Here is a 55,349-nt window from a genome sequence, read left to right as displayed (position 1 = left end):
ATCGCCGTCACCCAGCTCGGCAACAGCGAGTTCCTGTCCGAGCAGGGCATCAAGGACCTGCTGCTCAACGCGACGATCCTCGTGCTGGTCGCCACCGGCCAGTCGCTCGTCGTCATCACCCGCAACGTCGACCTGTCGGTCGGCTCGACCCTCGGCATCAGCGCCTTCGCGGCCGGCACCTACCTCCAGGGCGGCGGCGACCCCGTCGTCGCGGTCCTCCTCGCGGTGCTGCTCGGCGTCGGCTGCGGACTGGTCAACGGCGCGCTCGTCAGCCTCGGCCAGGTGCCCGCCCTCGTCGTCACCCTCGGCACCCTCTACATCATCCGCGGGCTCGACTCCATCTGGGTCGGCTCCCGCCAGATCACCGCGGCCGATCTCCCCGGCGGCTTCGTCGACTTCGGCTCCGGCGGCCTCTCGGCGGTCCCGTATCTCGCGCTGATCGCCCTGGCCGTCCTGGTGGTGGCCGCGTACTACCTCAAGCACTTCGGCAGCGGCCGCGAGCTCTACGCGCTCGGCTCCAACCCGGAGGCCGCGCGGCTCGCCGGCATCCCCGTCCGCAAACGCATCCTCACCGCGTACGTCGTCTGCGGCGGCCTCGCCGGACTCGCGGGCGCCCTCTATCTCGCCCGGTTCGGCAACGTCGACTCCGGAACCGGCAACGGCTACGAACTCACCGTCGTCAGCGCCGTCGTGGTCGGCGGCGTCGTCTTCACCGGCGGCTCCGGCAGCGTCTACGGCGCCGCGCTCGGCGCCCTGCTGCTCACCTCGGTCAACAGCGTCCTGCCCGCCCTCGGCGTCAGCTCCGTCTGGGTGCTCGCCATCAACGGTGTCCTGCTCATCCTCGCCATCGCGGTCGACCGGGTCGTCGCGCTGCGCGTGGCCTCCGCACTGAAGAAGAGGAACGCCCGCCATGGCTGACTCCGCTCTCGCGCGCGCCGTCCGCTGGGACACGGTCGTCGGCGCCCTCCTGATCGTCCTGCTGCTCTTCTCCTTCTCCTTCGTGGACGGCTTCGGCAACGCGCTCAACCTGTCGTTCCTGATCGGCAACACCCTGCCGATCGCTCTGATCGCCCTGCCGATGACCCTGCTCGTGGTGGCCGGCGAGATCGACCTGTCCGTCGCCTCCACGGCTGGGCTCTCCGGCTCGGTGATGGGCGCCCTGTGGAACGAGGGCATGGCGATCGAGACGATCATCCCGCTCTGCCTGGTGCTCGGCGTGGTGTGCGGGCTCGTCAACGGCCTGCTGGTGACCCGGCTCGGACTGCCCTCCCTCGCCGTCACCATCGGCACCCTCGCCGCCTACCGCGGCATCGCGCAGATCGTGCTCGGCTCCGACGCCGTCACCGACTTCCCCACCCAGTACCAGGACTTCGCGGCCGGACGCATCGGGGACAGCTTCGTCCCGCAGGCGCTCCCGCTCTTCCTGGTACTGCTCGCCGTCGCCGTCGTCGTGCTGCACGCCACCCCCTTCGGGCGCTCCGCGTTCGCGATCGGCGCCAACGAGGAGGCCGCCCGCTTCGCCGGCATCCGGGTCAGGCGGCAGAAGCTGATCCTGTTCGTCGCGACCGGCTTCATGGCCTCGCTGACCGGGGTGTTCTGGGCCCTGCACTACGCCAGCGCCCGTTACGACAACGCCACCGGGCTCGAACTGTCCGTCGTGGCCGCCGTCCTGCTCGGCGGCATCGACTTCGACGGCGGCAGGGGCACGCTCGGCGGCGCGATCGCGGGCGTCTTCCTGCTCGGCTCGCTCCAGAACGTGATGAGCCTCCTCAACGTCTCCGCGCAGTCGCAGATCGTCGTCACCGGCGTCCTGCTCGTCGTCTCCGTGCTCGGCCCCCGGGTCGGGCGCCAGATCTCCGTGGCGAGGGCGGGCCGCAGAGCCGCCGCCCCGACGCCGGTCCCGTAACCCCGCTCGGCTCAGCCCCGTACGCGTCACCTCGGTCCGCTCACCCTCGTAAAGGAACCCTCAGTCATGCGCACATCATCGATCCGCCGTACCTGCGCGGCGCTCGCCGCCGTCACCTCCCTCGCCTTGGCCGTCTCCGCCTGCGGCGGCACGACCAAGAACGACGTCAAGGACTCGGGCGGCTCCGGCGCCGCCGCCGGCGCCAAGGCCGACCCGAACGCGGCCACCAAGAAGGGGCTCACCGTCGGCTTCCTGCCCAAGGCGGTCAACAACCCGTACTTCACCTCCGCGGACAAGGGCGGCGAGAAGGCGCTGACGGAACTGGGCTCCAAGTACAAGGAGGTCGGCACCAACAGCGCCACCGACACCAGCGGCCAGGTGAGTTACGTCAACACGCTCACCCAGCAGCAGGTCGACGCGATGGCCGTCTCCGCGCAGGACCCCGGGGCCCTGTGCACCGCGCTCAAGCAGGCCATGACGAACAAGATCAAGGTCGTCACGTACGACTCCGACACCAAGGCCGAGTGCCGCAACGCCTTCGTCTCGCAGGCGAGCGCCGAGGACCTCGGCCGCACCGAGGTGCAACTGCTCGCCGAACAGATCGGCTACAAGGGCGAGATCGCGATCCTGTCCGCCGGGCAGACCGCCACGAACCAGAACACCTGGATCGACTACATGAAGCAGGAGCTGAAGGACCCCAAGTACAAGGACGTCAAGCTGGTCAAGATCGCCTACGGCAACGACGAGGCCCAGCAGTCCTTCCAGCAGACGCAGGGCCTGCTCCAGGAGCACCCGAACCTGAAGGGGATCATCTCCCCGACCACGGTGGGCATCAAGGCGGCCGCGCAGTACCTGTCCGGCTCCAAGTACAAGGGCAAGGTCAAGCTGACCGGCCTCGGCACCCCCAACGACATGCGCAAGTACGTCAAGAACGGCACGGTCGAGGGCTTCGAGCTGTGGGACCCGGCCAAGCTCGGCGAGCTGGCCGCGCGCACCGCCGTGGCGCTCGCCTCGGGGCAGATCACCGGCAAGGAGGGCGAGACCTTCAAGGCCGGCGCCATGGGCTCCTTCACCATCGGCAAGGACGGTGTGATCAGCCTCGGCAAGCCGACCGTCTTCGACGCGAAGAACATCGACCAGTTCGACTTCTGACGTCCCGCCGGGCCGGCGCCGCCACGGCGGGCCGGCCCGACTCCCAGGCCCCGGAGGGTCATCGATGCAGCGCGTGTGCTTTCTGCTGAAGGTCCGTGCGGACCGCCTCGACGAGTACCGCGAGCGGCACGCCGCCGTGTGGCCCGAGATGCTCGACGCGCTCTCGGCCACCGGCTGGCACAACTACTCGCTCTTCCTGCGCGAGGACGGTCTGCTGGTCGGCTACCTGGAGACCGAGGACTTCGCGGCCGCGCGGGCCGCCATGGAAGCCACCGACGTCAACGCCCGCTGGCAGAAGGAGATGGCGCCGTTCTTCACCGCGTTGGACGGCGCCCGACCCGACGAGGCCATGACGCCCCTCACCGAGGTGTTCCACCTCGCCTGACGCGCACCGCCCGGCCGGCCCGCGCACCCGTACCGCCCGTTCCGCCGGCCGGCCCGCGCACCCGTACCGCCCGTTCCGCCGGTCGGCCTCGCGCACCCGTACCGCCCGCACGGCCCGAACCCGTCCGCCCGCAGCCCGATCGAGGAGCCCGTACATGAGACGACGCACCGTACTGACGACGGCCCTGCTGGGCACCGTGGCCGGTCCCGCGCTCGCGGCGGGGACGGCCCGTGCGGCCGCCCCCGGCCCCTCCGTGACGCGGACCGGCACCACCCGACTCGACCCGCAGGCCCTCTACTTCGTCTCCTACGACGGGCTGGTCAACAACAACTCGTTCCAGAAGAACGGCCTGTTGACCTACCGCGGCCACCAGTACGCGGCCTGGTACACCGGTGACCGCAGCGCGGTCGTCGCCCGCCGCGTCCTGGGCGCCTCCACCTGGTCCACGATCACGCTCGGCCACAAGCTCAAGAGCGACGACTCCCACGACGTGATCTCCATGGGCGTTTCCAGGACCGACGGCCGGCTGCACCTGAACATGGACTCCCACAGCGACGGCTTCTTCTACGTCAAGTCGGTGGCCGGGCTGCTCGACAACCCCACGTCCACGGCCTGGACCTCCGCCGTCCTCGGGGCCGTCCAGACCTCCCTGGACGGTCTGGCGCTCACCCCGCAGTTCACCTATCCGCAGTTCGTGGCGACGCCGGAGGGCCGCCTCCAGCTCTCGTACCGCGTAGGCGTCTCGGGGAACGGGCGCAACGCGCTGGCGGAGTACGACGGTTCGTCCTGGACCGCGCTCGGCGAGTGGTCCGCCTCCACCGGGACCTACACCGGCGCGCACGGGTCGAGCACCGCCCGCAACATGTACCTGCACGGGATCGACTACGACGTGAACGGGCGGCTGCACTCCTTCTTCACCTGGCGCGAGCAGAACGCCGCCGTGATGTGCAGCCCCGGCGGCATCACCAACCACGACACCGGATACGTCTACTCCACCGACCGGGGCCGGAGCTGGCGCAACGACGCGGGCACCGTCGTCGGCACCACCGGAACCGCGGGCACCGTCGCCGTCAGCGACCCCGGACTCGTCGTCGACCCCCTCGACCCCGACCACTCCCTGATGAACCAGGAGAGCCAGGCCACCGACTCCGCGGGCCTGCCGCACGCGATCATCAGCTATGTGCCCGGACGCTTCGGGCAGTGCACCACCGACTACGTGAAGGACCGTACGGCGAACGGCCGGGCCTTCCACCTGCGCAAGGGCTCCGCGGGCGGCTGGACCAAGACCGAGATCCCCCTCGCCCTGAACTCCAGCCAGCGCACCAGACTGGTCCTCGACCGCTACGACAACGTCTACGCGATCCTGCCGTACGGGCGGATCGCGGGCGCCTCGAAGTCCTCCGGGCACACCGACTGGACCCTCCTGTTCGACGGCGCCGGCCTGAACGCCTTCGGCGAGGTCGTCATCGACGAGACACGCGTCCCACAGGACGGGACCCTGTCCGTCATGTACCAGGAGAAGTCCGCCGGCACCACGCCGTCGGCCCTGCACGTCGCCGATTTCCGCCTGCCCGCCTGACCCCTGGCTCCGGCCCTCTCGCGGATAATGTGAGGGCCCGCCCGCCGCTACTCGCTCTACTCGTGGAGGTTCCCGCCCGATGGTCCAGTCGGTGGGTATCAAGGACGTCGCCCGTGCCGCCGGAGTCTCCGTCGGCACGGTCTCCAACGTGATCAACCGCCCCGACTCGGTGGCATCCGAGACCAGGGCCCGCGTCCTGTCCGCCATCGACCGGCTCGGCTACGTGCGCAGCGAGTCGGCACGCCAGCTCCGGGCCGGACGCAGCCGGATCATGGGGCTCCTCGTCCTCGACATGGGCAACCCGTTCTTCGTGGACGTGGCGCGCGGCGCCGAGCGTGCCGCGCGGGAGGCCGGGCTCGGGGTGATGGTCTGCAACAGCGCCCAGTCCCCGAGCGAGGAGGCCGACTATCTGTCGCTCTTCGCCGAGCAGCGGGTGCGCGGCGTGCTGCTGACGCCGTCGGACGCGAGCGGGCGCAACATCGAGGCGTTCCGCCGCAACGGCATCCCGTTCGTGCTGGTCGACCGGGTGGCCGAGGGCACCACCGAGTGCTCGGTCTCCGTGGACGACGTGGCGGGCGGCGCGCTGGCCGTCCGGCACCTCGTGGACGCCGGGCACCGCTCGATCGCGTACGTCAGCGGACCACCCGGGCTCAGCCAGGTGAGGGACCGCCGTACGGGCGCCCTGAACGCCCTGCGTGAGGCGGGCCTCGGCCCGGAGAACCTGCGCGAGCTGCCCACCGAGCGCCTGGACGTGGCAGCCGGGCGCGACGCGGGCGCCCGGCTCCTCGGCCTCGCCGAGCGGCCCACCGCCGTCTTCTGCGCCAACGACCTGCTCGCCCTCGGCCTCCTCCAGGCGATGTACGCGGCCGGCGTCGGCGTGCCCGACGACCTCGCGATCGTCGGCTACGACGACATCGAGTTCGCGGCCGCCGCGGCCGTCCCGCTCACCTCCGTGCGCCAGCCCGCGGTCACCATGGGAGCCCTCGCGGCCGAGCTGCTCCTGGAGGAGATCGACGCGGAGACCGCGCCCACGCCGCACGAACACCGCCGCGTCGTGCTCCAGCCGGAACTGGTCGTGCGCCGCTCCAGCCTGGCGGCGCGCTGACCAGCGGTTCAGTTCCCCGTCACCGGCCCGCTGAGTCACTGTTCAGTTCGTCTTCCCGGTCCCCGGCCCGCGGAGCCCGGGCGACATGTGCTGAACTGGGACGCAGCCTGGAATCCGTACGACTCGGGAGACCTGTTGACCGTCAGCTACCGCCAGCCCGGTGTCGTCCTCACCGACCACCGTTTCACCGTGCCGCTCGACCACGACCGACCGGCGGGCGAGACCATCGACCTGTTCGCCCGCGAGGTCGTCGCGAGCGACAAGGCGCACCAGAACCTGCCGTGGATGGTCTACCTCCAGGGTGGCCCCGGCTTCGGGGCGAATCGTTTCGTCGGCCGTCAGGCCTGGCTCGACCGGGCCCTGAAGGACTTCCGCGTCCTGCTCCTCGACCAGCGCGGCACCGGACACTCCACGCCCGCCAACCGGCAGACCCTCCCGCTGCGCGGCGGCGCCCGCGAGCAGGCCGACTACCTCGCCCTCTTCCGCGCCGACTCCATCGTCCGCGACTGCGAGGCCATCCGGCCCGCCCTCACCGGCGGCGCCCCCTGGACGGTCCTCGGCCAGAGCTTCGGCGGCTTCTGCACCGTGCACTACCTCTCCAGCGCCCCCGAAGGGCTGAGCGCCGCCGTCGTCACCGGCGGTCTGCCCTCGCTCGACGGGCACGCGGACGACGTGTACCGCGCCGCCTACCCGCGCATCGAACGCAAGGTCGCCGCGCACTACGCCCGCTACCCGCAGGACGTCGAGCGCGCCCGCCGCATCGCCGAGTACCTGCTCCAGCACGAGCCGGTGCTCGGCGGCGGCTACCGCCTGACCGCCGAGGCCTTCCAGTCGCTCGGCATCCTCCTCGGCGGCAGCGACGGCAGCCACCGCCTGCACTACCTGCTGGAGGACGCCTTCGTGCGCACCCCGCAGGGCCACGCGCTCTCCGACGCCTTCCAGGAGGAGGTCCAGTCGCTCCTGTCGTACGCGGGCCACCCCCTGTACGCGCTCGTCCACGAGGCCATCTACGCCCAGGGCGGCCGGCCCACCGCCTGGTCCGCCGAGCGGGTGCGCGCCGAGTTCCCGCAGTTCGACGCGGCCAAGACGCTCGCGGACGACGGGCCGCTGCTGTTCACCGGCGAGTCCGTGCACCCCTGGATGTTCGAGTCCGACCCGGCCCTGCGGCCGCTGCGCGACACCGCCGAGGAGCTGGCCGCCCGCACCGAGTGGGCGCCGCTGTACGACCCGGCCCGGCTCGCGGTGAACGAGGTGCCGGTGGCGGCGGCGGTCTACCACGACGACATGTACGTCGACGCCGGCCACTCCCTGGCCACCGCCCGTGCCGTGCGGGGTCTGCGCACCTGGGTGACCGACGAGTTCGAGCACGACGGGGTGCGGGCCGGCGGTCCGCGCGTCCTGGACCGGCTGCTCGCGCTCACGCGCGACGACGTCTGATCCGGCCGTCCTCCTCTAGGATTCTGACGGACCGTCAGAATCCTGAGGGGGTACGGATGATCGACACCACCCGCACGGACGTCCCGGAGGACGAGCGACGCCTGCGCCTCGACGTCGAGGACGGCATCGGCGTCCTCACCCTGTGCCGGCCCGCGAAGCTCAACGCCTGGAGCTGGGAGGCCACCCGTCAACTCGGCCTGATCGCCGACCGGATCCGCTTCGACCCGTCGGTCCGGGCGGTGCTCCTGCGGGCCGAGGGGCGCGCCTTCTGCGCCGGGATCGACGTGAGCGCCCCGGGCGGCGCGATCACCGGCCGCTCGGGTGCCGAGCGCGCCCGCGCCTACTACGAGGGCATCCGCTGGGCGCACGAGCGCTTCGCGGCCTTCGCGCGGCTGCCGCAGCCCGTCGTCGCGGCCGTCCAGGGCTACTGCCTCGGCTTCGGGTTCGAGCTCGCGCTGATGGCGGACATCAGGATCGCCTCCCGCGACGCCGTGTTCGCCCTGCCCGAGGCCCAGTTGGGGCTCGCCGTCGACGCCGGCGGAGACCTGCGGATCGCCCGCGAGGCGGGCGCGGGATGGGCGAAGTACCTCGCGCTGACCGGAAGACGGCTCGACGCGGCGACGGCAGAGCGCCTGCACCTCGTCCAACTCCTCACGGACGACACCGCGTTGGACGAGACGGCCCGAACCGTCGCCGCCGAGATCGCGGCGAACGCCCCGCTCGCCGTGCAGGGCGTCAAACACGGCATCGACGCCTACGCCGAAGCCCCGCTGACCGCCGCTCTCGACCGGACCGCCCTGTCGGCCGCGCTCACCCTCACCTCGGACGACGCGGCCGAGGGATACACGGCCAAGGGCGCCCGCCGCGCGCCCCGCTTCGAGGGGAAGTGACCCACGTGTTTTGATCGGTCACTGTTGTGTACGACGAGACAGGCAGGGGGGACCGATGCACGACAGTGAACTTCTCGCGGACAGGTTCGAGGAGCACCGGGGCCGGCTGCGGGCGGTGGCCTACCGGATGCTCGGATCGCTGAGCGAGGCGGACGACGCCGTCCAGGAGACATGGCTGAAGCTCGGCCGCACCGACCCGGACGAGATCAGGAACCTGGCCGGCTGGCTGACCACCGTGACCGGCCGGGTGTGTCTGGACATGCTGCGGTCCCGCACCGCGCGCCGCGAGGACCCGCTGGAGCCCTCGGGCACCTTCGTGCCCGACCCCGTCGTCAGCCCCCTGGACCGGATCGACCCCGAACAGGAGGTGCTGCTGGCCGACTCGGTCGGTCTGGCCCTCCTCGTGGTCCTGGAGACGCTGGAGCCCGCCGAACGGCTCGCCTTCGTCCTGCACGACATGTTCGCGGTGCCCTTCGACGACATCGCGCCCATCGTGGGCCGGAACACCGCCGCCACCCGGCAGCTCGCCAGCCGGGCACGCCGGCGCGTCAAGGGAGCCGCCCCCGAGCCCGAGCGGGACGCCGTCCGGCAGCGCGAGGTCCTCGACGCCTTCCTCGCGGCGTCACGCGGAGGCGACTTCGAGGCGCTCGTCGCCGTCCTCGACCCCGATGTCGTGCTGCGCGCCGACGCGGGCGCGCTGGTCGGCGGCGTGACCGTGTCCAAGCTGGTGCGCGGGGCCGAGGCGGTTGCCGGTCAGGCCCTCGCCTTCCGCCGGTTCGCGGCGAGTTCGCGGCTCGTCCGGGTCAATGGGGAGGCGGGTGTCGTCGCGATCGTGGACGGCCGGCCGCAGTCGGTCATGGGCGTCACCGTCGCCGACGGCAGGATCGTCGCGATGTACATCCTGGCCGACCCCGACCGGCTCGCCCGGCTCGACCTCGCGGGGGACAAGCCGGGGGAGTGACCGTCAGCCGGTGAAGGGACCACGCCCCAGTTGGTCCCGCACCGGCGTGACCGGCGAGGCGACCAGGTCCCTTCGCTGCCAGTTCGCGCCGTCGACCACCAGGGTGTGACCGGTGATGAAGCGGGCGTAGGGGGACGCCAGGAAGGTGGCGGCCCAGCCGAGCTCGCGGGGCACGCCGACGCGCAGGGCCGGCTGCCGCCGGCCGAGCGCGTCGGCCGCCCCGTCGCGCGTGCCCGAGCCGTCCGGCGTGACTTCGCCGCCCGGTGCGTTCCCGGGGTGCCGGCCATCACGGCCGGGGTGCCGGTCATCCCGCTCGCCGCTGCCGTCCCGCCCGCCCCTGGCGCGCCGAGCGCCCTGGCCGGGCCCGTGGTCCCCGGGGCTGGAGTCGGCCCCGCCGCCTGTGCCGCGGGCCAGGTTGCCGCGGATGTCCTCCGTCATGTCCTCGTGCGGCATCAGCCCCGGCACCAGACCGTTGACCTGGATGCCGTACGGTCCCCACTCGACCGCCAGGGTCCGCACCAGGCTCTCCACGCCGGCCTTGGCCGCCGCGCTGTGCGCGAAACCGGGACCGCCGGTCCAGGCGTAGGACGCGCCGACGTCGATGACCGAGCCCGGCGTGCCCGCCGCGAGGTGACGTCGGCCGAACTCACGGGTCATCAGAAACGTTCCGGTGAGCGTGATGTCGACCACGGCCTGCCAGGCGTTCGGGGACATGTCCTCGGTGGCGACGGGGAAGTTGGCGGCCGCGTTGTTGACCAGCACGTCGGGCAGCCCGCCCTCGTCGAACACCTCGGAGACACGCTTCGGGTCCCGGATGTCGCAGACCGCGGACCTGACCCGCGTGCCCAGCTTCGCCAACTCGGCCCGGGCGGGCGCCAGATGACGCTCACGGCGGCTGACGATCAGGAGATCGGCGCCCAGCCGGGCGAACTCCGCCGCGATCGCCCTCCCGAGTCCGGTGCCGCCGCCGGTGACCAGCACCAGCGAGCCGTCGAACGTCCCGGCCGGCAAGGCGCTCGCGCCCAGCGGGGGAGGGGCGGGGAGACCGGGGAGCGCGATGTCGTCCATGGCGCACTCGATACCCGGTGCGCCGTCAGACATCAAGAGCGGGAGCGAGCACATCGCGGCGGGGGCGCGGGGCCGCCGAATCGGCCCGGCTCAGGGCGGGTGGAGAGGTCAGTAGGCTGGAGGACATGCCAGAGGAAGTCCGTACATCCCCGGATCCCCGTGACGAACTGCGCGCCGACTGCGGGAGCTGCTTCGGGCTGTGCTGTGTCGCGCTGCCCTTCGCCCGCTCGGCCGACTTCGCGATCGACAAGCGCGCGGGGGAGCCCTGCCCCAATCTGCGCGAGGATTCCCGGTGCGGCATCCACACCCGGCTGCGGCCCGCGGGCTTCACGGGCTGCACGGTCTACGACTGCTTCGGGGCCGGGCAGCACGTCTCCCAGGTGACCTTCGACGGCGAGGACTGGCGCTCGGGGCCGAAGGAGCGCGCCCGGCTGATGTTCGACGTGTTCCCCGTCGTGCGCCACCTGCACGAACTGCTGTGGTACCTGAACGAGGCCCTGACGCTGCCCGCCGCACGTCCGGTGCACGCCGACGTCCGGCGTCTGATCTCCACGACCGAACGCCTCACCCGGCAGGGCCCCGAGGAGCTGGCCGCGCTGGACGTCGGCGCGCACCGGCGGAAGGCCGGCGAACTGCTGCTGCGGGCGAGCGAACTCGTACGGGCCGAGTCCGGCGGGGGCAGGCGGAAGGACCGGCGTGGCGCGGATCTGATGGGGGCCCGGCTCAAGGGCGCCGACCTGCGGGGCGCGAGTCTGCGCGGGGCGCTGCTCGTCGCCGCCGACCTCACGGGGGCCGATCTGCGCGGAGCCGACCTGATCGGCGCCGACCTCCGGGACACCGACCTGACCGACGCCGATCTGACCGGGGCCCTGTTCCTCACCCAGCCGCAGCTCGACGCGGCCCGCGGCAGCGCCGGCACCCGCCTCCCGGACTCGGTCTCCCGCCCCGGCCACTGGACGGCCCGGAGCTGAGAGCCCCACCTCCCGGAGCTGGGAGACCCGCTCGGGCCGACAGCGGCACCCCTCCCGTCGGCAGCCCACGCCGGGAGGGGGGCGGCCTCACTCGCTCGCGCCGGCCAGGGTCTCCGTCCGCCCGGGCGTCACGGGCGCGCGCCGTTCCAGATGCAGGCGCAGCCCCTCGGGCATCAGGGTCAGCCGCTCGGCCACCCGCAGCCGGTAGTCGGGGTCGGGCCGCAGGTCGTAGCGGCGCAGCAGCAGTCCGAGGACCAGCGTCGCCTCGTGCAGCGCGAACTGGCGGCCGATGCAGGCGCGCGCCCCGGTGCCGAAGGGCTTGAAGGTGTGCGCGGGCCGGGCCCGTACCGCCTTCGCGTCGAAGCGGTCCGGGTCGAAGCCCTCCGCGTCGGCGCCCCACACCTGCGGGTCGCGGTGCAGCATCGCGGTCAGGACCAGCGCCCACGCGCCCTGCCGCATCGGATGGACGCCGCCGAGCACGGTGTCGTGGCGGGCCTCGCGGGCGAACGCCGGTGCCGTCGGCCACAGGCGCAGCGACTCGTCGAGGACCCGGCGCACGTAACGGAGTTTGGCGACCTGTTCGTAGCCGGGCCGGTCCGTGCCGCCCCAGACGCGGTCCACCTCGGCCCGGGCGCGGGCGGCCGTCTCCGGGTGCCGGGAGAGGTAGTGCAGGGCGAAGGACAGGGCGCCCGAGGTGGTCTCGTGGCCGGCGATGAGGAAGGTGATGACCTGGCGGCGGATGTTCTCGGGGGTCAGCCGTTCCCCGGTCTCGGGGTGGGCCGTCTCCAGCATGCGGTCGAGCAGGTCGCCGTCGCCACCCGCGCCCCGGCGGGAGGCCACGACGGCGTCGACCGTGCGGTTGAGGTAGGCCATGTCCGCCGCGTTGCGCCGGGTGGCGCCGCGCAGCAGGACGGGCGCCAGCGGGACCGGGACGACGTTGAGGCGCTGTGCGTAGGTCAGCGTGCCCACCATCGCGTTCACGAAGGGGTGCGGCCGGGAGCGCTCGAAGGAGGCGAAGTCATGGCCGAAGCCGGTTCTGGCGATCGTCTCCAGCGTCAGTTTCGTCATGTCGCCGGGCACGTCCACGGCACGGCCCGCGGCCTGTTCCCGGTCCCAGTGGCCGGTCAGCCGCTCGGTCACGGCCAGCATCATGGGGTGGTAGCCCTCCATGGCCTCGCGGCCGAAACCGGGGGCCAGGACGTCGTGCGCGAGCTGCCAGTTGGGCTCGTGGTTGTAGGCGGTGAACAGTCCGTCCCCGGCGACCGGACGGAGGTTGGCGACCCCCAGGCCCACGTGTTTGGCGAACCGCGACTCGTCGGCGAGTTCGGCGGCGAGGTCCGCGCCCCAGACGAAGACGATCTCGTTGCGGAAGGCGCGGCGCCGGAAGATCGGTCCGAGCCGCTTCCCGAACTTCATGGAGTCCTGGAGCGGGGAACGGACGTTCGCGCCCAGCACGTCGCCGACCAGCGGGACGCGGCGCGGCGGGTGCGGGATGCGGTGGAGCTCCGGCCAGCCCAGTTCCGCGCTGCGGAACCCCTTCGGCCGCGCCGCCGCCTTCGTCTCCGCCATGACGCCATCTCCCTTGTGACTCGGGCAGGTTGAGTCTGTTGTACGTGAGTTCAATAGCGGAGTTCAGTCTGATCCCGTTGTTGAACCGGCGTCAAGTAAAGTGCGGGCATGACGGGGAAGCAGGGGGAGCGCGCACGCCGCCGGCTCAGTACCGAGGCGCGCCGGGAGCAGCTCCTGTCGGTGGGCGCCCGCCTGTTCTCGGAGAGTCCGTACGACGACGTCTGGATCGAGCAGGTCGCCGAGATCGCCGGAGTCTCGCGGGGGCTGCTGTACCACTACTTCCCGACGAAGCGGGACTTCTTCGCCGCCGTGGTCGAGCGGGAGAGCGGGCGGATGCTGCGGATGACCGCGGCGGTGCCCGGTGTCCCGGTGCGCGAGCAGCTCGGCGCGGGCCTGGACACCTTCCTCGGGTACGTGCAGGAGCACGCGCACGGGTTCCGTGCCTTCCACCGTGCCGACGCGGCCGGTGACCAGGCCGTGCGCAGGGTCTATCAGCAGGCCCTGGCCGCGCAGGAGCGGCAGATCCTCTCGGCCCTGGCCGCGGATCCCGAGCTCGGCCGGTCCGCCGAGGACCGGCCCGAACTGCGGATCGCCGTCCGCGGATGGCTGGCCTTCACCACGGCCGTGTGCCTGGAGTGGCTGCGGGACGCGGACCTGACCCGTGACCAGGTGCGGGATCTGTGCGCGCGGGCGCTGCTCGGCGCGATCACGCCCTGAGGTCCGCTCTGCGCGGTGGCCGTGACGCCCCTTTCGGGTGGGCCTGGGTCCACGCACACCTCTTCGATCGGCAAGGTGTGGTTGGCGTACGCCCGGATCTTCGATAGGTTAGGCAAGCCTTACCTAAGGAGGAATCTGATGGGTGACCGTCACACCTGGACGGCCGCGCCCGCCGCGGCGGAGCACGCCCGCTCGGTGCTCGCCGCGGCCTGGTCCTGCGCGGTGAGCGCCGAGGGCGGCCGCGAGGAGTTCGTCGGCGCGCACTCCGTCACCGCCGACGGCCGGGTGCTGCTGCGGGTGCCCGAGGACAGCGCGCTGCTCGCCGCGGCCATCTGCTCCCCGCGCGGAGAGCCGTCCGCCGTCCTGGAGTTCGCGGATGTCGCACCGGTCCCCGTACGGAACCGGATCCGGGCCCGCCTCTGGCTCGCCGGCTGGTTCGTCCCCGAGGACGGGGAGCTCTCGTTCCGGCCCACCCGCGCGGTGCTGCGCCGGCCCGGCGGGACCGTGGTCGTCGATCTGGACGAGCTCGCCGAGGCCCGGCCCGACCCGCTCGCCCTCGCCGAGGCGCAGCTCCTGACCCATCTCGCCGACGCCCACCCGGACGCCGTCGAGCGGCGCACCCGTCTCGTCGAACCGGACAGCCTGCACGGCGCCGTGCGCGTCCAGCCCCTCGCCGTCGACCGCCACGGACTCACCCTGCGCATCGAACGGGCGCGCGGCAACGGCGACGTACGCCTGCCGTTCCACGCGCCCGCCGACGACGTCTCCCAGCTCACCGAGCGCATGCACGTCCTGCTCACCCAGGCGAGCCTCGCCTCCTGCCCCCGTCCGCTACAGCGGCAGCGCACAGACCGCGAGGGGTGAGGCGAACGGCGCGCCCACGCGCCGGAGTTCACCGCTCTCCTGGTCGACCCCGAAGACCGTCACCGTGCCCGACCGCTGGTTCGCCGCGAACAGCAGCCGCCCGTCCGGCGAGAGCGCGACGTGCCGCGGGAAGGCGCCGCCCACCGGCACCGTGTCCAGCAGCCGCAGCCGGGCTCCGTCCGCCTCGACGGCGTACCGCGTCAGGCTGTCGTCGCCCCGGTTGGCGAGATACGCGTACGACCCGTTCGGCGTCACGACGAACTGGGCCGGGTAGCTCGTGCCGCCTCCCGTGCCCGTGGACTGTGCCTCGCCCACCGAGAGGCGGCCCGTCGCCGGGTCGTAGCCGCACACCGTCACCGTGTTGTCGGCCTCGTTGGCGAGATACGCGTACCGGCCGCCGGGGTGGAACGTGAGATGGCGCGGACCCGCGCCCGGCCGCGTCCGCGCCCGGGAGACCTCGGTGAGCGTGCCCCGGGTCTCGTCCAGCCGGTAGGTGTACACCGTGTCGGTGCCCAGATCGACGGCGAGCAGATGGCCGCCGTCCGGAGCGGTGACGAACTGGTGCGCGTGCGGGCCCTGTTGGCCGGGACCGGGCGCCGGGGACGTGTGTCGGACCAGATCGGTCCGCTCGCCGAGCGCACCGGAGGCCTCGACGGGATGCACCGCGACGCTCCCCGACGCGTAGTTCGCGCTCAGCAGCCAGCGGCCGCTCGGATGCACGGACAGATGGCAGGGACCCGAGCCGCCCGTGGAGCGGCTGCCCAGCACCTCTCTCCCCGGCAGCCCCACGGCCGTCACCGCGCCCGCGTCCTGCTCGTCGACCGCGTACAGCGCCCGGCCGTCCGGATGCACGGCGAGGAAGGAGGGATTGTCGACGCCCGTCACCACACCGCCGCCGGTGACCGCGCCGGTCGCCGGGTCGTACGTGGCGACACCGATGCCCTTCCCGCCGCCGTCCCCGGAGGTGTACGTGCCCAGGAACAGTCGACGCGGACCGGCGGAGGGAGCCGTCGACGGGGGCGCCGACCCGGACGCCGACGCCGAGGGACCGGCCGGCGGCGCCTTCGGGACCGGGGCCTTCGGACGAGCGGTCGTCCCGGCGGGGTCCGCCTGGGGTGCCGCGCACGACGGGACCGCCGTGACCGCGGCCGCCCCCGCGAGCGCGGCGACGAAACGGCGTCTGGTCCAGCCGCCGCCCGCGTCGCGCGACGGCCCTGCACCACTGCTCATGCCTGCACCTCGGGGTGTCGGTTGCCTCGGCCGGAACGGCCACCTTGGCGTGCGGCACCCCTCACGTGCAACAACGGCCCCCCGCGGTGCGCCCCACGCAACGCGCGAGGCGCACCGGCGGGATCCACCCGTCGCGCGACGCCGGGACCTACCAGTCGCCGTCCCCGACGGGCTTGCCCGGCGCGTCACCGAGCGGCTGCACCTGATGCGGCGAGGGCTGCTGCCAGGGCTCGTGGTCGTCGCCCAGCCAGTCGCCGACCGGCTGCACCGAACCCAGCTCGTCCGTGGGCGCCAGGTCGGCGGCGTCCTGGTCGTAGTAGTCGAACCAGGGGAGCCCCGCGCGGGTGTACGCCGCACGGTCCACCGGGGACGGCGGGGGCGCCTCGCCGGTGATGCGGCGCCACTCCGGAGGCGTCACGAGGTGGACGAACACGCGTCCGGCCGGCTCCTTCGCCCAGGCCTTCAGCGGCCGGTCGTCGCGATAGACCTCCTGGCGCATCGAGCCGCCGACGCCGAGACCCATCGCCGGGGCGCTGCGCGCACGCGGGGCACCCCCGGCGGGCGCGGCGCCGGGAGCGGCCCCGGGTGCGGGTGGCGCGGCCATCATCGGCATGGCCGCGCCGTACCCGCCCGGTGCCTGGGGCATCCGGCTGAGCGCCTCCGTCCGGCGGCGCTCCGCCTCCCGCCACGCCGCCAGCTCTCCGGCCTCGAGCGGGAACGACTGGAGCTGGACACCGCCCCAGACCTCCTCGCCGGTGACCTGGCCCTCGACCGTCGCCCCGAGACCCAGCGGTACGGCCACGAACTGGCGGACCGTCCCCTTGCCGGAGTTGATCCCGTCGAGCCACGGCTGCCGGGGGAGGACGACGTAGTTCTGCGGATCACGGGTGAGCCGGGAGCTCCACGGCTTGCCGGAGACGGCGCAGACCTTGCCCACGCCCACCTGCAACGCGGCCGGCTCCGCCGTCCCGGCGAAACTCAGCCACATGGCCTCGCGCAGATACACCGGCAGCATCACACCGCCGCGCGCCCGCCACTCGGCGGGCACCCGGTCGCCGTAGTCCTCGACGCGCCGGACGGGGAACTCCCCGAGCCCCGGCGGCAACGCGTGCGTGCCCGTCTCGGGCAGCCGCAGTGTCCGTATGAACCGGACCTGCACCCCGCCCGGCAGCCGCAGTGCGTTCCCGTCGATCCGCACGGTGTCCTCGGTCATCCGCCCGCCCCCTCGTTCTCCTGCCACCGGCCACGCCGTGCGGCTCACCGCCACGGCGTCGTGCCGTTTCCGCTCACGGAACTCGTCATCTAGAACGCGCGGAGGCGTCGGAACGGTTCCTCCTCCGGCGCGGCAGGCGCAGCCGGTTCCGCAGCCGGGTCAGGCGCGGCCGGCGCTCGCGCTGCTCACGGGTGCAGCGGTCCAGCTCCTCGAACAGACGCCGGGTGCGGTGCTCGGTGTCCAGCTCGTCGAGGATGCGGGTGACCTCGGTCAGGACGGAACCGTGGAGCTGCCACTGGCTCGGGTCGCGCTGGACCTCCTCCAGGAAGAGCTGGGCCAGCTTGTCGCGGGTGGCGGCGGCGGTGGCGAGTTCCGCGCTGAGCCGCTCCTCGGCGGACACCGCGTTCTGGGTGACATCGGTGGTCACCAGCACCGCGAAGCTGACGATCGCGTCGGCGACCTCCGACAGCAGTTCCTGGAGGACGGCTCCGGCCTGCGGTTCGAACAGGGGCCGCGGCTCCCGCTCCTTGGCCAGGTCGGTGAGACTGCGCGCCAGGACCCGCAGGACCACCGTGCAGATCTCCAGGGTGTCCAGGCCCGTGCGCAGCACGACCCGGTGCATCAGCCCCTCGCGCACCCGCGGGTTGAGCTTCAGGCTGTCCTCGGCCTGCCGCAGGGCCGCGTCCACCCCGGCGATGTCGTTGTCCAGCCGACGGGCCTCGTGCAGCCGCTCGGCCGCCACGTGGAAGGGCGTGTTCGAGGCGGCCCCCTCGCCGACCCGCAGCATCAACTGCCGCATCCGGCGTGCCAGGTCCTCGATCTGCTCCCCGGCCATGTCGACCCACACGGGCGGCGCGAGCACCAGATTGCAGGTGAGGCCCACGACCGCGCCGATCAAGGTCTCCAGCACGCGGGCCCACGCGGTGTCGCCGACCCTGGTGACACCGAGGACCAGCATGGCGCTGATCGCCACCTCGGGCACGAACTCGCTGACCCGGACCAGATGCCCCACCGCCAGCGAGGCGAGGATGATCAGCCCCAGACTCCACCAGGTCAGGCCGACCAGGCTGCTGAAGCCGATGGCGATGACGACGCCCACCACCACGGAGTTCACCCGCCGGATCGCGGTGGTGATCGTCGAGTACAGGGTGACCTGTACGACCAGCAGCGCGGTCAGGGGCGCGGTCAGCGGCGCGGGTTCGGGACTGAGATGGATGGCCACCACGTACGCGATCGTCGCGGCGGCCGTCGAACGAAGTGTCTGGACGACCACCGGCTCCCGGCGACGCTCCACGATCTTCGCGACGGACGCCGTCCACTCACCACGTGCCTCGTGCATCCTTGGGGCCTTCCCGTTTAACACGGGTACCGAACGTGTCGATTGCGGACCGTATCTGTCCGCAAGGGATCCTAGATTGAAGGTATCGACCGGGACGGACCGCATCAGGAGGCACCGGAATGAGCGCGACGAGCAACGTCCAGGGCATCGAACTGCTGACGCTGTCGCACGACCGGCTGCGCGCCGTGGTCGCCGGCGTGCCGGAGAACGCCTGGTCGGCGCCGACGCCGTGCGCCGAGTGGACGGCGGCCCAGGTGCTCAACCACGCCCGGCTGGACCAGCAGGCGTACGGCGCCGCGGTCACCGGCACCGGGTGGCCCGAGTCGGACGCCTTCCACCCGGACGCGGCTCTGGAGGCCGATGTCACGGCCGCGCTCGACAATGTCCTCTCCCAGGTCGCCGGCGTCTACGCGGGACTGCCCGCCGACGCGCGGGAGGTGGCCACCCCGCTAGGGCCGCTGCCGTTCGGCGTGGCGGCCGCCGCGGCCGCGATGGACGCGGGCGTGCACGCCTGGGACATCGCAGTGGCGACCGGCCAGGGATCGCCTCTCGACGACGACCTGGCCGGCGGCATCCGGCTCGCGGCGGACCGGCTGGCCGACCACCTCCGCGACTCCTTCGGTGTGTTCGCCCCCGCGCGTGAGGTCCCGGAGGGCGCAGGGCCGGCCGAGGCGCTGCTCGCCTTCCTCGGCCGCGACCCGCACTGGACGCCGGCCGGGTCCTGAAGAGTCCTGGGCCGGCCGTGGGCCCCACGGCCGGCCCAGCGAAGTCGCGTCGTTCGCCCGGGGTCCGTGCCAGGCGTCGCCGGCCAGGCGAGACCTTGCGGCACGCCCTAGTCGCGCAGCTTCGCCAGGAAGGCGGACAGATGGCCGACCGTCCGGGCGATCTGCTGCTCCGTCGTGAGGGTCTCCTCGAAGCGGCTTCCCGACCGGAGCGCCTTCTTCCCCCTCACGTAGAGGGAACAGGCGAGGTCGGCGCAGACGTAGACGCCGACCGAGTTGCCCTCGCGGCCCGCGGCGCCCGCCTTGCGGGCCGTCATCAGCGCGACCCCGTCTCCCGGGTGCGTGGTCAGACACAGCGAGCACATGCTGCGGTGCGCGAGCCCGCGCCGGGAGGAGGCGAGACGCAGGGTGACGCCCAGGAGGCCGCCGTCCCGTTCGGTGACGAGGAAGCCGCGGTCGGGCGCACCGGGATCTCGCCAGCCCAGGAAGTCGAGATCGCCCCAGGGCCGTTCGTCGAGATCGCGAGGCGTCGCCAGCCGCTTCGCCTCGCCCCTGGTGCAGTTGATGAACGAGGTACGGATGTCCTGCTCGGTGAGCGGTCTCATGGGGTCTCCCGGTATCGACGATAAAACCTAGGTGTCCTAGGTTTTTGTCGAAGGTACCTAGTCCCGGGAGTGGGAGCCAGTGGATTTCGGGGGACCCGCGGAGGCCGTCACACGGGGGCTGCGGACGCGCGGGGTCACCTGGCACAGTGACCGCGTGGACGAGGGGGACGCGGGAACCGGGGCGGACGGGAGGGAGCGGGCCGGATACGAGCGCGGCCTCCGCCACCGACGTCGCCGCATCCCTGGTCAAGACGGCCGGCCGGCAGCGGCCACCGGACTGCAGGACCGTTCCGCCGGGGGAGCCCCCGTCCTGCGACCGCGCAGCCCGGCAGGCTTCCGGCGCCGGGACTGCGATCGGTTCGAGCAGCGCGCCGTGCGGTCAGGTCAGTAGCCGCCCGGCGACGACGACGGGGTCTTGGTGATGGCCTTGCCGTCGGTGCCCAGCACGTACCACTTGGCGCCGAAGGCGTCGAGCCCCTGCCCGTTCGTCTGCCCGGCCTTGGTGTCATCGACGAACGTGTAGAGCGGGTGCCCCTTGTACGTGACCTGCTTCGAGCCGTCGCTGCGCGTGATGGTCGACAGCAGCTTGCTGTTGACGCCGCCTCCCGCCGTCGGCTTCCCGTTCGCCTTCAGCGGTGGCCAGGCCTTGGCGCAGTCTCCGTCGCAGGTGGACTTGTTGGTCTTGTCGGCCTGGAAGAGGTAGAGGGTGTGCCCCTTGCTGTTGACCAGGATCTTGCCGAGCGGGCCGGACTTGGTGGACACGGTCGCGGAGGGCGAGGCGCTCACCCCCGATCCCGCTGCCTGTACGCTGCGTGCCCCGTCGTGGCTGGTGCCACCGGCGTACGCCACGGTGGCCGAGGACAGGAAGAGTGCCGTTCCGGTGGCTGCGATGAATGCTCGGGTGTGGTGCTTCACGAGAAGTCCTCCGGCTGCGATCGCCTCGGAGTGTCTTGCGGCCGCTGTGCCTCAGCGCGCCTCGCGTCTCCCTTCCATTACACGCCAAAGGCGACAGCCCGTCCACGGGGCCAGTGGTGCTGTGGATGATCGGCGTGCCGGCTCATCGCTGAGGTGGGGAAACGCCGTGCCGATCACAAACCAACAGGTCGCGGGACACGCGTTCTTGCCGATGATGTACGACGACCCGTGCTTCCCTGATCACGTAGTCGACGGGGAAGACGATCCGGCTGCGGCTGCGTCGGCCGGTGAAGCTGACCGGTCCACATCTCCTGGCGAAAGGCATGTCATGAAGTTCGCGGTCATCGGCGGTACCGGGCTGATCGGGTCGCAGGTCGTCAAGAATCTGAACGCCGCCGGACACGAGGCGGTACCGCACTCGCAGTCCACCGGCGTCGACATCATCAGTGACCAGGGACTGGACGAGGCGGTGGCGGGAGCCGACGTCGTCGTCAACCTGACGAACTCCCCGACCTTCGACGAAGCCTCCCTGGCCTTCTTCCAGACCTCGATGGACAACCTCCTGGCCGCGGCCCGCAAGGGCGGCGTCGGCCACTTCGTCATTCTCTCGATCGTCGGCACGGACCAGGTGCCGGAGCTGGACTACTACCGGGCCAAGGCGCTCCAGGAGAACATCCTCGCGGCCGGACAGATCCCCTACTCGATCGTCCGCGCGACGCAGTTCATGGAGTTCATCGACGCGGTCCTGTCCTGGACCGCCGACGGCGACACCGTCCGGCTGCCTGCCACGCCGATCCAGCCGATCGCCTCCAAGGACGTGGCCGATGCGGTGGCGGAAGTCGCCGCGGGCGCCCCGCTGGGGGGCATGCGCAACATCGCCGGGCCCGAAGTCTTCTCCCTGGACGAGTTGGGCCGGATCACCCTCACCCACAAGGGCGACGGTCGCACCGTTGTCACCGACCCCACCGCCGGCATGTTCGCCGTCGTCAAGGGCGACGTCCTCACTGACAAGGACGCCCACCTCGCCCCCACCCGCTACGTCGACTGGCTCTCCTGAACCGCCCGACGAGGAGGCCGACGCGGCGCGCTGTTCGGGCCCCACCTGCTCGTCGACCTCGGCAACGGGACAAGCCGATCCAGTCGCACATGGAGATCATGACCCGGCCGGGCGGTTCACCCGGCCGGGACCGCCTCCGGCAGACCGAGCGAGGTGGCGGCGTGACGCCACACGGACGCCAGCGCCCCCTCCAGGGTGACCATGGGATCGCGCAGCATCAGGCGGATGCCGTAACCGTCGCTCAGGGACAGTACGAGCGTGGCGAGTTCGTCCACGTCGGTCGGCGTGAACTCACCCGACTCGATGCCCCGCCGAACCGCGCCGCTCACCCACGCGTGCAGCTCGGCGTACAGGTCCACGGCGAACACCCGGGTCGACTCGTCGCGCAGCGCCCGGACCCACAGCTCCTGCCACAGCCGCCAGTCCTGGTGCAACACGGGGTCGGTCGGCAGCAGGCTGCGCAGGATACGTGCCAGGACGACCGCCGCCGGTGCGGTCTCCGCGTCGCGCTCCAGATCCACGGCCGTGCTGGCGAAGGAGTGGGCCATGGCTTCCGTGAACAGCTTCTCGCGCGTGTCGAAGTGGTAGTGCAGCAGCGCGGTCGACACGCCGGCCTGCTCCGCGACCATGCGCATGCGGATCTTCTCGAAGCCGATCTCGGCGATGGCCTCGCACGCCGCGGTCAGGATGCGCTCGCGCGTGTCCGCCGTGCGGACCTTGCTGGACACTCTGCGACTCCCCTCGTCCGGCGGTCGTACACCGCCGCCATTGTCCCTCACGGCCGCTCGGCCCGCGCCGCCGCCTCGTGCGCGGATCGCGCCTCGTACGTGTGGAAGCCGCGCCCCGACTTGCGGCCCAACAGACCGGCCTCCACCATCCGGGACAGCAGCGGGGGCGGGGAGTACGTGGGGTCCCGGAACTCGGCGTAGAGCGACTCGGCGATGGCCCGGGTGGTGTCCAGACCGATGAGGTCTGTCAGCGCCAGCGGCCCGAGGGGGTGCGCACAGCCGAGGACCATGCCGCGGTCGACGTCCTCGACGCGCGCGACGCCCGACTCGACCATGCGGATCGCGGCCAGCAGGTACGGGACGAGCAGCGCGTTCACCACGAAACCCGCCCGGTCCCGGGTGCGGATGACCTCCTTGCCGAGCGTGCCCGTCACGAAGGCCTCGGCCCGGTCCGCGGTGTCGGCCGAGGTGAGCAGCGACGGGACGAGTTCGACCAGCCGCAGCACCGGCACCGGGTTGAAGAAGTGGACGCCGAGGACCCGCTCGGGCCGGCCCGTCGCCGCCGCGAGCTGCACGACCGGGATCGACGAGGTGTTGGTCGCGAGGACGGCGCGTTCGCCGGTGACGACCGTATCGAGTTGGGTGAACACGTCGAGCTTGAGCCGCTCGTCCTCCGCCACCGCCTCGATCACCAGATCCCGGTCGTGCAGGGCCTCGAACTGGTCGGCCACGGTGATCAGCACGGCGGCGGCCTCGCGCCGTTCGGCCGTGAGCCTGCCGTGCGCGACGGCCTTGTCGAGGGAGTGGCCGATGCGCCGCCGGCCCGCGCGGGCCGCTTCGGCGTCGCGTTCCACGACCGTCACCGGCAGGCCGGCGCGCGCGCAGACCTCGGCGATGCCGGCCCCCATCAGGCCGCAGCCGACGACCCCCACGCGTTCGATGTCGGTCATCCGTTGTCCTCTCTGCGTCGAAGGTCCCCGGCGTCCCCGGCGTCCCCGGCACCGGGGACGCCGGGGACGCACCACGGTCCGCGGGGGCAGGGGCGGGCGCCCGCCCCTGCCGGTGTCATCGGGCGACGGGCAGGTCCAGCACCCCCGGGCCGCGCTTGATGAGCTCGTTGGCGATGATCAGCCGCTGGATCTCGGAGGTGCCCTCCCAGATCCGGTCCACGCGCAGCTCCCGGTAGAGCCGTTCCACGGCGTACGCGCGGTCGTAGCCCCGCCCGCCGTGTATCTGCAGGCACCGGTCGATGACCCGGCCCGAGGCCTCGCTGGCGGCGAGTTTGGCGATGGAGGCCTTGGCGTGCAGGGTCTTGCGGTCCTCCGCACCCGCCTGGTCCACCTCCCAGGCCACCTGGTGGGTGTAGGCACGGTTGACGGCGATGTCCACGGCGCAGTCCGCGAGCATGCCCTGGACCAGCTGGTACGTGGCGATCGGCGCGCCGAACTGCTCGCGCTCCACGGCCCAGTCACGGGACAGTTCCAGGGCCCGCTCGGCCGCGCCGGTGGTACGGGCCGCGATCATCAGGCGCTCCTCGGTGAACCAGGAGCGGGTGATGTCGTATCCCTCGCCGATGCCGCCGAGCACGGCGTCCTCGTCGACCTGGACGTCGGTGAAGGTGAACTCGGGGTGCTCGTAGACGAAGGTGTGCATGAAGCGCGGCACGCGCGTCATCTCGATGCCCGGGGTGTCCTTGTCGACCAGGAACAGCGTCGGTGCGCGCTCCGGACCCGCCGCCGCGAGGACGATCATGAAGTCGGCGTGGTCGCCGACGGTCACGAACCACTTCTCCCCCTTGAGCACCCACCCCCGGTCGTTCTTCGTCGCCGTGGTGGCGATGTTCTGCGGGTCCGACCCGGCGCCGCGTTCGGTGACCGCGTAGCAGTCCCGGCGCTCACCCTTGATGACCGGGACCAGGAAACGCTCGCGCTGCTCGGGCGTGCAGAACCGCAGCGCGTTCGCGGGTCGCCACACCATGTCCCACAGGGCGCCGGTCAGTCGGCCCAACTCCTCCTGGACGGTGACCTGTTCGGCGATGGTGAGGCCCGCGCCGCCCCATTCGGCAGGCATGTTGACGGCCTGGAGGCCCGCGTCCAGGACCGCGTCGCGGATCTGGGTGTGCGCGCTCGCGGGCAGCCCGTTGTCCTCCTCGCACCGGTTCTCGTAGGCGGCGATGAAGTCGGTGAGGGCACGCGCGTCGGCCTTGAGCCGTGCCTGGCGCGGGGTGAGGCGGAAGTCCATGGAAGTCCTCGCTGTGTGGTGGTCTGGCGTGGGCGTGGGCGTGGGCGGGGTCAGTGCGTGGGGAGAGCCAGCGCGCCGGTGCCGCGCTTGATGAGCTCGTTGGCGATGATCAGCCGCTGGATCTCGGAGGTGCCCTCCCAGATCCGGTCGACGCGCAGCTCCCGGTAGATGCGTTCGACGGGGTAGGAGCGGTCGTAGCCGCGGCCGCCGAAGATCTGCAGGCACCGGTCGGCGACCCGGCCGGCCGCCTCGCTGGCGGCGAGCTTGGCGGTGGAGGCCTTGGCGTGCAGGGTCTTGCGGTCGGTGTGCGGCTGGTCGGCCTCCCAGGCGACCTGGTGGGTGTAGGCGCGGTTGACGGCGATGTCCACGGCGCAGTCCGCGAGCATGCCCTGGATCAGCTGGTAGTTGGCGATGGGGGCGCCGAACTGCTCGCGCTCCACGGCCCAGTCACGGGCCAGTTGGAGGGCCCGCTCCGCGGCGCCGACGGTGCGGGCCGCGATCATCAGGCGCTCGTCGGTGAACCACTCCTTGGTCAGTTCGTAGCCGTTGCCGACGCCGCCGAGCACGTCCTCGTCGGCCACGAAGACGTCGGTGAAGGTGAACTCGGGATGCCCATTGACGGCGGAGTGCATGAAACGCGGCACGCGGGTCATCTCGACGCCGGGAGCGGCCTTGTCCACGAAGAACAGCGTGGGCAGCCGCTCGGGGCCCGCATCCGCCTGCACCAGCAGGAAGTCGGCGATGTCGCCGCAGGTGACGAACCACTTCTCGCCGTTCAGCAGCCAGCCGCCCTCGGTGCGCGTGGCCGTGGAGGTGCCGGAAGACGGGTCGGATCCGGCGCCCGGCTCGGTGACGGCGAACGCGTCGAACCTCTCCCCGCGGATCACGGGCAGCAGGTACTTCTCGCGCTGCCGTTCGTCGCCCTGGGCCAGGACGTTCGCGGGCCGCCAGGGAATGTCCCACAGGCAGTTGGTGGCCTTGCCGAACTCCTCCTCGACGATGACCTGGTCGAGCAGGCTGAGCCCGGCGCCGCCCCATGCGGCGGGCATGTTGATGGCGTAGACGCCGGCGTCCATCGCGGCCCGGGTCAGTTCGGTGACCAGCTCCTGCGGCAGGGGACCGCCGGCCTGCTCGGACTGGTCCTCGTAGCGCATCAGCAGCCGGGCGTAGTCGGCCGCGCGCCGCTTCAGGTCGGACTGTTCGGGGGTGTAGCGCATGTCCATGGTGACCACCTCTTGGGTCGGGGGAGGGCGGGGGCGGGCGGGGCGCCCGGGCGGGTACGGGGTGTCGCTCGGGCGGGTACGGGGGTGTCGCTCAGCCGAGGACGGCGCGCGAGTCCAGGGCGAGCGCACCGCGGGGGCCGACGAGGAGCGGGTTCACCTCCAGCTCGGCGATCTCCGGGTGGGCGGCGGCGAACGCGGTGATCGTCTCGATGGCCGCGGCGGCCGCGGCGACGTTGACGGGAGGCCGGCCGCGCACCCCGTCGAGCAGTGCGGCGGTGCGCAGTCCGCGCAGCAGGTCCAGGGCGCGGCCGGCGGTCACCGGCGCCAGGGTGAAGGCGACGTCGCGCAGCGACTCGGCGAGCACCCCGCCCAGGCCGACCATGGCGACAGGGCCGAACCGCGGATCGCGGTTGACGCCGACGATCAGCTCGATGCCGTCGGACAGGTCCGCCATGGCCTCCACGGAGTAGGCGGGCGCGCCGAGCCGGGCGTGCATCTCGCGGAAGGCGGCCAGCACCTCGTCGGTCCCGGTCAGACCGAGGGCCACACCGCCCGCGTCCGACTTGTGCAGCAGGTGCAGGGCCTTGAGCACGTACGGGCCGGGGAACCCGGCGACGGCGGCGAGCAGTTCGGACTCGTCGTGGACCTCCCGGGCGGTGGGGAAGGCGAGGCCGGCCGCTTGGAGGGCCGCGCGGATCCGCGTGTACCCGGTCTCCTCCATCGGCGCGGCGGGCAGGGGGAGGGGGACGATGCCGGGCGCGGTACGGTCGGCCACCGTGGCGGCGAGGGCGCGCGCGGCGTCCTCGGTGGCGTCGAAGACGGGGATGCCGGCGGCCGCGAGGGTGCGGCAGCTGGGGGAGCCGGGATACATCGACTGCACCACCAGCGGTTTGGCGGTGGCGCCGTGCCGGGCGGCGATGAGCCGTGCCGCCTCCCGCTCCCCGTCCGCCAGCGCCCTACCGCCGCCGCCGAGACCGCCCTCGGAGGCCGCGTAGCCGCCGAAGTAGCCGGTCATGAGCACGGCGTCGACCTCCTCGGCCGCGAGCAGCGCCTCGACGGTCGCCGCGTACGAACCGGGGTCCTGCTCGCCCATGCCCGCCAGGTCCACGGGGTTGGCGACGGCCGACTGCTCCCACAGCACCTCGCGCAGCCGCTCCCGGGCCGGCGCGCCGATCTCCGGCACCGAGAGTCCCGCGGCCTCCACGGCGTCGGCGGCGATCACGCCGTGGCCCCCGCCGTCGGTGAGGACGGCGACCCGGCGGCCGGCACCGCGGCGCGGTCCGGCCGCCGCGGCGAGCACGACGGTGAGTTCGCGCGGGGTGGCGACCAGTTCCACCCCGGCGTCCCGGCAGGCCGCCGTCACCACGTCGGCCGAGGTGGTCAGCGCCCCGGTGTGCGACTGCGCGCTGCGCGCCGAGGCGTCGCCGCGCCCGGCGGTGAGCAGCACCACCGGCTTGCCGGCCACGGCTGCGGCCTCGGCGAAGGCACGTCCGTCCGCGAAGTCCTCGGCATAGACCGCGATCGCCCGGGTGTCCTCGTGCCGGGCGCAGTCCGCGAGCAGGTCGACGAGGGTGACGTCGGCCTGGTTGCCCAGCGACACGAACCGGGAGAAGCCGAGGCCGTGCGGGGCGAAGCGCAGCTGGAGTTCGAGGGCGAGGTTGCCGCTCTGGCTCAGGAGCGCCACGCCGCCGGGCGTGAAGGTGTCGGAGGCCAGGAAGAGGTCCGTCGTATTGTCGGCGATTCCCAGGCAGTTGGGGCCGACCATGACGGCTCCCGCGGCCCGCACCCGTTCGGCGACGGCCTGCTGACGTGCGCGGCCGGCGGTGCCGGTCTCCGCGAAGCCGGCGGTGATCGCGACGATCGCGCGTGCCCCGCAGCCCAGTGCCTCGTCGACGGCCGCCTCGAACCCGGCGGCGGGCACGCAGACCACGGCCAGGTCGACCGGTTCGCCGATCGCGCTCAGGCTCGGTGCGGCGGTGCGGCCGAGCACCGTACCGCCCCGCCGGTTGACCAGATGGACGGGACGGCGACCGTTCGCGCGGACGGCCTGGGCGGCTATGGCGTGGCCGTACTTGGCGGGGTCGTCGCTGGCGCCGACCACGGCGACGGAGACCGGGTCGAAGAGGGCCGAGAGGTCACGTCCCATGTCACTTCACCAGCCGCAGCGCGGAGTTGGGGCAGGCGGCGACGGCGGCCACGGCTGCGTCCTCGCCGCCCGGCGGCACGGACGTCTCGATCAGTTGCGCGTAACCGAAGTCGTCGAGGTCGATCAGCTCGGGCGCGGGTTCGCGGCACAGGCCGTAGCCCTGGCAGAGAGTGGCGTCCAGCAGCAGTTTCATGTGCGGCCCTTTCTGGGAGGGGAGCGGAGCGAGGGGGCGGGGGAGGGCGTGTCAGGGCACGGCCACCAGGAATCGGCGTCCGTCCTCGGGGGCCGCCGCGCCGGCGCAGCCGGGACAGTCCCGGTGTTCCTCGAGACGGTCGGGGAAATGGGTGAGGAGGCTGGCGGCGATCCGCGCGGCGGCGTCCAGGAGCCCGCAGGCCCCGCGTCCGGGCAACTGCCCGGACCAGCGCCGCAGCCTGTCCGGAGTGCCCGGGTCGGCCGTGCCGCGGGCGACGGCGGACAGGGCCCCGGCGAGCGCCCCGGTGCCGGAGACGCACACCCCGCACTGCCGGGCGCTCTGGGCGGCGAGATAGGCGGTCGCCTCGCTCGCGACGCCGACCGGACAGTCCCCGGGGTGCAGGAAGTACAGGGCCCCGCAGCCGAGTGCGCCACCGGCGGCGCGCAGCCCCTCCAGGTCGAGCGGCAGGTCCGCCCAGCCCACGCCGTGCAGTCCGCCGAACAGTCCCCCCAGCAGAACGGCCTCGGCCTTGCCGTGCCCCCAGGCGTCGGCGAGGGCGTCCAGGCGGGTACCGGCGGGGACCTCGGCCAGGGCCGATCGGCCGTCGGACCCGGACAGGGTGACCAGATGGGCGCCGGCGACCTCGGCGGCGGCCTCGGGCCGGGAGTGCAGCAGGGCGACGCGGGCCAGTGTCTCCACGTTGGCGACCAGGGTCGGCGCCCCGCCGACGCCGCGTTCGAAGGGGCGCGGGGGTTTGGCCGTCGGCAGCGCCGGACCGCCGTCGATCCGCCGTACGACCGCGCTCTCCTCCCCGGCGACGTAGGAGTGGGGCGTGCGTACGACGTCCACCCGCAGGCCGGCGGGCCGCTCGGCGAGGGCCCGCAGCACGGCCCGCTCGGCCTGGGCGTCGGAGAGGTAGACGCAGCCGCGCCCGGCACCGGTCACGGCGGCCGCCAGGCGCAGGCCGTCCAGCACCAGGTGCGGCCGGTATCGCAGCAGCCAGCGGTCCTTGACGGAGCCCGGTTCGCCCTCCTCGCCGTTGGCCACGACGACGGGCGTGCCGGGAGCGTCGCGGACGGCGCGCAGCTTGACGGCCGCGGGGAATCCGGCGCCGCCCCGGCCGCGCAGCCCCGCCGCGCCGATCCGGTCGAGCAGCGTGCCGGGAGCGGACACCGGCGCGTACCCGCCGGCGGCGAGATAGCGGGAGGAGTCCTCGTACGAGGAAGGGCCCGCGGCGCTGCCGGGCGGCCGGGCGAGCAGCCCGTGCCGCCCTTCGGGGAGTAGGGAGAATACGCCGGTCATACGGTGCTCCAGTGCTCGCCGCAGCGGGATCTCAGGCGGTCCACCGCGTGTTCCAGGGCCTGCCGCTGGGCCGTGGTCCGGTCGTAGCCGGAGCCGGGCAGGCCGATCAGCATCCGGTGGTGGTCGAGGACCACCTCACCGGCCAGCAGAGCCGGTCCGGGGTTGGCCGGCCCCGGCTCCTCGGCGGCGGCCACCACCAGGTCGGTCACCTCGCCCAGGTAGCGCAGCCAGCTTCGCTGCGTGCCGCGGAGCACCAGCCGCTCTACGTGCCGTCTCTCCTCGGCCACGAGGACCGACGGCGGCCGGGCGGCCGCCGGGGCCCGCAGCGCGGCCACGGCCACGGGCAGTTCCTGTTCGGGCTCCGGTGTGAGACCGAGCCATGCCAGATGTCGGCGAGCGCTCATGTGCGTGCCTCCGGGGGCGCTCCCCGCTCCCGGCGGGGGAGCGGGGAGGCGCGGCGACGGCGTGACGGGGGAGATGCTCCGCCGCTCGCTGTGCGTGGCGGGGAGCCGTGCGGAGTACCGGCCGGGGCCGTGTACCGCGTGACGTGCGGCTGTCCTGATCGGGAGGGCCGGGCTGCGCGGATCGGTGGTCCGCGGGCGGCCGGGACGACCCACCGCTGTCCCTGCGGGGTCGGCCCGTCCGCCTGGAGCGAGAGACTAACTAACTAATTAGTCAGCCCACAAGCCTTGACTTGCCACCGCGTCGGTCCCAGTCTGACTAACCAATTAGTCAGCCGGATCCCGCGGGCCCCCATGGGGAACCCGCGGCCCATCCCGGTCACAGCCTCACCGCCCATCGCCGCCCCGCGCGGCGCGGAGGAGGACTTCATGAACCCCTCGACCACCCAGGCGGCCACCGCGCCGCCCGGCCCGCCGAGCGAGACCCCCGATCACCCCGGCGAGGCCCTGTCCGCCCGCTACTACACGGATCCGGCCGTCGCGGCCGCGGAGACCGAACGCGTCTTCGCCAAGTCCTGGCAGCTCGTCTGCCACGAGTCCGACCTCCCCGGCCCGGGCGCCCGGCTGACGGCCACCGCCGCCGGCCGGGAGGTCCTGGTCGTGCGCACCGAGGACGGCGGCCTCGCCGCCCACCTCAACGTCTGCCGCCACCGCGGAACCCGCCTGGTCACCGGCCCGGAGCCGGAGGGCAAGGCGATCCGCTGCCCGTACCACGGCTGGACCTACAAGCTCGACGGACGCCTCGTCGGCGCCCCCGAGGCGCGCCGGATCCCCTGCCTGGACAAGCCCCGGCTCGGACTGCACCCGGTCAACGTCGAGTCCTTCCTCGGCTTCGTCTTCGTCAACCTCGACCTGGAGGCCACCCCGCTCGCCGAGACCTGCGCCGGGCTCGCCGAGGCCGTCGGCCACTACGCGGGACCCGGCCTCACACCGGTCGGCAAGCACCGCATCCACGACGTCACCGCCGGCGAACAGCAGAACGCCAACTGGAAGGTGATCGTCGACAACTACCTGGAGGGCTACCACGTCCCCGTCGCCCACCCCGCGCTGATGCGACTGCTCGACTACCAGGCGTACACGGTGGACGTCCAGGAGCACTACGTCCTGTTCGAGTCACCGCTGCGGGACAAGCCCTCCTCGAACTGGACGGAACGCCTCTACCAGCGGCTCGCCACCCCGATGCCCGGGCTGACCGAGGCCGACCGGCGGGTCTGGCGGTACGCCGTGATCTACCCCAACACGCTCATCGACTTCTACCCTGACCACGTGCTCGCGTGGACCGCCCTGCCCACCGCCCAGGACCGGGCGGCGATCCCGGGCGCCTTCTACACCCGGCACGGGGAGAGCCTGCGCACCAGGATCGCCCGGCGGCTCAACATCCACATCGGCTGGGTCACCAACGACGAGGACGCCGAGCTGGTCGAACGCGTACAGGCCGGCCTGTCCACGCCGGGGTTCGAGCCCGGCCCGCTCTCGCACCGCGAGGCCGCCGTCGGCTGGTTCGCCCGCCGGATCCGCCGCGACCTGGAAGAGGACGGCCGGTGACGCCCCGCCGTCCCGCGGCCGGGCCCCACCGGCGCGTCGCACTCCTCCCGGCCGGCTTACCCCGGCACCACTGACGCACGTCCGTACCCTTCCCAGACCGGTCCTCACCACGGAGTCACAGGGCCTCCGCGAGCCGACCAGCCGGTCCCGCCCTGGACTGTCGTGCCGTTCCTCGACGGAGAGGACGCTCCATGTCCCCCGAGGTACCACCACCGACCCGACGCGCCCTGCTGCGGGCGGGCGCCGGCGGCCTGCTGGGCGCCGCGGTCGGAGGCTGCGGGTTCATGCCCGCCAGAACACCCGACGACAAGGACCTGGCCCCGGTCCGCGCACGCGTCGACGGCGATCTCGTCTACTTCAACTGGGCCGACTACGTCGACCCGTCCGTCTTCAAAGGGTTCGAGAAGGAGTACGGCGTCAGCGTCGTCCAGTCGAACTTCGACTCGATGGAAGGCATGGTCGCCAAGCTCAACGCGGGCAACCGCTACGACATCGTCTTCCCCAGCGCCAAATGGGCCCAGCGCCTGGCTCGCGGCGGCCGGCTGCGCCGGATCGACCACACGCAGCTCAGCCACGCCAAGGACGTGTTCGGCGCCCACTCCTACTTCGCCGACCCCTGGTACGACCCCGGCTCCGCGCACACCGTCCCCTTCACCGCCTACAAGACCGGCATCGGCTGGCGGCGCGACCGGATCGGCGAGCTGACCGGATCCTGGAAGGACCTGTGGAGCGACCGGGCCAGGGGCAAGGTCTTCCTGCTGGACGACCGTGACGAGGTCCTCGGCATGGGAGCCCTGGAACTCGGCCTCGACGTCAGCACCGGCGACCCGGGCGACCTCGACCGCATCACCGACCTGCTGGGCACCCTGCGCCCACGGCTGCGCGGCTTCTCCAGCGACAGCTACAACAACCTGCTCAACGGCAACGCCGTCATGACCCAGGCCTGGAGCGGCGACATGGCCGCCATGCTCAACCAGGCCAAGGACCCCTCCGTGTTCGGCTTCCAGGCGCCCAAGGAGGGGACACCGATCAACTCCGACTGCTACGCCATCCCCTGGAACGCCCCGCACCCCGGCACCGCGATGCTGTTCATCGACTTCATGCTCCGGCCGGAGAACGTGAAGAAGAACATCGAGTACATCGGCTACCCCATGCCGGTGGCCGGCTCCGAGAAGGTCTACGCCGAACTCGTCAAACCCTTCCCCGAGTGCCTCGTCACCGAGGCCGACCTCAAGGCCGACCTGTTCTTCCGCAACGGGAGCCACGCGGCCGAGGACGCGCGCGACACCGCCTGGACCCATGTGAAGGCGGGCTGAGACATGACACCGACGCCTCCCCCCTCGCGCCCCCGCCGCGGCCCGGACGCCACCGGCACCCGCATGTGGACCTGGTTCATGCTCCCCGGCACCCTGTGGATGACCGGGTTCCTGATCGCCTCCCTGGTGCTGGTCGCCGTCCTCACCGTCGGCACCACCGACGAACTCGGCAACCCCCGCTTCGGGTTCGACCTCTCCAGCATCCGAGCCCTGGCCGACCCCGCCTACACCGAGGTACTGGCACGCTCCCTCGGCTACGCCCTGCTGACCTGCGTGATCTGCCTGCTGATCGCCTACCCGGTGGCGTACACCATCGCCCTGCACGGCGGCCGCTGGAAACACGCGCTCATCGCCGCGATCGTCGTGCCGTTCTTCGCCAACTATCTCGTGCGCATGTACGGCTGGTCGGTGGTCCTGTCCGACGACGGACCGCTGCTGCGGGCCCTGCGCGCCGCGGGACTGGCCGACGGCGACACGAAGATCCTCAACACCGGCGTCGGCGTGATCGCGGGACTCGTCTACGGATTCGTCGTCTTCATGATCATCCCGCTGTACGCGGCCCTGGAGCGGCTCGACGTCTCCCTCATCGAGGCCGGCCGCGACCTCTACGGCGGCCCCGTGCGGACCTTCCTCCACGTCACCCTGCCCGCCACCCGGCAGGGCGCGGCGGCCGGACTGGTCCTCGTCTTCCTGCCCGCCATGGGCGACTTCGTCAGCGCGCAACTGATGGGCGGACCGGACCAGATCATGATCGGCAACCTCATCCAGGACAAGTTCTTCCAGGGCCAGAACTGGCCGCTCGGATCCGCGCTCACCCTGCTGCTCATGCTCGTCCTGCTGGTCGGGATGCTCGGCTACCTCAGGCGCACCCGCAAGGACGAGGCGGAGGCCCGCCGATGACCCAGCTCAGCCCGCCCACCACCACCGCGGCCCCCGCCACCGACCGGCCCGCCGCACGCACCCGCACCCGGCGCGGCCGCGCCGACCGCAAGCCCCGCGTCCTCGTCGCCGTCACCGCCCTCTTCTTCGCGCTGCTCTACCTGCCCATCGCCGTGGTGACGCTGTTCTCCTTCAACTCCCAGAAGTCCCTCACCGTCTTCAGCGGGTTCAGCCTGCGCTGGTACCGCGCCTTCGTCCACGACGACGTCCTGATCTCCTCGCTGGGCACGAGCCTGCGCATCTCCCTGGTGGCGACGGCCGGCTCGATCGTCCTCGGCGTCGCCCTGGCCCTCGGACTGGTCCGGTGCCGCACCCGGCTCGGCTCCCTGGCCGGCCTGATCATGCTCGTACCGCTGATCACCCCCGAGATCGTCACCGGCGTCGCGTCGATGCTCCTGTTCAAGGGCCTGGGCGTGACCCTGTCCACCGGCACGGTGATGGTCTCGGAGATCACCTTCTCCATCTCCTACGTCACCGTGATCCTCCGCTCCCGGGTCGCGGCCCTGAACCCCGAGGTGGAGGAGGCCGCGATGGACCTCGGGGCCACCCGCTGGCAGGCGGTCCGCCTGGTCACCCTGCCCGCCCTGCTGCCCGCGGTGCTCGCCGCCGCCGTACTGATCTTCGCGCTCGTCTTCGACGACTTCGTCCTCGCCTACTTCACCACCGGCGTCGACCCCCAGCCGCTGTCGGTGCGGATCTACTCGGCGATCCGCTTCGGGGTGCAGCCCACCATCAACGCCGTCGGCACGCTGATGCTCGCCGGATCCATCGGCCTGATCGCCCTGGCCCTCTTCATTCCGCGCCTGTTCGGCCGCCGCGGCGGCCTCGACATCCTCTCCGGGAGCTGACCCATGGACGAGACCCACGCCGTCCGCCTCGCCGGCGTCTCCAAGCGGTTCGCGGACACCTACGCCGTCCGCGACCTGAACCTCGACATCGAGGCCGGCCTCTTCTTCTCCCTGCTCGGCCCCTCCGGCTGCGGCAAGACCACCTCACTGCGCATGATCGGCGGCTTCACCGATCCCACGGAGGGATCGGTGCTGCTCGCGGGCGAAGACGTGACCGCGCTGCCCCCGAACAAGCGCAACGTCAACACCGTCTTCCAGAGCTACGCCCTGTTCGACCACCTCAGCATCGCCGACAACGTCGCCTTCGGCCTCAAGCGCAAGGGCGTCGAGAAGGCGGAGATCCGGCGCCGCGTCGGCGAGATGCTGGAACTGGTCCAGCTCGACGGCTTCGCCGGGCGCAAGCCCCGCACCCTCTCCGGCGGCCAGCGCCAGCGCGTCGCCCTCGCCCGCGCCCTGGTCAACCGGCCGGCCGTCCTCCTGCTCGACGAACCGCTCGCGGCCCTCGACCTGAAGCTGCGCCGCCAGATGCAGGTGGAGCTCAAGCAGATCCAGCGCGAGGTCGGCATCACCTTCGTCTTCGTCACCCACGACCAGGACGAGGCACTGACCATGTCGGACCGGATCTGTGTCATGAACGAGGGCCGCGTCGAGCAGTGCGGCACCCCCGAGGACGTGTACGAGCACCCCGCCGGCCGCTTCGTCGCCTCCTTCATGGGCACCTCCAACCTGATGACCGGCACCTACCGCGGCGGCGAGGTCACCCTCGACCAGGGACCCGCCCTGCCCGTCGGCCCCCGAGCCGCCATCGCCGACGGCACCTCGGTCAGTGTCTCCGTACGCCCCGAGAAGGTCTGGCTGTCCGACTTCGAACCGGGCATGCCGGTGCTGCGCGGAGTCATCCGCGAGACCGTCTACTGCGGCCCCACCACCACCTATCTGATCGAACTCGCGCCCGGCGTCACCCTGTCCGTGCTGGAGCAGAACACGGCGCGCGCCCGCATGGAGGACCGCTGGAGCGGCGGCGAGACGGTCGAGTTCGGCTGGCGGCCCGAGCACTGCCTCGTCCTCGCCTGACCGCCCCCACCCGATCTGAAAGCGAAACCGATGCATCACGACGTGATCGTTCTCGGTGCCGGGCTGGCCGGGCTTGCCGCCGCCCGGGACCTGGCCGCCGCCGGCACCGACGTACTCGTCCTGGAGGCCAGGGACCGGGTCGGCGGCCGGGTCGAACAGGCTCGCCTCCCCGACGGCCGTACCGTCCAGCTCGGCGGGGAGGTCGTCGGCCGCGCCCACACCGCCTACCTCGACCTCGCAGCGGAACTGGGACTGAAGCTGGTGCCCAGTTACGTGGCCGAGCCGGGACGGATGGTCCGCGCCACGCCGGAGGGCAGCTCCGCCGGTGAGCCGCCGCACTGGTTCGGCGACGGCGACGCGGCCCTCCACGCCCGGCTCGGCGCCGAGTTCGCCGCCCTGGCCGCCACCGTCGACCCCGGCGACCCCTGGTCCCACCCGGACGCGGCCGCCCTGGACCGGCTGTCCGTGGGCGCCTGGCTGCGCTCCCGGCACGCCACCCCCGCCGTCGTCCGCCTGTGGGAGATCGGCCAGCTGGCCCTCGCCGGAGGCTCCTACGAGCGGATCTCCCTGCTGGCCGCACTGCGCAAGAGCGCCGTCGTCCCCGCGTCCGGCCCGGGCGACTACGACTACGACGACTGGGAAGGGCTGCGGCTCGCCGAGGGCTCGGCGTCCCTGGCCGAGGTGATGGGCCGCGAACTCGGCCCGCGCGTTCGCCTCGGCTCACCCGTCGCCGCCCTCGACGTACACCCCGGGCGCTGCACCGTCCGCCTCGTCACCGGCGAGGTCCTCACCGCCGGGGCCGTGGTGAGCGCCCTGCCCGTGGGACCGCTGCGGTCCGTCGCCGTCAGCGGCGTGAGCGAGGCACGCCTCGCATCCCTGCACCGGCAACGGCAGGCGACGGCGGCCAAGTTCGCCGCCGTCTACGACCGTCCCTTCTGGCGCGCGGACGATCTGAACGGCCTCTCCGAGTCCGAGGGCGTCCTCGGCAGCACCTGGCCCCAGAACGAGGGCGTCCTGTCCGCACTGGTCCCGCCGGAGCGCTACGGCGTCCTGCTGGGCACCCCGCCCCACTTGCGCACCCCCGAACTGCTCGCCGAGATCGCCGGCCTGTACGGCGACGAGGCCTGCCGACCGCTCGCCTGCTACCTGCGGCTGTGGGGCAGCGACCCCTGGACACAGGGCTACGTCACCCAGTGGCCGCCGGGCGAGGTGATGGCCGTGGGGCCGTCGCACGGCACCCACGAACCCCCGTTCTACGTCTGCGGATCCGACCAGTGGGTCGCCGGATACATGGAAGGCGCCGTCCGCACCGGCCGCGCCGCAGCGAAGGAGGCACTGCTCCGTGGCTGACAACGCCCGCCCGGGAACCGTCCTCAACCACATCGGCGGCAAGGAGACACCCGCCGCGTCGGGCGCCACCCTGCGCCTGATCGACCCGGCCACCGGACGCCTCCACGGCACCGCTCCGCTCTCCGGCACCGACGACGTCGACGACGCCTGCCGCGCGGCCGAGAACGCCCAGCACGTGTGGTCGGCCACCACCCCGCAGCAGCGCCAGGGCGCGCTGCTGCGCATCGCCGACGCGCTGGAGCGGCACGCCGACGCCGTGGCGAGCGCCGAGGTCGCCGACACCGGCAAACCCCGTGCCCTCTTCCTCGCCGACGAACTGCCCGCGATCGCCGACGTGCTGCGCTACTTCGCCGGCGCCGCGCGCAACCTGCCCGGCGCCGCGGCCGCCGAGTACACCCCCGGCCGCACCTCCGTGCTGCGCCGGGAACCCATCGGCGTCTGCGCGCAGATCACCCCGTGGAACTACCCGCTGATGATGGCCGTGTGGAAGATCGCCCCAGCGCTCGCCGCCGGCAACACCGTCGTCCTCAAACCGTCCGACAGCACGCCCTCCTCCGCCACGCTCCTGGCCCGGCTGGCCGCCGAGCACCTGCCGCCCGGTGTACTCAACGTCGTCTGCGGCGACCGTGACACCGGGCGCCTGCTGGTCGCCCATCCCGCCGTGCGGCTCGTCGCCCTCACCGGGAGCGTCCGCGCCGGACAGCAGATCGCCGCGGCCGCGGCCGCCGACCTCAAACGGCTCCACCTGGAGCTCGGCGGCAACGCACCCGTGCTGATCCACGAGGACGCCGACCTGGACGACGCCGTAGGGCAGCTCTCGTCGCTGGCCTTCTACAACGCGGGCCAGGACTGCACCGCCGCCACCAGGGTCCTGGTCCACCACCGGATCCACGACGCCTTCCTCGACGCCTTCGCCGAACGGGCCGCCCAGCAGGTCCCCGGCGGCCCCGACGACCCGGACGCCGACTTCGGCCCGCTCAACAACGCGGCCCAGCTCGCCTCCGTACGCCGTCTGCTGGAGACCCTGCCCGACCATGCCGAGGTCGTCACGGGAGGCGTGCAGCTGGACCGGCCCGGGTACTTCCACCAGGCCACGGTGGTCGCGGGGGTGCGCCAGGACGACGAGATCGTGCAGAGCGAGGTGTTCGGTCCGGTCGTGACGGTCCAGCCGTTCACCGACGAGTCCGAGGCCTTCGAACTGGCCAACGCCGTACCGCAGGGACTCGCCGCCAGCGTCTGGACACGCGATCACGACCGGGTCATGCGCGCGAGCCGCGCCCTGCGCACCGGGATCGTCTGGGTCAACACCCACGGCACCACGGTGTCGGAGATGCCGCACGGAGGCGTACGGCACTCCGGTCACGGCAGCGATCTGTCGCTCACCGGGCTGCTCGACTACACGCAGGTCAAGCACGTCATGATGTGACGGGCCGCCTGGGTGCGCCAGGTGGTGGCCCCCGAGCTGACGGCCGCCCTGGACGAGATCGGCCGGGGTGCGAACACCCCGGCCGACAAGGATTCCCGGGACACGCCCTGGGGTTTCGTGCCCTCCGGGAGACTAGGCCGCCTTGCTGGCGCCCCCGCGGTGTCCCCGGACGATCTCCGCGTAGCGGTGACCGCTGCCCTTGATCGTGCGCACCTGCGTCTTGTAGTCGACGTGCACGAGCCCGAACCGCTTGTCGTAGCCGTACGCCCACTCGAAGTTGTCGAGCAGCGACCAGGCGAAGTAGCCGGCCAGCGGAGCACCCTTGCGGACCGCCGAGGCGCAGGCCGCCAGATGCTGTTCGAGGTAGGCGACGCGCTCCGGGTCGTCCACGGTGCCGTCGGGACGTACGACGTCCGGATAGGCGGAGCCGTTCTCCGTGACGTACAGCTTGCGGGCGCCGTACTCGTTCGTCAGGCGCAGCAGCAGACGTTCGATCCCCGCGGCCTCGACCTCCCAGTCCATGGCCGTGACGGGCACGCCGGGCCGGCTGATCTGCCGCGCGTACGGGGCCGGACCGGTCGGGTCGTCGACCACGTGGGACGGGAAGTAGTAGTTCAGCCCCAGCCAGTCCAGCGGCGCCGCCATCGTCTCCAGGTCCCCCGCGACCTCCGGGAGTTCGACCCCGTAGACCTCGACCATGTCGGCGGGGAAGCCGCGGCCGTGCACCGGGTCGAGCCACCAGCGGTTGGTGTGCCCGTCCTGCCGCTTCGCCGCCGCGACGTCCTCCGGACGGTCGGTGGCGGCCACGATGCTGCCCAGGTTGTTGACGATGCCGATCTGCGCTCCCGGCACGGCCGCGCGGATCGCCTGCGTGGCGAGACCGTGCCCGAGCAGGAGGTGGTACGAGGCGCGGACGGCGGCCGTGAGATCGGTCAGGCCGGGGGCCATCCGCCCCTCCAGGTGGCCGATCCAGGCCGAGCACAGCGGCTCGTTGAGGGTGGTCCAGTGCTGGACGCGGTCGCCGAGCCGCTCCGCCACCGCCGAGGCGTAGGCGGCGAGGTGGTGCGCGGTGTCACGGGCGGGCCAGCCGCCCCGGTCCTGGAGCACCTGCGGCAGGTCCCAGTGGTAGAGGGTGACCGAGGGCGTGATGCCCGCCTCCAGCAGACCGTCGATCAACGCGTCGTAGTAGTCGAGGCCCTTGGCGTTGACCGGGCCGTCGCCGCCCGGCATCACCCGGGGCCAGGCGACGGACAGCCGGTAGGCGTTGGTGCCGAGCCGGCGCATGAGATCGATGTCCTCGCGCCACCGGTGGTAGTGATCGCAGGCGACGTCCCCGTCGTCGCCGTTGTCGATCTTGCCGGGCGTGTGCGAGAACGTGTCCCAGATGGAGGCGGAGCGGCCGTCCTCGGCCACGGCACCCTCGATCTGATAGGCCGACGTGGCCGTGCCCCAAAGGAAGTCCTCCGGGAGGGCGGCAAGGTCGATGGTCACTGAAGTCCCTTCGTCGTCAATGGTGTCGATGTCCTCGGCGGGGCCGGTCACTTGACGGCTCCCGCCGTGAGCCCGGCGACGAGATAGCGCTGGAGCAGCAGGAAGCCGGCCACCACGGGGACGCTGACGACCAGCGAGGCGGCCATGATCTGGTTCCAGTACACGTCGTTGAGCGTGGAGTAGCCCTGGAGGCCGACGGCGAGGGTCCGCGTGGCGTCGTTGGTCATCACCGACGCGAACAGCACCTCGCCCCAGGCGGTCATGAAGGCGTAGACGGCGACCGCGACGATGCCGGGGATGGCCGCCGGGACGACGACACGGAAGAGCGCCCCGAGCGGCCCGCAGCCGTCCACCAGCGCCGCCTCGTCGAGATCGCGGGGCACCGAGTCGAAGTACCCGATCAGCATCCAGATCGAGAACGGCAGCGAGAAGGTCAGATACGTGAGGATCAGACCGCCGCGCGAGCCGAACAGGGCGATCCCGGTGGCGTTGCCGATGTTCACGTAGAGCAGGAACAGCGGGAGCAGGAACAGGATGCCGGGGAACATCTGGGTGGACAGCACGGTGACCGTGAACACGCGCTTGCCGCGGAAGCTGTAACGGCTCACGGCGTAGGCGGAGAACACGGCGATCACGACCGAGCAGCCCGTGGCCGCCCCCGCCACGATCAGCGAGTTCACGAAGTACTTCGCCAGCGGCACCGTCGACCAGATGTCGATGTACGGCCGGATCGTCAGTCCGCTCGGCAGCCAGCGGAACTTCCCCGAGACGTCCGCGAGCGGCTTGAGCGAGCTGGAGACCATGACGTACACGGGCACCAGGACGAAACCGCTGAGCAGGGTGAGGAAGATCCGCCGGGACCACAGGAAGGACCGCGGCGGGGCCATCGGGGAGCGGGGCGTGGTGGAGGTGCTAGACATCGGCCGTCTTCCTTCCCCGGGAGGTCAGCAGCAGGTAGGCGCCGGTCACCACGAGCAGGAAGAGCAGCAGCAGCACGGACATCGCCGAGCCGGTGCCGAAGTTCCAGGTGACGAAGGAGGCCTGGTAGATGTGGACCGAGATGAGGTCCGCCGCGTCCGGGGCGGTCTTGCCGAACAGGACGAACGGCGTGTTGAAGTCGTTGAACGTCCACAGGAACAGCACCAGCACCAGCACCTGGTTGACCGGACGCAGCGACGGCAGGGTGATGCGGCGCAGTTGCTGCCACAGACCGGCGCCGTCCAGGGCGGCGGCCTCGTACAGCTCGCCCGGGATGTTCTGCAGCCCCGCCATGACGATCAGGAAGGCGAACGGCCAGCCCTTCCAGACGGACACGGTGAGCAGCGCGTAGAAACTGTTGTCGCCGATCAGCCAGAAGGACGGCTTGTCGGTGAGGTGGAGCTGGTCGTGCAGGACGTGGTTCACCAGGCCGTTGTCGTGCTGGAACATGAACACCCAGGTGATCACGGCCGCGTAGACGGGCAGCGCGTACGGCACGAGGAACAGGGCCCGCAGCACACCCCGCCCCACGAAGTTGTCCTGCATGTAGATCGCGGCGGCCGTGCCGATGAGCCAGCACAGACCGACCGAGAGCAGCGTGAAGGCGATGGTGACGAAGAAGGAGTGCAGCAGCGCCTTGCCGACCGGCTCGTCGAAGTGCACCGACACCGAGTAGTTGTCGAAGCCGGCCCAGGGCGCCGTGCCCCAGTCGCGGATGTAGAACTGCGTGAGCTCCTTGAAGCTCATCACGATGCCGATCACCATCGGCACCAGGTGCACCAGGAGTTCGAGGACCAGCGCGGGCAGAAGCAGCAGGTAGGGGAGTCCGATGCGCTTGATCCGCCCGGTGCGGCGCGGGCCGCGCGCCGCACCGGGGGAGCTCTTGCGCACCGTCCGCTCGCCGGGTTCGGCGGAAGCGGCGGTCGTGGTGGTCATGACGGTGTCCGCACTCACTTCTTCGGCATCTGCTGCTGGGCCTTCTCGAGCGCCGCCTTCACCGACGCGGTGGTCACCGCGCGACCGGCGGCGGCGTCCGCGAACAGGCTCTTGACGGCGGTGCCGACCGCGGTCTCGAACTGGGACTCGTCGGCGACCTGCGGGAGGGCGGCGGCGCTCTTGGCCAGGGTGTCCTTCAGAACCGCGTTCGAGGGGGAGTTGAACGCGGTGTCCGTCTGGGCGGTCTTGACCGGCGGGATGGAGCTGTAGGCGCCGTTGAGGATCTTCTGCTCGGCGTCGCTGGTCAGGAACTTCACGAACTTCGTGGCGCCGTCGAGGTTCTTGGTGTTCTTGAACACGGCGAGGTTGATGCCCGCGACCATCGAGTTGACGTTGGTGCCCGTGCCCGGGGTGCCGGACTGCACGGGGACCGGGGCGATGCCGTACGAGTCCTCGGCCATGCCCTGCGACTTGAGGTTGGCGGCCGCGGACTGCCACAGCAGCATGGCGTTCTTGCCCTTGGCGAAGTCGCTCACCGACTGGTTCTGCGCGTACTCCGCGTTGCCCGGGGCGATGATCTTGTCCTTCGCCATCAGGTCCACGTACTGCTTGACCGCGGCGACGGCACCGTCGTTGGTGAAGTCCGCCTTGCCGTCGGCGGTGAAGAAGTCGGCGCCGTGCTGCTTGGCGAAGACGAAGGCGTGGTGGATGTTCTCCGAGGCGTTGGAGCCCTCGGCGCCGAGGCCCCACTTGCCGTTCTTCGAGAGCTTCTTGCCGTCCGCGACCAGCTCGTCCCAGGTGGCCGGCGGGTTGGCGATCCCGGCGTCGGCGAACATCTTCTTGTTGTAGTAGAGCGCGTACGCCATCGAGTACAGCGGCACCGCGGCGGGGTCCTTGCCCTCGGCGCCCGTCGAGCCGAGCGCGGAGTCGACGAAGCGGTCCTTGCCGCCGATCTTGTCGAAGTTCTTCGCGTCCCAGGGCAGCAGCGCGCCGGTGGCCTGGAGCGAGGCGCTCCAGGTGTTGCCTATGTTGAGCACGTCCGGGCCCTGGCCCGAGGTGGTGGCGGTGAGGATCCGGTTCAGCAGGTCGGACCAGGGCACGACCTCCAGCTTCACCTTGATGCCGGTCTGCTTCTCGAACTTCGCCAGCTCGGGGGCGAGCGTCTTCTTGTCGATCTCGATGCTGGCGCCCTGGTTGGACGCCCAGTACGTGAGTGTCTTCGGCGAGGCGTTGGACCCGCCGCTCGACGAGCCGCCGCCACAGGCGGTCGCGGCGGTCAGCAGAGAGATGGTGACCGCACCTGCGGCCGCGGCTCGGATTCTGCGCATGGCTGCTTATGTCCCTTTCCCGGAGGGAGTCATGACGGCGTCCGCGTTCACTTCCCGAACGACCCTCATGGCTTAATTTAGGACGTGAGTTAAGACCCGGAAGAAAGTCGCGTCAAGGGATCGCGCAGGGGTATCTTGCAGGTCGGGCATGCCGGAAGGGACTTCACATGGCGGGGCGGAACGGTCGGACAGTGCGTGACCTGCGGCGGGGCAACCGGACCGCCGTACTACAACGGTTGTATTTCGACGGCCCGATGAGCCGCTACGAACTCGGTCCCGCGACCGGGCTGAGTTCCGGATCCATCAGCAACGTGGTCGCCGAACTCGTCGCCGACGGCCTCGTCGAGGAGGCCGGAAGCGTCGACTCCGACGGCGGACGCCCCCGCACCCTGCTGCGTGTCGTGCCCGGCAGCGGCCACATGATCGGCGTCGACGTCGGCGAGACCCGGGTCCGGGTCGAGCTGTTCGATCTGACCCTCACCGAACTCGCCCGCACCGAGCGGCCGTTGGAACACCCGGGATACGAGACCGACCGGCCGCTGCGGCGTCAGGAGTACGACGTCGACGTCATCGTGGGCCACATCCGCGACGGCATCGCCGAGGTCCTCGCCGAGGCGGACATCGCCCCCGAACAGCTCCTGGGCGTCGGCATAGGAGTGCCCGGCATCGTCGCCCGCACGCCCGAGCAGGGCGCGGTCGTGCACGGCCAGACCATCGGCTGGGACGCCGTCCCGCTGGAGTCCCTGCTCCGCTCCGCCTGCGAACTCCCCGACACCGTCCCGTACTTCGCGGACAACGGCGCCCGCACCCTCGGCCAGGCCGAGATGTGGTTCGGCGCCGGCCGCGGCGCCCGCAACGCGGTGGTCGTGCTCTTCGGCTCCGGTGTCGGCGCCTGCCTCGTCACCGAGGACGTCGAGAACGGCCGGTCCGTCGAATGGGGGCACCTGACCGTCCGCGTCAGGGGCCGCCGCTGCCGCTGCGGCGCCCTCGGCTGCCTGGAGGCGTACGCGGGAGCCGAGGCGCTGCTCGACCGCTGGCGCGAGGAGGGCGGGCGGCCCCCGGAGGGCACGGACGAGGAGACCGCGCTCACCGCGATGCTCGCCGCCGCCTACCCGCCCGAGGGCGCCGAGCCCGACCGCGTCGCGCTCGCCGTCCTGGAGGAGACCGCGGAGTACCTGGGCGCGGGCCTCTCCGACCTGATCAACCTCTTCCAGCCCGAACGCATCCTCATCGGCGGCTGGGCCGGCCTCCAGCTCGGCTCCCGCTTCCTGCCCGCCGTCCGCCGGTACGCCTCCTCGTACGCCCTGCGCTACCCCGCCCAGCACGTCACCGTGGACCTCGGCCGGCTCGGCCCCGACGCCGTCACGGTCGGCGCCGCGATCCTCCCGCTGGCCGACTTCTTCGCCCGCGGCGGCCGGCGCGCGGAACCCGCGCCGACGGGGCCGTCACCCGCCTGGCGCACGGCCCTGGAGGAACGCGCGCCGCACTGAGCCCGGCACCCGGTACCCCGCGTCCGCATGACCCCCGGGGTAATCGACCCCTTGGCCGCCTCCCGGAACGATGAAGGGCACAGCGACCCGAACGCGCACCACCGGATCCCGGGAGGACCCATGCCGTACTTCGCGAGCCCCGTCGACGGCGCCCGGCTGCACTTCGTCGACTACGGCCCCGCCGACGGCCGGGTGGCCGTCTTCGTCAACAGCGCCTACTTCGGCACGGAGATGTGGGAGCACCAGATGCTGCCGCTCGCCGAAGCCGGTCACCGCTGTGTCGGGTTCGACCGGCGCGGGCACGGCCGGTCCGACGACGTCTGGGGAGGATTCGACCTCGACAGCCTCGCCGACGACGTTGACGGGCTGCTCCGGCACCTCGATCTGCGGGAGGTCACCCTGATCGGACACTCCGTGGGGACCGCCGAGGTGGTCCGCTGCCTGACCCGGCACGGGGCCGGGCGGGTGGCGAGGATCGCGCTCGTCGCCGGTCTGGCACCGGGCCCCGCGCGGACCGTGAACCATCCGGGCGGCGTCGACCCGGCGCTCGTCGAGGCGGGCAACCGGGAGTTCCGCCAGGACCGGGCCGCGTTCTTCGCGGACGGCGCCGACGCGTTCTTCGCCCGCGGCCTGCCCGGCAACGACCTCTCCGGGGCGTACGTACGCTCCATGGTCGACCGCTGCCACGGCGCGACCGCGCGGGCCGGAGCCGCCCTCGGCGACCTCGTCGTCACCCTGGACGTCGCCCCCGAACTGGCCGCGATCGACCTGCCCGCCCTGGTCGTCCACGGCACCCATGACGCCTCGGCGCCCCTGGACCTGACCGGCCGCCGGGCCGCGGACCTGCTGCCCGACGGCACGCTCAAGGTCTACGAGAACGCCGGCCACGGCCTGTTCGCCACCCACCGCGAACAACTCACCGCGGATCTGAGGGAGTTCATGGCGGACGACGGCCGCGTGTGACGCTCGGGCGCCGGCGCGGCTCAGCCGAAGGCGTTCACGCCGGTCAGCTCGGCCGACAACTCCCACAGCCGGGCGGCCGGTTCGGGATCGATGGCGTAGGCGCTCACGCCGGTCCGGGTGCCGTCCGCCGGAGCCGGTTCGGCGATGTCGCAGTCCTCGCAGTACACCCCGCCCATGCCGGCGAGCTGGGGCGAGGTCGCGGCCCACACCTGGGTGGCCGCACCCTGCTCGGGCGACTTGAAGCCCTCCGGGTTCAGCGGGGTGCCGTTCTCGTCGATCCAGCCGCGCTCGACCATCTCCGCCCTGGGCAGATGCCGCTGGAGCGGGGTGAGGATGCCGCCGGGGTGCAGCGAGAAGGCCCGTACACCGAAGTCCCGTCCGCGCCGGTCGAGTTCCACGGCGAAGAGCACGTTCGCCGTCTTCGCCTGCCCGTAGGCCTCCCACTTGTCGTAACCGGTCCGCCAGTGCACGTCGTCCCAGCGGATGCCGGAGTTGTGGTGGCCGGCGGAGGACACGGACACGACCCGGGCGCCGCCCGGGGCGATCGCCGGCCAGAGCCGGTTGACCAGCGCGAAGTGGCCGAGGTGGTTGGTCGCGAACTGCGCCTCCCAGCCCGGTCCGACCCGCGTCTCCGGACAGGCCATGACGCCGGCGCTGTCGATGACGATGTCGACGACACGGCCCGAGGCGAGGAACCGCTCGGCGAAGGCGCGCACGCTGTCCAGGTCGGCGAGATCGAGTTCGTCGGTCTCGGTGCCGTCGATGCCGGCCAGCGCCTCGCGCGCGGTCGCCGGGCGCCGCGCGGGGACCACGACCCGGGCGCCCGCCTTGGCCAGGGCCCGGGTCGTCTCCAGGCCGAGCCCCGAGTAGCCGCCCGTGACGATCGCGAGCTTCCCGGAGAGGTCGATGCCCTCCAGGACGTCGTCCGCGGTGCTTCGGGCGCCGAATCCCGAACCGATCTTGTGCTGTGCAGTGCTCATGCCCGCACGCTACGAATTGGAGCGGACTCGAAGTCAAGCGGACACGGCCGGGGTGGCGCACGGCCGGCCCCGGGACGAGAAAGACCCCGACCGGATGGGGGAATCACGGTCGGGGTCGTCTGTGTGGGCGCCGATGGCGGTCGCCTCGCGGCGAAACGCTCCACAGGGCTTCAGCCGGACGATCGTCCCTGCGGGCTTGGGTGAGGCCCGGGGACACTGTCCCATCCACACCCACGGTTTGTTCAACGGGTAACTACCTGTGGGTGTTCCCCGGATCGGCGCCCTCGACGGTGACGTGCGTCACGGGATCTGCCTGGTCCGGGCCCAGGTGAGCACGTCCTCCAGGGTCCATGTGGTGACCACACGCTCCGGCGGCACCCCGCACTCCTCGGCCCGTGCGCACCCGTAGATCTGCCAGTCCAGTTGTCCGGGGGCGTGCGCGTCGGTGTCCAGGGAGAACAGGACACCCGCGTCGACCGCCCGGCGCAGCAGCCGACGCGGCGGGTCGAGGCGCTCCGGGCGGCTGTTGATCTCGACGGCCGTGCCGGTCTCCGCGCAGGCCGCGAAGACCGCATCGGCGTCGAACGCGGACTCGGGGCGACCGCGGCCCGTGATCAGCCGGCCCGTGCAGTGGCCGAGGATGTCCGCGTGCGGATTGCGCACGGCGGCGACCATGCGGCGGGTCATCGGCCCCGCGTCCATCCGCAGCTTGGAGTGCACGGACACGACCACCACGTCCAGTTGCTCCAGCAGCTCCGGCTCCTGGTCGAGCGATCCGTCGTCCAGGATGTCGCACTCGATGCCGGTGAGCAGCCGGAACGGCGCCCAGCGCTCGTTGAGGGCGGCGACGAGCGCCAGTTGCTCGCGCAGCCGCTCCGGCGACAGGCCGTTCGCCACGGTCAGCCGGGGCGAGTGGTCGGTGAGGACCGCCCATGCGTGACCGAGCCGTGCCGCCGTGCGCCCCATCTCCTCGATCGGGCTGCCGCCGTCCGACCAGTCGGAGTGCAGATGGCAGTCGCCGCGCAGCAGCTCCCGCAGGCCCGCACCGCCCTCGACGAGGGGTCCCGAGGCCTCCCGTTCCACCTTCTCCAGGTAGCCGGGCACCTCGCCGGCCAGCGCCTCCCGCACCACCTGCGCGGTCTTCGGGCCGATGCCCTTGAGCGACTCCAGCGTCCCGTTCGCGGCGCGCTCGCGGACCTCGTCGGCGGGCAGCCCGGCGAGCAGGGTCTGCGCGGTGCGAAAGGCCCGTACGCGATACGTGGGTGCCAGGCTCCGCTCCAGCAGGAACGCGATCCGGTCCAGGGCCTCGACGGGGTCCATCGGCACTCCTCCCTGCGGTCGCGTCGGCCGCCGCACGCTTCCCCCAGCGTTGCCCAGCCGTCGCCGGACCGCACGGCGGACGCCCGGGAGCGGGGAGCGCCGGGCTCGCTGGCGCGGTCTCACCCGACCGGGTGAACGCCAGGACGCCCCCTGTTTCGCCGGTGCCCGGCCGCACGGGTGCCGGGCCCTCGGCGCTCCGCCGCTGACCAGCGGGAAGAGCCGAAATCCCCTTACGCTCTAGTCATGACCGAAAGCGCGAGCCCTCACATCTCCCACCCACGGATCATGGTGCTCGGGGTGCAGCCGGGCACGCCGCCGTTCCGGATCATGGAGATCGACGGCGAGATGGTGGGCGAGGCGAAGGCGATCACGGACGTCCTGGAGTACGCGGCCGCGTACGGCATCACGGTCGACGATCTGGACGACCCCGACGTGGTCCGCTGGGTGGGCGGCGACAAGCTCACCTGGCATCCACGCTGACGCGCGCGACGGGGCGAACGGCCCCGGGCGAAGGTGCTCGGGCGGCTCGGGCGGACGGGCCCGGCTCGGATGGCTTTCACCGGGCCCCGGCCGTGCGAGAGGACCGGCACGCGGTGCCCCGCCGGACCCCCGGCCAAGCGAAAGGGCCCGGCGGGAGTGCCCCGCCGGACCCTTGGCCGCTCGCCCGAGCCGCCCGTCAGCCCACCGTCCACTTCTGGTTGGCGCCACCGGTGCACGTCCAGATCTGCAGCCGGGTGCCGTTGGCCGAGTTGTTGCCCGTGACGTCCAGGCATTTGTTCGCCTGCGGATTCACGATGTCGTGAGCCGCGGTGACCGTCCATTTCTGGTTCGCGCCGCCGGTGCAGTCCCAGAGCTGGACCGTCGAGCCGTCCGCCGTGCCGTTGCCCGTGACATCCAGGCACTTGCCGAGCGCGCGGATCGTGCCGTCGGCGGACACCGTCCACTGCTGGGCGCCGGTTCCGTTGCAGTCGTAGAGCTGTACGGGTGTTCCGTTGGCGGAGTTGGCGGCGGCCACGTCCACGCACTTGCCCGCGAGGCCCTTGATCGCGCCGCCGGTGCCGCCCGAACCGTCGCTCGTGGTCACCTTCACCTCGTCGACGACGAGTTGCTGCGGGAAGGAGGTGGAACCGTCGGGGTCGCCCGGCCAGTATCCGCCGACCGCGAGGTTCAGGATCAGGAAGAACGGCTTGTTGAACACCCAGGTGTTGCCGCCCAGATCGGCGGGCGTGCGGCGCTGGTAGACCGTGCCGTCCACCGACCAGGTGATCGAGTTGGGCGCCCAGTCGACCGCGAAGGTGTGGAAGGCGTCCGCGAAGGCCTGGCCGTTCGGGAGGGTGTAGCCCGCGCCGATGCCGGCGGAGCCCGAGTAACCGGGACCGTGGATCGTGCCGTGCACGGTGGAGGGTTCGAAGCCGACGTTCTCCATGACGTCGATCTCGCCGGAGTTCGGCCAGCCGACCTGCCCGATGTCGCTGCCGAGCATCCAGAACGCCGGCCACATGCCCTGCCCGCGCGGGATCTTCATCCGGGCCTCGACATGACCGTACGTCGACGTGAACTTCCCCGAGGTGTTCATCCGGGCCGACGTGTACTGGCATGTGCCGTACCAGCACTGGTAGTTGGCGGGGTTCTCCTTGCGGGCCGTGATCACCAGATGGCCCTGGCCGTCGAGCGCGGCGTTCTTGTTGCCCGACGTGTAGTACTGCCGCTCATGGTTGTTGACGTTGTCGCCGGTCTCGAGCTGCCACTTGGAGGAGTCGACGGCCGAACCGGCGGGACCGTCGAAGGTGTCCTGGAACGTCACGGCCGCCGCGGCCGCCGCCGGAGCCGCGTGGGCCGGAGCGGCGGCCACGGAGGCGGAGGCGACGAGCGCGGCGGACAACGCGGCCAGGAGACATCGGCGGAGCAGGCGTGGGGAGTCCATGACTCTCATTTCCGTACGGCCGCCCATGACGGGAGCGCCGACTGAGGTGGGGGGTCGATGGTGGGGGGTCCATGCTTCGCCTCTTGATTTAAGGAGTGAGGAAACGACGTGTCAATACTCTGGTACGGACCAGCAGTTGAGGTCGGGGTCAGGCGCGCGAGCGCTTGCGGGGGTGGACGGCCCGGCCGAGACGGCGGCCCAGGAGGAGGTAACCCACCAGCGCGCCGGTCGTGTTGAGGATGACGTCGTCGATGTCGAAGGAACGGCCGGTGATGAGGGCTCCCTGGACGAGCTCGACCAGGAGCATGACCACCGCCGTGAGCACGACGACGCGCAGGAGGCCGCGGGTCTTCGGGAACACCACCGGCATCAGCACGCCGAACGGCACCCCGAGCAGGAGGTTCCCGCCGATCTGCTTGACGGCGTCGCGCAGTTCGGGCTGGTCGAGATAGGCCCGCAGCGAGGCCCCGGGGTGAAGGTTGTTGTGGATCAGTGCCGTGGACGCCGGTGAGGGCTCCAGGGTCAGCCGGGCCAGCGCGACGGCGAACGCCACCATGGCCGCGAACGCGATCAGCATGGCCAGCAGCCGGAAGGGCAGGGCCAGGGCGCCGGTCTCCCGCGCCGGCTCCGGAGGCGGGGTCCGCTCCGCCGACCGGCGGCCGAGGAGCGACCACCCCCGCTTCTCCGGCCCGCTCCGGTCCGCCTTCGAGGACCCCTTGCCCCGGTCGGTCTTCGGCGCCGACTTGCCTCGCCCGGCCTTCGGCGCGGGCTTCGCCCGGTCCGATCCCGATTTCGGTGCCGGCTTACGCCGGCCTGCCACGGCCTTGGCGGCACGAGCACGCAACGCGGTGCGGACCATGAGACCCTCCCCTTTTCAGCTGTCCTCTGGTGCAGCCCGCTTACCCCGGGCGGCGCCGAGAATGCCCGCCGTTCCGGACCGGTGCGGACTTTGCGACAAGGGGAGGTGTCTCGGGCTCTCAGGCGTCCTTCGCCTTCGCGTAGTCGGTGGCCATGCCCCCGGCGAAGTCGTACACGATGACCTGTTCGTCGCCCACGACCCAGGCGTCGTGTCCGGGCGGGCAGACGAAGACGTCTCCGGGACCCACCTCGCCCTCTCCGCCGTCGTCCATGACCAGGTGCATGCGTCCCTGGACCACATAACCGTTGTGGTGGATCTGGCACGTCTTCGTTCCGGCGATGGGGCCGACCGACTCGGACCAGCGCCAGCCCGGCTCGAAGGTTCCCACGGCGAAGTCGAGCCCGCTCATGTGCACCGCCTCGAGGTGACCCCGCGGGAAGTCGCGTCGCTCGTCGGGCTTGTCCACCGTCTTGATCTCCAGCATGACGGCTTCCTTCCGTTGCCTTCCTCCATCGTCCGCCCGCCGCGAGGGCACTGTCATCCGGAGGAACGCCGCCGTGACGCGCGTCGGCGCCGGGTGCGGTGGTGTGCCCGCCTCCGGCGCCGACGGCTCCGCCCGCTTCCGGGCCCCTCCTGGACTCAGGTCCCGTAGACGACCGTCACGTCCGTGAAGCCCAGCGAGCGCAGCAGGCCCTCGAGCATGCTGGTCGTGTTCTCCTCGGCCCGTGCGGTGAGGCGGCTGTCCTTCGCCGCCTTGCCGATGTGCTGGGCGGCGAGGCGCTGGACGGCCCGCTCGTCGTTCGGGTTGTCCGAGAAGACGTCGCCGAGCCGGTCGAGCAGACCGCGCTGTTTCGAGACGGCGTAGGAGTGGTCGGGGTCGAGGGCGGGTTTCCCCAGTGCCGCGTGCGGCAGCCGGAGCGTGGCCGACGTACGGTCGCCGTTGACCGTCACGTCCTTCTGGCCGATGCGTCCGAGATCGACATAGGCGTCGACGGTGCCGGCTCCCACGTACAGCGTGCGGGTGCCGCGGATCGCGTCGGGCAGGTACTTCGCGTCCTTCTCCAGGTCCACGACCACCTGGAAGTTGCCCGACGCGGCGTCGTAACGGCTCATGTCCTGGATGGACTTGAGCAGCGCCGGGCCCGAGTTGTCGTGGGTCTCCGTGCCGAACACATCGCGCAGCCCCGGCAGAACGGCCAGCCGCAGCCCGGCGAACAGCACCACGAGCACCAGCACGAAGGCGGAGACCACCTTCGCCCAGCCGGGCATGCGTTTGATGGACGTCGTCATGTCGACGGTCCTCCTTTCGCCTGTCCGTGTACCCCCCAAGCCCCCTGACAGGCCGCCGGGTTGGCCCCCGGATCGCGTGACGGACGCGCGCGGCGCGGTCGCCCCCGGGGGCGAACGGGCGGATCGTGCGCCAGGTGCCCGGGGGCGAAGGAGTGGACCGTGCGCCAGGCGTCCGGGGCCGGGTGAGTGGATCGTGGGCCAGGCGTCCGGGGCCCGGGGAGCGGACCGTGCGTCGGGTGCCCGGGGCGGCGTGGCCCGTGCCCCGCGCACGGGGTGCCCCGGGGTGCCGTCGCCGCCGGGCGGGGTCGTTGCCGGTACGGCATCCCGCGAGCCGATCCGCAACCGGAAAACCCCCGGTCGAAGGCCCGAAAGCGGCCCAGTAGCATGAGGTGCGAGCTCCGGGCCGATCTTGTGCCCGGCGACGCGATCCGGTTCGACCATTGCGAGGAGCGGACGTGCGTGACATCGCCGTGTTCAGCGGTAGTGCCCATCCAGAGCTCGCGGCCGAGCTCTGCGCCCACCTCGGTGTGCCCCTCAGCCCGACCCGCGTCAGCCGGTTCGCCAACGACTGCCTCGAGGTGCAGCTCCAGGCGAACTGCCGGGAACGTGACGTCTTCCTGGTGCAGCCCCTCGTCACTCCGGTGCAGGAGCACCTGGTCGAACTGCTGATGATGTGCGACGCGGCGCGCGGTGCCTCCGCCGGGCGGATCACCGTGGTCATGCCGCATTATTCGTACGCGCGTTCGGACAAGAAGGACATGCCGCGGATCTCCCTCGGGGGCCGGCTCGTGGCGGACCTGCTGGTGGCGGCCGGAGCGAGCCGGGTCCTCGCGATGACACTGCACTCCCCGCAGGTGCACGGCTTCTTCTCGGTGCCCGTCGACCATCTGCACGCCCTGCGGGAGCTCGCCGCGCACTTCCGTGCCAACGACCTGTCGCGCACGACGGTGGTCTCGCCCGATCTCGGCAACGCCAAGGAGGCCGCGGCGTTCGCGCGGCTGATCGGCGCCCAGGTGGCGGCCGGCGCCAAGCAGCGGTTCGCCGACGACCGGGTGAGCATCTCCTCGGTCATCGGCGAGATCGCCGGGCGCGATGTCATCGTGCTGGACGACGAGATAGCCAAGGGCAGCACTGTTCTCGAACTCCTGGACCGGCTCCGCGAGTTGGGGCCGAACTCGATCCGGGTCGCCTGCACCCACGGACTGTTCGCGGCGGGAGCGCTCAAGCGGCTCAGCGAACAGCCCGACGTCCTGGAGATCGTCTGCACGAACACCGTGCCGGTCCCGGACGAGGAGTACACGGAAAAGCTGAGCGTCCTGTCCATCGCCCCGGCCCTCGCCGAGGCGGTCCGGCGCATCCACAACGGCGAGTCCGTCAGCGCCCTGTTCGACGCGCCCCGGAACCAGTAGACCGGCTTCACGCCGAGTGGGGCCGCCCGGAGCCCTTCACCCGCGGCGGTCCGTGGGTCACGTCCGCTCTTCGTCGCCGCGGCGGGGCACGTTGAAGGCGAGGACGGCGGTGTCGTCGTCCACGCCGGTGCCGAGGGTGTCGAGGAGATCCCGGATCGCGGCCACGGCGTCACGGGCGGTGGTGGGCGCGAGCTCCCGGGCGAACTCCAGCAGGGCCTCGTCGCCGTAGCGGCCGTCGACGGCACCGCGGTGGCGGGCCTCGGTGAGACCGTCGGTGTGCAGGAACAGCGTGTCGCCGGGGTCGAGGCGGACCGACGTGGTGGCGATGTAGGCGTCCGGCAGGACGCCGATGAGCTGCCCGCCGGGGGTCGGCAGCCAGTCGGCACGGCCGTCGGACCGCATCAGCAGGGCCGGCGGGTGGCCGCCGCTGGCCAGGACGACCTGGAAGCCGCCCTCGTCGCCGTCCGGGGTGAGCACGCCGAAGACGACGGTGCAAAAACGCGGGTCGTCGCCGTTGTACTCGTGATTCAGCACCGTGTTGAGATTGGCCAGCACCGCCGCGGGGGCGGGGTCGTACACGGCGGCCGCCCGCAGGGTGTAGCGCGCCAGAGAGGTGACGGCCGCGGCGGCCGCGCCCTTGCCGCAGACGTCGCCCAGGAAGAACCCCCAGGTGCCGGAGGCGAGGGGGAACAGGTCGTAGAAGTCGCCGCCCACCTCGTCGACGGAGGCGACGTGGTAGTACGCGGCGACGTCCAGTCCGGGCACGTCCACCAGGACGGGAGGCAGCAGCGTCTTCTGCAGGGTGGCGTTCAGCCGCTTCAGGCGTTCGCGTTCCCGGTCCGATTCCTGACGGGCCCGCAGCAGTTCGGTCTCGTACGTGCGGCGGTCCCGGGCGTCGAAGACGGTCGTACGGATCAGCAGCGGCTGTCCGTCACTGCCTCGGCGCATGACGGAGGTCACCAGAACCGGGAGCCGGTCGCCCCCGGCGGTCTTCAGCTCCAAGGCGATGCCGCTCACCTCCCCCTGCATGCGCAGCAGCGGGCCGAAGTGCGTCTCGTGGTAGAGCCGGCTTCCGACCGCGAGCAGATCGGCGAAGTCCTTCCGGCCCACGAGGTCGCCGTTCTCGTATCCGAGCCAGTCCAGGAGCGTCCGGTTGATCTTCGCGATACGGCCGTCGAGGGTCGTGGACAGGTACCCGCACGGCGCGTGCTCGTACAGATCCTCCACGCTGTCCTCCAGCAGGGCGGAGAACATGGCCTGGTCGTCACCGGGACGGGCGTTCGGGGGAGACCCCTCACTCCTCCCGCCGTGGCCGGTCGCGCTCATCATCGGCTCGCTCCTGCGAAGGCCGCGACCGAGGCGGCCCCCTCCTCGGAGGCGGCGAGCCGCGCACCGGACCCGATGGCGTTCAGCGTGATCAGCCCGCTGCCAGGAATCCGCGCCCGCACGAACGCTCCCCCCTCCGGCGGGGGGATCGCGTCCGTGGAGCACCGTGGTTCCCGCTCGACACGTCCATGAAGTCCATCCTCGCAGACCGACCCCGTGCGCTCCGGCCGAACGCCCTGGTCGGCCCGTGGTTCCCGCGCGATGTCTCCACGACGTGTGGATCACCCCCTGGAGGGCACTCAGCGCGAAGAGGGCCACGGAACACGGGCCAGCCGTCCATCGGAGGCACACAGTGACGACCCAGACGCTCACCCACTTGGTGTCACCGTTCCTGCTGGCGCCTCCCGGGGTGTACCGCCCCCAGGACGACACACGCCTGCTGGCGCGGGCGCTGAGCCGTGAGTCCATGGGCTCCCGGACCCGGGTGCTGGAGCTGGGGACGGGCAGTGGCGCCCTCGCGCTGGAGGCCGCGAGACGGGGAGCGCGGGTGACGGCGGTCGACATCTCCAGACGGGCCG

The 55,349-nt window shown here is 72.0% G+C and carries 52 protein-coding genes (2 of these 52 cut by a window edge); 26 read left to right on the top strand and 26 right to left on the bottom strand.

What is annotated here, in order from left to right; translation table 11 throughout:
• From ACZ4TO_RS03585 to sigJ, 9 genes are all read left to right on the top strand, one after another.
• Positions 1-918: the 3' portion of an ABC transporter permease gene (locus ACZ4TO_RS03585; RefSeq protein ID WP_382779451.1), read on the top strand. The gene continues 123 nt to the left of window position 1, outside the view; the window shows 918 of its 1,041 coding nt (coding positions 124-1,041); the start codon falls outside the window, past its left edge; the stop codon is at positions 916-918.
• A complete protein-coding gene (locus ACZ4TO_RS03580) occupies positions 911-1,906 on the top strand; it encodes an ABC transporter permease (protein WP_468023299.1) in 996 nt (331 codons plus the stop codon). Before ACZ4TO_RS03585 ends, ACZ4TO_RS03580 begins: the two co-directional genes overlap by 8 nt.
• 66 nt (positions 1,907-1,972) lie before the next feature.
• On the top strand, positions 1,973-3,058 hold the full coding sequence (gene rhaS / locus ACZ4TO_RS03575) for a rhamnose ABC transporter substrate-binding protein (RefSeq protein ID WP_468023298.1): 1,086 nt from the start codon (positions 1,973-1,975) through the stop codon (positions 3,056-3,058).
• Positions 3,059-3,122: 64 nt separating this feature from the next.
• Complete coding sequence (locus ACZ4TO_RS03570) at positions 3,123-3,443, top strand: L-rhamnose mutarotase (RefSeq protein WP_385038703.1); 321 nt, start codon at positions 3,123-3,125, stop codon at positions 3,441-3,443.
• 154 nt (positions 3,444-3,597) lie between these two features.
• A complete protein-coding gene (locus tag ACZ4TO_RS03565) occupies positions 3,598-5,022 on the top strand; it encodes a BNR repeat-containing protein (protein WP_468023297.1) in 1,425 nt (474 codons plus the stop codon).
• Positions 5,023-5,101: 79 nt separating this feature from the next.
• Positions 5,102-6,127 (top strand): LacI family DNA-binding transcriptional regulator, encoded by a 1,026-nt coding sequence (locus ACZ4TO_RS03560; RefSeq protein ID WP_382779464.1) that lies wholly within the window; start codon positions 5,102-5,104, stop codon positions 6,125-6,127.
• Between the two features lie 135 nt (positions 6,128-6,262).
• Positions 6,263-7,564 (top strand): alpha/beta fold hydrolase, encoded by a 1,302-nt coding sequence (locus ACZ4TO_RS03555; RefSeq protein WP_468023296.1) that lies wholly within the window; start codon positions 6,263-6,265, stop codon positions 7,562-7,564.
• A gap of 56 nt (positions 7,565-7,620) precedes the next feature.
• Positions 7,621-8,454, top strand: coding sequence for an enoyl-CoA hydratase/isomerase family protein (locus ACZ4TO_RS03550; RefSeq protein ID WP_468023295.1), 834 nt, complete (start codon positions 7,621-7,623; stop codon positions 8,452-8,454).
• Positions 8,455-8,509: 55 nt separating this feature from the next.
• Positions 8,510-9,415, top strand: coding sequence for an RNA polymerase sigma factor SigJ (gene sigJ, locus ACZ4TO_RS03545; RefSeq protein WP_385038694.1), 906 nt, complete (start codon positions 8,510-8,512; stop codon positions 9,413-9,415).
• A gap of 3 nt (positions 9,416-9,418) precedes the next feature.
• Here sigJ and ACZ4TO_RS03540 read toward each other — a convergent pair whose 3' ends face one another.
• On the bottom strand, positions 9,419-10,483 hold the full coding sequence (locus ACZ4TO_RS03540) for an SDR family oxidoreductase (RefSeq protein WP_468023294.1): 1,065 nt from the start codon (positions 10,481-10,483) through the stop codon (positions 9,419-9,421).
• A gap of 125 nt (positions 10,484-10,608) precedes the next feature.
• On the opposite strand from ACZ4TO_RS03540, the gene ACZ4TO_RS03535 reads away from it, so the two are divergent.
• The gene (locus ACZ4TO_RS03535) at positions 10,609-11,454 is read left to right on the top strand and encodes a pentapeptide repeat-containing protein (protein ID WP_468023293.1); all 846 of its coding nucleotides are present in this window, start codon (positions 10,609-10,611) and stop codon (positions 11,452-11,454) included.
• 87 nt (positions 11,455-11,541) lie between these two features.
• On the opposite strand, the gene ACZ4TO_RS03530 is transcribed toward ACZ4TO_RS03535, so the two are convergent.
• A complete protein-coding gene (locus tag ACZ4TO_RS03530) occupies positions 11,542-13,023 on the bottom strand; it encodes a cytochrome P450 (protein WP_468023292.1) in 1,482 nt (493 codons plus the stop codon).
• A 108-nt stretch (positions 13,024-13,131) separates the two neighbouring features.
• Between ACZ4TO_RS03530 and ACZ4TO_RS03525 the strand changes: the two genes are divergently transcribed.
• Both ACZ4TO_RS03525 and ACZ4TO_RS03520 read left to right on the top strand, forming a co-directional pair.
• Positions 13,132-13,740 carry a TetR/AcrR family transcriptional regulator gene (locus tag ACZ4TO_RS03525; protein WP_382779485.1) on the top strand — a complete coding sequence of 203 codons (609 nt, stop codon included), beginning with the start codon at positions 13,132-13,134 and terminating at the stop codon, positions 13,738-13,740.
• A gap of 138 nt (positions 13,741-13,878) precedes the next feature.
• Entirely contained in the window at positions 13,879-14,604 is a 726-nt protein-coding gene (locus ACZ4TO_RS03520; protein WP_468023291.1) for a DUF2470 domain-containing protein, read from the top strand.
• On the opposite strand, the gene ACZ4TO_RS03515 is transcribed toward ACZ4TO_RS03520, so the two are convergent.
• The 3 genes from ACZ4TO_RS03515 to ACZ4TO_RS03505 all read right to left on the bottom strand — a co-directional run bounded on the left by ACZ4TO_RS03515 (position 14,572) and on the right by ACZ4TO_RS03505 (position 18,386).
• Positions 14,572-15,834 (bottom strand): lactonase family protein, encoded by a 1,263-nt coding sequence (locus ACZ4TO_RS03515; RefSeq protein ID WP_468023290.1) that lies wholly within the window; start codon positions 15,832-15,834, stop codon positions 14,572-14,574. The genes ACZ4TO_RS03520 and ACZ4TO_RS03515 overlap by 33 nt on opposite strands.
• Before the next feature lie 148 nt (positions 15,835-15,982).
• On the bottom strand, positions 15,983-17,047 hold the full coding sequence (locus tag ACZ4TO_RS03510) for a hypothetical protein (RefSeq protein WP_468023289.1): 1,065 nt from the start codon (positions 17,045-17,047) through the stop codon (positions 15,983-15,985).
• 85 nt (positions 17,048-17,132) lie between these two features.
• Positions 17,133-18,386, bottom strand: coding sequence for an FUSC family protein (locus tag ACZ4TO_RS03505; RefSeq protein ID WP_468023288.1), 1,254 nt, complete (start codon positions 18,384-18,386; stop codon positions 17,133-17,135).
• Positions 18,387-18,505: 119 nt separating this feature from the next.
• Between ACZ4TO_RS03505 and ACZ4TO_RS03500 the strand changes: the two genes are divergently transcribed.
• Positions 18,506-19,111, top strand: coding sequence for a TIGR03086 family metal-binding protein (locus ACZ4TO_RS03500; protein ID WP_468023287.1), 606 nt, complete (start codon positions 18,506-18,508; stop codon positions 19,109-19,111).
• A 107-nt stretch (positions 19,112-19,218) separates the two neighbouring features.
• On the opposite strand, the gene ACZ4TO_RS03495 is transcribed toward ACZ4TO_RS03500, so the two are convergent.
• Positions 19,219-19,713 carry an FBP domain-containing protein gene (locus ACZ4TO_RS03495; RefSeq protein ID WP_382779503.1) on the bottom strand — a complete coding sequence of 165 codons (495 nt, stop codon included), beginning with the start codon at positions 19,711-19,713 and terminating at the stop codon, positions 19,219-19,221.
• A gap of 384 nt (positions 19,714-20,097) precedes the next feature.
• Entirely contained in the window at positions 20,098-20,628 is a 531-nt protein-coding gene (locus ACZ4TO_RS03490; protein WP_468023286.1) for a COG4315 family predicted lipoprotein, read from the bottom strand.
• Positions 20,629-20,956: 328 nt separating this feature from the next.
• Here ACZ4TO_RS03490 and ACZ4TO_RS03485 point away from each other — a divergent pair, with 328 nt between their 5' ends.
• Positions 20,957-21,685 (top strand): SDR family oxidoreductase, encoded by a 729-nt coding sequence (locus ACZ4TO_RS03485; protein ID WP_468023285.1) that lies wholly within the window; start codon positions 20,957-20,959, stop codon positions 21,683-21,685.
• Between the two features lie 116 nt (positions 21,686-21,801).
• Here ACZ4TO_RS03485 and ACZ4TO_RS03480 read toward each other — a convergent pair whose 3' ends face one another.
• The 8 genes from ACZ4TO_RS03480 to ACZ4TO_RS03445 form a co-directional block, all read right to left on the bottom strand.
• Positions 21,802-22,413: a TetR/AcrR family transcriptional regulator gene (locus ACZ4TO_RS03480; RefSeq protein ID WP_351131895.1), complete on the bottom strand. Its 612-nt coding sequence runs from the start codon at positions 22,411-22,413 to the stop codon at positions 21,802-21,804.
• Between the two features lie 47 nt (positions 22,414-22,460).
• Positions 22,461-23,363: a 3-hydroxybutyryl-CoA dehydrogenase gene (locus tag ACZ4TO_RS03475; protein ID WP_468023284.1), complete on the bottom strand. Its 903-nt coding sequence runs from the start codon at positions 23,361-23,363 to the stop codon at positions 22,461-22,463.
• A 115-nt stretch (positions 23,364-23,478) separates the two neighbouring features.
• On the bottom strand, positions 23,479-24,654 hold the full coding sequence (locus ACZ4TO_RS03470) for an acyl-CoA dehydrogenase family protein (protein ID WP_468023283.1): 1,176 nt from the start codon (positions 24,652-24,654) through the stop codon (positions 23,479-23,481).
• Positions 24,655-24,704: 50 nt separating this feature from the next.
• The gene (locus tag ACZ4TO_RS03465; RefSeq protein WP_382779518.1) at positions 24,705-25,877 is read right to left on the bottom strand and encodes an acyl-CoA dehydrogenase family protein; all 1,173 of its coding nucleotides are present in this window, start codon (positions 25,875-25,877) and stop codon (positions 24,705-24,707) included.
• Between the two features lie 91 nt (positions 25,878-25,968).
• On the bottom strand, positions 25,969-28,023 hold the full coding sequence (locus ACZ4TO_RS03460) for an acetate--CoA ligase family protein (protein WP_468023282.1): 2,055 nt from the start codon (positions 28,021-28,023) through the stop codon (positions 25,969-25,971).
• A gap of 1 nt (position 28,024) precedes the next feature.
• Positions 28,025-28,216, bottom strand: coding sequence for a ferredoxin (locus tag ACZ4TO_RS03455; RefSeq protein WP_351131889.1), 192 nt, complete (start codon positions 28,214-28,216; stop codon positions 28,025-28,027).
• Between the two features lie 51 nt (positions 28,217-28,267).
• Positions 28,268-29,518 carry an NADH-ubiquinone oxidoreductase-F iron-sulfur binding region domain-containing protein gene (locus tag ACZ4TO_RS03450; protein ID WP_468023281.1) on the bottom strand — a complete coding sequence of 417 codons (1,251 nt, stop codon included), beginning with the start codon at positions 29,516-29,518 and terminating at the stop codon, positions 28,268-28,270.
• A complete protein-coding gene (locus ACZ4TO_RS03445; RefSeq protein WP_468023280.1) occupies positions 29,515-29,922 on the bottom strand; it encodes a hypothetical protein in 408 nt (135 codons plus the stop codon). Before ACZ4TO_RS03445 ends, ACZ4TO_RS03450 begins: the two co-directional genes overlap by 4 nt.
• A 426-nt stretch (positions 29,923-30,348) precedes the next feature.
• On the opposite strand from ACZ4TO_RS03445, the gene ACZ4TO_RS03440 reads away from it, so the two are divergent.
• The 7 genes from ACZ4TO_RS03440 to ACZ4TO_RS03410 all read left to right on the top strand — a co-directional run bounded on the left by ACZ4TO_RS03440 (position 30,349) and on the right by ACZ4TO_RS03410 (position 38,477).
• On the top strand, positions 30,349-31,524 hold the full coding sequence (locus ACZ4TO_RS03440) for an aromatic ring-hydroxylating oxygenase subunit alpha (RefSeq protein ID WP_385038652.1): 1,176 nt from the start codon (positions 30,349-30,351) through the stop codon (positions 31,522-31,524).
• A 191-nt stretch (positions 31,525-31,715) separates the two neighbouring features.
• The gene (locus tag ACZ4TO_RS03435; protein ID WP_382779535.1) at positions 31,716-32,840 is read left to right on the top strand and encodes a polyamine ABC transporter substrate-binding protein; all 1,125 of its coding nucleotides are present in this window, start codon (positions 31,716-31,718) and stop codon (positions 32,838-32,840) included.
• A gap of 3 nt (positions 32,841-32,843) precedes the next feature.
• A complete protein-coding gene (locus ACZ4TO_RS03430) occupies positions 32,844-33,740 on the top strand; it encodes an ABC transporter permease (protein WP_468023279.1) in 897 nt (298 codons plus the stop codon).
• The gene (locus ACZ4TO_RS03425; RefSeq protein WP_382779540.1) at positions 33,737-34,627 is read left to right on the top strand and encodes an ABC transporter permease; all 891 of its coding nucleotides are present in this window, start codon (positions 33,737-33,739) and stop codon (positions 34,625-34,627) included. Before ACZ4TO_RS03430 ends, ACZ4TO_RS03425 begins: the two co-directional genes overlap by 4 nt.
• 3 nt (positions 34,628-34,630) lie before the next feature.
• Positions 34,631-35,701, top strand: coding sequence for an ABC transporter ATP-binding protein (locus ACZ4TO_RS03420; protein ID WP_382779543.1), 1,071 nt, complete (start codon positions 34,631-34,633; stop codon positions 35,699-35,701).
• A 30-nt stretch (positions 35,702-35,731) separates the two neighbouring features.
• Positions 35,732-37,051, top strand: a complete 1,320-nt coding sequence (locus ACZ4TO_RS03415) for a flavin monoamine oxidase family protein (protein ID WP_468023278.1) — start codon at positions 35,732-35,734, stop codon at positions 37,049-37,051.
• Complete coding sequence (locus tag ACZ4TO_RS03410) at positions 37,044-38,477, top strand: aminobutyraldehyde dehydrogenase (RefSeq protein ID WP_468023277.1); 1,434 nt, start codon at positions 37,044-37,046, stop codon at positions 38,475-38,477. Before ACZ4TO_RS03415 ends, ACZ4TO_RS03410 begins: the two co-directional genes overlap by 8 nt.
• 132 nt (positions 38,478-38,609) lie before the next feature.
• On the opposite strand, the gene ACZ4TO_RS03405 is transcribed toward ACZ4TO_RS03410, so the two are convergent.
• From ACZ4TO_RS03405 to ACZ4TO_RS03390, 4 genes are read right to left on the bottom strand one after another with little or no spacing between them, the layout of a single operon-like run.
• Positions 38,610-39,968 carry a GH1 family beta-glucosidase gene (locus ACZ4TO_RS03405; RefSeq protein WP_385038636.1) on the bottom strand — a complete coding sequence of 453 codons (1,359 nt, stop codon included), beginning with the start codon at positions 39,966-39,968 and terminating at the stop codon, positions 38,610-38,612.
• A 47-nt stretch (positions 39,969-40,015) separates the two neighbouring features.
• On the bottom strand, positions 40,016-40,888 hold the full coding sequence (locus ACZ4TO_RS03400) for a carbohydrate ABC transporter permease (RefSeq protein ID WP_382779552.1): 873 nt from the start codon (positions 40,886-40,888) through the stop codon (positions 40,016-40,018).
• Positions 40,881-41,882 carry a carbohydrate ABC transporter permease gene (locus ACZ4TO_RS03395; RefSeq protein ID WP_382779555.1) on the bottom strand — a complete coding sequence of 334 codons (1,002 nt, stop codon included), beginning with the start codon at positions 41,880-41,882 and terminating at the stop codon, positions 40,881-40,883. Before ACZ4TO_RS03395 ends, ACZ4TO_RS03400 begins: the two co-directional genes overlap by 8 nt.
• Positions 41,883-41,896: 14 nt before the next feature.
• A complete protein-coding gene (locus ACZ4TO_RS03390; RefSeq protein WP_382779558.1) occupies positions 41,897-43,210 on the bottom strand; it encodes an ABC transporter substrate-binding protein in 1,314 nt (437 codons plus the stop codon).
• 167 nt (positions 43,211-43,377) lie between these two features.
• Here ACZ4TO_RS03390 and ACZ4TO_RS03385 point away from each other — a divergent pair, with 167 nt between their 5' ends.
• Together ACZ4TO_RS03385 and ACZ4TO_RS03380 are read left to right on the top strand one after the other, a co-directional pair.
• Positions 43,378-44,700 (top strand): ROK family transcriptional regulator, encoded by a 1,323-nt coding sequence (locus ACZ4TO_RS03385; protein ID WP_382779561.1) that lies wholly within the window; start codon positions 43,378-43,380, stop codon positions 44,698-44,700.
• A 120-nt stretch (positions 44,701-44,820) separates the two neighbouring features.
• Entirely contained in the window at positions 44,821-45,663 is an 843-nt protein-coding gene (locus tag ACZ4TO_RS03380) for an alpha/beta fold hydrolase (protein ID WP_468023276.1), read from the top strand.
• 20 nt (positions 45,664-45,683) lie between these two features.
• Here the strand turns inward: ACZ4TO_RS03380 and ACZ4TO_RS03375 are convergent, their stop codons facing one another.
• Both ACZ4TO_RS03375 and ACZ4TO_RS03370 read right to left on the bottom strand, forming a co-directional pair.
• Complete coding sequence (locus tag ACZ4TO_RS03375; protein ID WP_468023275.1) at positions 45,684-46,643, bottom strand: SDR family NAD(P)-dependent oxidoreductase; 960 nt, start codon at positions 46,641-46,643, stop codon at positions 45,684-45,686.
• A 300-nt stretch (positions 46,644-46,943) separates the two neighbouring features.
• Positions 46,944-47,963, bottom strand: coding sequence for a PHP domain-containing protein (locus tag ACZ4TO_RS03370; protein WP_385038628.1), 1,020 nt, complete (start codon positions 47,961-47,963; stop codon positions 46,944-46,946).
• A gap of 243 nt (positions 47,964-48,206) precedes the next feature.
• Between ACZ4TO_RS03370 and ACZ4TO_RS03365 the strand changes: the two genes are divergently transcribed.
• The gene (locus ACZ4TO_RS03365; protein WP_361675434.1) at positions 48,207-48,443 is read left to right on the top strand and encodes a hypothetical protein; all 237 of its coding nucleotides are present in this window, start codon (positions 48,207-48,209) and stop codon (positions 48,441-48,443) included.
• A gap of 196 nt (positions 48,444-48,639) precedes the next feature.
• Here the strand turns inward: ACZ4TO_RS03365 and ACZ4TO_RS03360 are convergent, their stop codons facing one another.
• The 4 genes from ACZ4TO_RS03360 to ACZ4TO_RS03345 all read right to left on the bottom strand — a co-directional run bounded on the left by ACZ4TO_RS03360 (position 48,640) and on the right by ACZ4TO_RS03345 (position 52,036).
• Positions 48,640-49,887, bottom strand: a complete 1,248-nt coding sequence (locus ACZ4TO_RS03360) for a ricin-type beta-trefoil lectin domain protein (RefSeq protein WP_382779573.1) — start codon at positions 49,885-49,887, stop codon at positions 48,640-48,642.
• A gap of 148 nt (positions 49,888-50,035) precedes the next feature.
• On the bottom strand, positions 50,036-50,491 hold the full coding sequence (locus ACZ4TO_RS03355; protein WP_468023778.1) for a VanZ family protein: 456 nt from the start codon (positions 50,489-50,491) through the stop codon (positions 50,036-50,038).
• Positions 50,492-50,864: 373 nt separating this feature from the next.
• Positions 50,865-51,230, bottom strand: coding sequence for a cupin domain-containing protein (locus ACZ4TO_RS03350; RefSeq protein WP_382779579.1), 366 nt, complete (start codon positions 51,228-51,230; stop codon positions 50,865-50,867).
• 155 nt (positions 51,231-51,385) lie between these two features.
• Positions 51,386-52,036: a DUF4230 domain-containing protein gene (locus ACZ4TO_RS03345; protein ID WP_382779582.1), complete on the bottom strand. Its 651-nt coding sequence runs from the start codon at positions 52,034-52,036 to the stop codon at positions 51,386-51,388.
• Positions 52,037-52,491: 455 nt separating this feature from the next.
• On the opposite strand from ACZ4TO_RS03345, the gene ACZ4TO_RS03340 reads away from it, so the two are divergent.
• Positions 52,492-53,445, top strand: coding sequence for a ribose-phosphate diphosphokinase (locus tag ACZ4TO_RS03340; protein WP_468023274.1), 954 nt, complete (start codon positions 52,492-52,494; stop codon positions 53,443-53,445).
• Between the two features lie 57 nt (positions 53,446-53,502).
• Here the strand turns inward: ACZ4TO_RS03340 and ACZ4TO_RS03335 are convergent, their stop codons facing one another.
• Entirely contained in the window at positions 53,503-54,771 is a 1,269-nt protein-coding gene (locus ACZ4TO_RS03335) for a PP2C family protein-serine/threonine phosphatase (RefSeq protein WP_468023777.1), read from the bottom strand.
• Between the two features lie 352 nt (positions 54,772-55,123).
• On the opposite strand from ACZ4TO_RS03335, the gene ACZ4TO_RS03330 reads away from it, so the two are divergent.
• Positions 55,124-55,349, top strand: partial view of a HemK2/MTQ2 family protein methyltransferase gene (locus ACZ4TO_RS03330; RefSeq protein ID WP_468023273.1) — the start only. The gene runs 464 nt beyond the window's last position; the window shows 226 of its 690 coding nt (coding positions 1-226); the start codon lies at positions 55,124-55,126; its stop codon lies off the right edge, out of view.

The sequence above is a fragment of the Streptomyces sp. NPDC028298 genome, assembly GCF_055565895.1.
Note: the sequence above shows the minus strand (reverse complement) of the source record. Positions and strands in the feature narration are given on the sequence as shown.

What these genes read in the sequence shown, in the direction of transcription:
- ACZ4TO_RS03550 (WP_468023295.1), top strand. Translation starts at nt 7,621, where the DNA reads ATGATCGACACCACCCGCACGGACGTCCCGGAGGACGAGCGACGCCTG.
- ACZ4TO_RS03525 (WP_382779485.1), top strand. Translation starts at nt 13,132, where the DNA reads ATGACGGGGAAGCAGGGGGAGCGCGCACGCCGCCGGCTCAGTACCGAG.
- ACZ4TO_RS03540 (WP_468023294.1), bottom strand. Translation starts at nt 10,483, where the DNA reads ATGGACGACATCGCGCTCCCCGGTCTCCCCGCCCCTCCCCCGCTGGGC.
- ACZ4TO_RS03470 (WP_468023283.1), bottom strand. Translation starts at nt 24,654, where the DNA reads ATGGACTTCCGCCTCACCCCGCGCCAGGCACGGCTCAAGGCCGACGCG.
- ACZ4TO_RS03535 (WP_468023293.1), top strand. Translation starts at nt 10,609, where the DNA reads ATGCCAGAGGAAGTCCGTACATCCCCGGATCCCCGTGACGAACTGCGC.
- ACZ4TO_RS03505 (WP_468023288.1), bottom strand. Translation starts at nt 18,386, where the DNA reads ATGCACGAGGCACGTGGTGAGTGGACGGCGTCCGTCGCGAAGATCGTG.
- ACZ4TO_RS03415 (WP_468023278.1), top strand. Translation starts at nt 35,732, where the DNA reads ATGCATCACGACGTGATCGTTCTCGGTGCCGGGCTGGCCGGGCTTGCC.
- ACZ4TO_RS03475 (WP_468023284.1), bottom strand. Translation starts at nt 23,363, where the DNA reads ATGACCGACATCGAACGCGTGGGGGTCGTCGGCTGCGGCCTGATGGGG.
- ACZ4TO_RS03465 (WP_382779518.1), bottom strand. Translation starts at nt 25,877, where the DNA reads ATGGACATGCGCTACACCCCCGAACAGTCCGACCTGAAGCGGCGCGCG.
- ACZ4TO_RS03485 (WP_468023285.1), top strand. Translation starts at nt 20,957, where the DNA reads ATGAAGTTCGCGGTCATCGGCGGTACCGGGCTGATCGGGTCGCAGGTC.
- ACZ4TO_RS03390 (WP_382779558.1), bottom strand. Translation starts at nt 43,210, where the DNA reads ATGCGCAGAATCCGAGCCGCGGCCGCAGGTGCGGTCACCATCTCTCTG.
- ACZ4TO_RS03455 (WP_351131889.1), bottom strand. Translation starts at nt 28,216, where the DNA reads ATGAAACTGCTGCTGGACGCCACTCTCTGCCAGGGCTACGGCCTGTGC.
- ACZ4TO_RS03400 (WP_382779552.1), bottom strand. Translation starts at nt 40,888, where the DNA reads ATGTCTAGCACCTCCACCACGCCCCGCTCCCCGATGGCCCCGCCGCGG.
- ACZ4TO_RS03420 (WP_382779543.1), top strand. Translation starts at nt 34,631, where the DNA reads ATGGACGAGACCCACGCCGTCCGCCTCGCCGGCGTCTCCAAGCGGTTC.
- ACZ4TO_RS03360 (WP_382779573.1), bottom strand. Translation starts at nt 49,887, where the DNA reads ATGGACTCCCCACGCCTGCTCCGCCGATGTCTCCTGGCCGCGTTGTCC.
- ACZ4TO_RS03440 (WP_385038652.1), top strand. Translation starts at nt 30,349, where the DNA reads ATGAACCCCTCGACCACCCAGGCGGCCACCGCGCCGCCCGGCCCGCCG.
- ACZ4TO_RS03530 (WP_468023292.1), bottom strand. Translation starts at nt 13,023, where the DNA reads ATGGCGGAGACGAAGGCGGCGGCGCGGCCGAAGGGGTTCCGCAGCGCG.
- ACZ4TO_RS03450 (WP_468023281.1), bottom strand. Translation starts at nt 29,518, where the DNA reads ATGACCGGCGTATTCTCCCTACTCCCCGAAGGGCGGCACGGGCTGCTC.
- ACZ4TO_RS03395 (WP_382779555.1), bottom strand. Translation starts at nt 41,882, where the DNA reads ATGACCACCACGACCGCCGCTTCCGCCGAACCCGGCGAGCGGACGGTG.
- ACZ4TO_RS03370 (WP_385038628.1), bottom strand. Translation starts at nt 47,963, where the DNA reads ATGGACCCCGTCGAGGCCCTGGACCGGATCGCGTTCCTGCTGGAGCGG.
- ACZ4TO_RS03565 (WP_468023297.1), top strand. Translation starts at nt 3,598, where the DNA reads ATGAGACGACGCACCGTACTGACGACGGCCCTGCTGGGCACCGTGGCC.
- rhaS (WP_468023298.1), top strand. Translation starts at nt 1,973, where the DNA reads ATGCGCACATCATCGATCCGCCGTACCTGCGCGGCGCTCGCCGCCGTC.
- ACZ4TO_RS03460 (WP_468023282.1), bottom strand. Translation starts at nt 28,023, where the DNA reads ATGGGACGTGACCTCTCGGCCCTCTTCGACCCGGTCTCCGTCGCCGTG.
- ACZ4TO_RS03515 (WP_468023290.1), bottom strand. Translation starts at nt 15,834, where the DNA reads ATGAGCAGTGGTGCAGGGCCGTCGCGCGACGCGGGCGGCGGCTGGACC.
- ACZ4TO_RS03560 (WP_382779464.1), top strand. Translation starts at nt 5,102, where the DNA reads ATGGTCCAGTCGGTGGGTATCAAGGACGTCGCCCGTGCCGCCGGAGTC.
- ACZ4TO_RS03570 (WP_385038703.1), top strand. Translation starts at nt 3,123, where the DNA reads ATGCAGCGCGTGTGCTTTCTGCTGAAGGTCCGTGCGGACCGCCTCGAC.
- ACZ4TO_RS03500 (WP_468023287.1), top strand. Translation starts at nt 18,506, where the DNA reads ATGAGCGCGACGAGCAACGTCCAGGGCATCGAACTGCTGACGCTGTCG.
- ACZ4TO_RS03365 (WP_361675434.1), top strand. Translation starts at nt 48,207, where the DNA reads ATGACCGAAAGCGCGAGCCCTCACATCTCCCACCCACGGATCATGGTG.
- ACZ4TO_RS03580 (WP_468023299.1), top strand. Translation starts at nt 911, where the DNA reads ATGGCTGACTCCGCTCTCGCGCGCGCCGTCCGCTGGGACACGGTCGTC.
- ACZ4TO_RS03375 (WP_468023275.1), bottom strand. Translation starts at nt 46,643, where the DNA reads ATGAGCACTGCACAGCACAAGATCGGTTCGGGATTCGGCGCCCGAAGC.
- ACZ4TO_RS03520 (WP_468023291.1), top strand. Translation starts at nt 13,879, where the DNA reads ATGGGTGACCGTCACACCTGGACGGCCGCGCCCGCCGCGGCGGAGCAC.
- ACZ4TO_RS03345 (WP_382779582.1), bottom strand. Translation starts at nt 52,036, where the DNA reads ATGACGACGTCCATCAAACGCATGCCCGGCTGGGCGAAGGTGGTCTCC.
- sigJ (WP_385038694.1), top strand. Translation starts at nt 8,510, where the DNA reads ATGCACGACAGTGAACTTCTCGCGGACAGGTTCGAGGAGCACCGGGGC.
- ACZ4TO_RS03335 (WP_468023777.1), bottom strand. Translation starts at nt 54,771, where the DNA reads ATGAGCGCGACCGGCCACGGCGGGAGGAGTGAGGGGTCTCCCCCGAAC.
- ACZ4TO_RS03445 (WP_468023280.1), bottom strand. Translation starts at nt 29,922, where the DNA reads ATGAGCGCTCGCCGACATCTGGCATGGCTCGGTCTCACACCGGAGCCC.
- ACZ4TO_RS03380 (WP_468023276.1), top strand. Translation starts at nt 44,821, where the DNA reads ATGCCGTACTTCGCGAGCCCCGTCGACGGCGCCCGGCTGCACTTCGTC.
- ACZ4TO_RS03350 (WP_382779579.1), bottom strand. Translation starts at nt 51,230, where the DNA reads ATGCTGGAGATCAAGACGGTGGACAAGCCCGACGAGCGACGCGACTTC.
- ACZ4TO_RS03510 (WP_468023289.1), bottom strand. Translation starts at nt 17,047, where the DNA reads ATGACCGAGGACACCGTGCGGATCGACGGGAACGCACTGCGGCTGCCG.
- ACZ4TO_RS03430 (WP_468023279.1), top strand. Translation starts at nt 32,844, where the DNA reads ATGACACCGACGCCTCCCCCCTCGCGCCCCCGCCGCGGCCCGGACGCC.
- ACZ4TO_RS03425 (WP_382779540.1), top strand. Translation starts at nt 33,737, where the DNA reads ATGACCCAGCTCAGCCCGCCCACCACCACCGCGGCCCCCGCCACCGAC.
- ACZ4TO_RS03385 (WP_382779561.1), top strand. Translation starts at nt 43,378, where the DNA reads ATGGCGGGGCGGAACGGTCGGACAGTGCGTGACCTGCGGCGGGGCAAC.
- ACZ4TO_RS03495 (WP_382779503.1), bottom strand. Translation starts at nt 19,713, where the DNA reads ATGAGACCGCTCACCGAGCAGGACATCCGTACCTCGTTCATCAACTGC.
- ACZ4TO_RS03435 (WP_382779535.1), top strand. Translation starts at nt 31,716, where the DNA reads ATGTCCCCCGAGGTACCACCACCGACCCGACGCGCCCTGCTGCGGGCG.